Origin of the sequence: Telluria mixta, from assembly GCF_029223865.1 — a bacterium.
In the GTDB taxonomy this organism is placed as follows: Bacteria; Pseudomonadota; Gammaproteobacteria; order Burkholderiales; family Burkholderiaceae_D; genus Telluria; species Telluria mixta.
Genome location: NZ_CP119520.1, coordinates 1661593 through 1719263, shown reverse-complemented (window position 1 = coordinate 1719263; position 57671 = coordinate 1661593). Strand labels below are relative to the sequence as shown.

Genomic DNA, 57671 nt, shown 5'->3' with positions numbered 1-57671 from the left:
CGCGCCACTCGGCCAGCAGGGCCATCGCGCGTGCCAGCACCCAGTCGCCGAGCGGCAGGATCAGGCCAGATTCCTCGGCAATGGGGATGAAGCGCCCGGGCTCGACGCTGCCCAGCTCCGGATCGTGCCAGCGCAGCAGCACCTCGGCACCGATCACGCGCCCCGTCTCGAGCTCGACCTGGGCCTGCAGGTGGACGTCGAAGCCGCCGTTCTCCAGGGTCGCCCACATGCGGTTTTCCAGCAGCAGGTGCTCGTGCGTGGCCGCGTTCATCGCGGGCGAGAAGAACTGGAAATTGCCGCGGCCCTCGCGCTTGGCCGCATACATCGCCATGTCGGCGTGGCGCAGCAGCGTGTCCGGGTCCTGTCCGTCTTCCGGGAACAGGGCCACGCCCACGCTGGCGCCGCTGTGCGCCGTCGTGCCGGCCAGGCGGTAGGGCTGCTGCAGCGACGCCACGAGGCGCACCGCCACCGCGCTCACGCTGTCGGGGGAGAGGGGGCCGCACAGCACGATGATGAATTCGTCGCCGCCGAGGCGGGCGAGGGCGTCGACGTCGCGCAGCAGGTCCTTCATGCGCGCGGCCGCGCCCACCAGCAGTTCGTCGCCGGCCTGGTGGCCGAGCGAATCGTTGATCTTTTTAAAATGGTCGAGGTCGATGAACAGCACGGCCAGCGGCTGCCGGGTGCGGCGCGCCTGCGCGAGCTGCTGTTCCAGACGCATGCCGAGCGCATGGCGGTTCTCCAGGCCCGTCAGCGGGTCGTGGTGGGCCAGGCGGTGGATGCGTGCCTGGGCACGCTGCTGCTCCGTCAGGTCGCGCAGGATGCACACGTACAGGCGCTCGCCGGCCAGGTCGACGATGGACACCGCCACCGCGAGGGGCATCGGCTCCCCGCACGCGTTCAAGCCGTCCAGCTGGCGTTCCTCGGGGCGGCTGCCGGCCAGGCGCACCAGCAGGTCCAGGCCGTTTTCATCGCCATGGCCCGGCACCAGCGTCGTGAACGCGAGGCCGGGCAGGTGCGCCGGCGGGTAGCCGAACAGCGCCGCCGTGGCGCGGTTGGCCGACAGTACCGTGCCGCGCGCGTCGACGGTGACGATGGCGTCGGCGGCACTGTCCAGGATGGCCTGCAGGCGTGCCGTGCGGTCCGCCACCTGGGCCTCGATCTGGGCGCGTTCGCCGCTGACGATCAGCATCAGCGCGCCCAGCAGCGCGGCCAGCAGCAGCCCGGTCGTGATCACGATCCAGCTCGCGAGTCCCCGTTCGCCTTCCATGTAGGCGGCGGTCGGCGTGAAGCGCAGTTGCAGGGTGCGTCCGCCGAACGCGAGCTGCACGGTGTAGTCGCCGCTGACCGCGTGCCGGACGGGGTCGCCCACCAGCGCGACGGGCGCGCCGCGGCCGGTCGTATCCGCCAGGCTGATGTCGAAGCCCGAGAAGCCTGCGCGCAGTACCGCCTGCCGGACGAAAACCTGGGCATCGAGGATCAGGGACAGTACGCCCAGCGGCGGTTGGCCCGGCGTGCCGACCGCGCGGTACAGGGAGATGCCGATCGCGCCACTGCCGACCAGCTGGACCGGGCCGGTGGCCACCGCGGCCGTGCCGGCCAGCGCCCGCGACACCGCTTCCGTGCGTCCCGGTGCGGTCAGGAAATCCGCGCCGCGGATGCGCGCATTGGACGGCGGCCAGGTGTACAGCAGGGGCAGGTATTGCGCGCGCGGGCCGGCCGGACGCAAGCCCTGCGCCCGGGTCACGTCGCGCACGCCGGCGAAATCGGGGTCGACGTGCGTGCGCACCCATGACTCGAACGCGGCCCGTTCGGCCAGCGTGATAGGGACCAGCCAGTTGATGGCGGCGATCTCGGGCCGGCCGTCGACATGGCCGCTGGCGATGCGCAGGAATTTCTCCCGCTCCATGAACCGGTCTTCCGCGGCGAGCGTGCGCGAGAACGTGCCGACGAAGCGCTCGTGCTCGCGCAGCTCGGCCTGCAGCTCGTCGGCCACCTGCTGGGCTTTCAGGCGGTAGGCTTGCAGGTATTGCTGGTGTTCCCACAGCACGGTCTGCTCGTAGGCCGCCATGACGACCCCGGCCGCCAGCAGCAGCGGCAGGGCCACGAGGCGGGCGCGCCGCCGCCACAGCCGGCGCGGTCGGCCGCACACGATCCAGACGAGCGGGGCGGCCAGCAGGACGCCCACGGTATCGCCGGCCCACCAGTTGATCCAGTTCGGTGCCCGTTCGGCCGCCGTCACCAGGTCCAGCCGGTACAGGGCGGACACGTTGGCCGTGGCGTTGATCAGGCAGAACACCGGTGCCAGCGCGAGGAAGCAGGCGACGTCGCGCGCCGTGCCGAGGGCGGGGTCGACGAGGCGGCGGAACCAGCGGGCGCCGAGCCAGGCCTGCACGAGCGAGCCCAGCGTGGCGACCATCGTCGCGGCGGCCGCGGTCGCGGGCGCGGTGTCGGGCTCCATCCAGCCGTTGGGCAGGTGCGACAGGAACGCGCCGATGGCGATGCCGGGGAGGGCGCGCCAGCCGTACGTGACGGTCAGTGCGAACCCGACGCCGGCCGGCAGATACACGGGCGTGGCATATCCCGCGGGCAGGGCGAGTGCGTGGCTGAGCAGGACGGTGCCGATGTAAACGGCGATGGTCGCCAGGTTGGCCAGCCACAGCGGGAGCCCGTGCCCTTCGTGTTTGCCGGTACGATGCTGGTCCATGGGATGACCCTCTGACGTCAATACAGTCTACGCGCAAACGCCCGGTTGGCCCGCGCCGATGGAATTCTTACAAACAGCCCTTGCGGACTTGTACTTCGGCCGTTACAATCACGCCCCGAAGCAACGACACTGTTTGAGTTTGATCAGTTCGAGCAAAGACAGTTGACGAAGTTGTTATCTTGCTTCATACTCTGCGGTTCTTCGCGGTGGGGTGGCCGAGTGGTTAAAGGCAGCAGACTGTAAATCTGCCCTCTCTGAGTACGCTGGTTCGAATCCAGCCCCCACCACCAAATGCGATGATCGTGTAGTGAATCGAATGAGTTGAGCTGAGAAGTACCTCGCGCGGGTGTAGCTCAATGGTAGAGCTGAAGCCTTCCAAGCTTATGACGAGGGTTCGATTCCCTTCACCCGCTCCAGTTTCAAATAAGCCCTTGTAGCTCAGTGGTAGAGCACTCCCTTGGTAAGGGAGAGGCCACGTGTTCAATCCACGTCAAGGGCACCAGAATTTGTACGGCAGTCCGCAGTATCGACCGTCAGGTGTGCCTGGTTATTTTCAATATCGTTAGGATCTTAGGAGTCTAGAATGGCAAAAGGTAAATTCGAACGGACCAAGCCGCACGTGAACGTCGGCACCATCGGTCACGTTGACCACGGCAAAACCACCCTGACGGCTGCAATCGCAACCGTTCTGTCGAAGAAATTCGGCGGCGAAGCCAAGGCCTACGACCAGATCGACGCGGCTCCGGAAGAAAAAGCACGCGGCATCACCATCAACACCGCGCACGTCGAGTACGAAACGGCCAATCGCCACTACGCACACGTCGACTGCCCGGGCCACGCCGACTACATCAAGAACATGATCACCGGCGCAGCGCAGATGGACGGCGCGATCCTGGTGTGCTCCGCTGCTGACGGCCCGATGCCGCAGACCCGCGAACACATCCTGCTGGCTCGCCAGGTGGGTGTTCCGTACATCATCGTGTTCCTGAACAAGTGCGACCTGGTCGACGACGCAGAACTGCTGGAACTGGTCGAAATGGAAGTGCGCGAACTGCTGTCGAAGTACGAGTTCCCGGGCGACGACCTGCCGATCATCAAGGGTTCGGCTCGTATGGCGCTGGAAGGCCAGCAGGGCGAAATGGGCGAAGACTGCATCATCCGCCTGGCTGAAGCCCTGGACACCTACATCCCGACCCCGGAACGTGCCGTCGACGGCGCCTTCCTGATGCCGGTGGAAGACGTGTTCTCGATCTCGGGCCGCGGTACCGTGGTGACCGGTCGTGTCGAGCGCGGCATCATCAAGGTCGGCGAAGAGATCGAAATCGTCGGTATCGTCGATACGGTCAAGACGACCTGCACCGGCGTGGAAATGTTCCGCAAGCTGCTGGACCAGGGTCAAGCTGGCGACAACGTCGGCCTGCTGCTGCGCGGCACGAAGCGTGAAGACGTCCAGCGTGGCCAGGTTCTGGCCAAGCCGGGTTCGATCAAGCCGCACACCGACTTCACGGGCGAAGTGTACGTGCTGTCGAAGGACGAAGGCGGTCGTCACACCCCGTTCTTCAACAACTACCGTCCGCAGTTCTACTTCCGTACGACTGACGTGACCGGCTCGATCGTTCTGCCGGCCGACAAAGAGATGGTCATGCCGGGCGACAACGTGTCGATCACCGTCAAGCTGATCGCTCCGATCGCGATGGAAGAAGGTCTGCGCTTCGCAATCCGCGAAGGCGGCCGTACCGTCGGCGCCGGCGTGGTTGCCAAGATCATCGCCTAAGTAATACTGCAGTACCTCCGGGCGGAACGATTCTGTTCCGCCCAACAATAGAGTGTTGCGCGAAATACCCAAGTAGCGTATAATGCTCGATTCAACTAGAAGTTTTTGTAGGGGCGTAGCTCAATTGGCAGAGCGTCGGTCTCCAAAACCGAAGGTTGGGGGTTCGATGCCCTCCGCCCCTGCCACCGAATTCGGTGCCAGGCACCCGAAAGTAAATTAAGTATGTCTAATCAATCCGTGCAAACCGTCGGCACCTCGAACGACAAGTTCAAGGTCGCGCTGGCAGTGGTTGCTACGATTGCAGGTGTGGTCGGCTTTTTCATTCTGAAAGGCCAGAACAAACCAGCCTTGATGTGCGCAGGCGCACTCGTGGCTGGTTTGGCTATTGCCGTCCTGCTGTTGTGGACTTCCGCGACCGGCCGCGATTTCCTGAGCTTCGCGAAGGAATCCGTACGTGAAACGAAGAAGGTTGTATGGCCTACCCGCAAGGAAGCGACCCAGATCACCGCCGTGGTGTTCGGGTTCGTGCTGGTGATGGCAATTTTCCTGTGGGGCACGGATAAGATTCTGGAATTTCTGATGTACGACGTGATCCTGGGGTGGAAACAATAATGAGCGAAAACGTGCAGCAAGATGACGTGCCGGGCGGTGTCCCGGCACAAGACGCTGGTGCGGCGCCGCTGAGTACTCCGGTCAGCAACAAGCGTTGGTACGTCGTGCATGTCTACTCCGGCATGGAGAAGAGCGTGATGCGCGGCCTGACCGATCGCATCGAGCGTGCCGGCATGCAGGAACAGTTCGGCCAGATCCTGGTTCCGACCGAAGAAGTGGTCGAAGTCAAGAATGGCAGCAAATCGGTGACCGAGCGTCGCTTCTTCCCGGGTTATGTGCTGGTCGAGATGGAAATGACCGACGAGACCTGGCACCTCGTGAAGAACACGCCGAAAGTCACCGGCTTCATCGGCGGCAAGAGCAACAAGCCGACCCCGATTCCGGCGCGCGAGATCGACAAGATCATGCAGCAGGTCCAGGAAGGTGTCGAGAAGCCGCGGCCCAAAGTGCTGTACGAAGTGGGCGAGCAGGTGCGTATCAAGGAAGGCCCGTTCACCGACTTCAACGGCTCTGTCGAAGAAGTCAACTACGAAAAATCGAAGGTGCGTGTGTCTGTCACCATCTTCGGCCGCGCGACTCCGGTGGAACTGGAGTTCGGGCAGGTAGAGAAAGTCTAAAACGCCGAATCGGAGCGTCGCAGCAGCAAGGCGGAATCCGATAAGAGGAGCTCCGCCGGATAAGTGGTATTGGTGGAGCGCTACCACTCATAATCGACAAAGGAGCCAATCATGGCAAAGAAAATCGTCGGTTTTATCAAGCTGCAAGTGCCGGCTGGTAAAGCAAACCCGTCCCCCCGATCGGCCCGGCCCTCGGCCAGCGCGGTCTGAACATCATGGAATTCTGCAAGGCCTTCAATGCCAAGACTCAAGGCATGGAACCGGGCATGCCGATTCCGGTCGTGATCACCGCCTTCGCGGACAAGTCCTTCACCTTCGAGATGAAGACCCCGCCGGCAACGTACCTGATCAAGAAGTTCTCGGGCGTCACCAAAGGTTCGCCGAAGCCGCACACCGACAAGGTCGGCACGCTGACCCGTGCCCAGGCTGAAGAAATCGCAAAAATCAAGCAGCCGGACCTGACCGCCGCTGACCTGGACGCTGCTGTGCGCGTCGTGGCCGGCTCGGCACGTTCGATGGGCATCACGGTGGAGGGTATCTAATATGGCCAAGCTGTCCAAGCGCGTCAAAGAAATCAAAGCCAAGGTCGACCGTAACAAGGCCTACGCTTTCGACAACGCCGTCGCAATCGTCAAAGAATTCGCAACCGCCAAGTTCAACGAGTCGATCGACGTCGCCGTGCAACTGGGCGTGGATCCGAAGAAATCGGACCAGGTCGTCCGTGGTTCCGTCGTTCTGCCGGCTGGTACCGGCAAGACCGTCCGCGTCGCTGTCTTCGCACAGGGCGACAAGGCCGAGCAGGCTAAGGCCGCCGGCGCCGACATCGTCGGTATGGAAGACCTGGCAGAGCGCGTCAAAGCCGGCGACATGCCGTTCGACGTCGTCATCGCTTCGCCGGACACCATGCGTATCGTCGGTACCCTGGGTCAGATCCTGGGCCCGCGCGGCCTGATGCCGAACCCGAAGGTCGGCACCGTGACCCCGGATGTGGCTGGCGCCGTCAAGAACGCCAAAGCCGGTCAGGTCCAGTACCGTACCGACAAGGCAGGTATCATCCACGCTACGATCGGCCGCAAGTCGTTCAGCGACGAACAGCTGAAGACCAACCTGGTCGCGCTGATCGACGCCCTGAACAAGGCCAAGCCGGCTTCGTCGAAGGGTATCTACCTGCGCAAGGTCGCGATCTCGTCGACCATGGGCGCTGGCGTGCGTGTCGATCACGCTACCCTGGCTGCTTAATAGCAAAGAATTAAGCGACGAGAACTCGTTCTCGTCGTCCCCGCGAAGGCGGGGATCCAAGTTTTAGTCCTCATAGTTTTATCGTGGGGCAGATCTTTGGGCTGGCGGATTGAACCCCGCCAGGCAATCAAAGACCGTTGGGCCGAATGCAGCAGGCAGGCAGGAGGTTAAAAAGCAAACCCAACGCAGATGGCGAACCCGAACAAGTTTTGTAGTCGATGCTTTGTCGTACTTCTTAACTTCGGACGCCGTGTTCGAACCGATGCGGGGGACGTCCCTCACATCATTTAAGGAGATTGACCGTGGGTCTTAATCTGAATGACAAAAAGGTCGTCGTCGAAGAAGTTAGCGCAAAGGTAGCTACCGCGCAAACCATCGTCGTCGCCGAGTACCGTGGCATCCAGGTTAGTGCTCTGACGAAACTCCGTGCAAATGCTCGTTCGCAGGGCGTGTACCTGCGTGTTCTGAAGAACACGCTGGCTCGTCGCGCTGTGGAAGGCACCCAGTTCGCACCGCTGGCTGACAGCATGGTGGGTCCGCTGATCTACTCGATCTCGGACGACGCCGTCGCAGCAGCCAAGGTGATCAGCGACTTCTCGAAGACCAACGACAAGCTCGTGGTCAAGGGCGGTAACTACGCTGGTAAGAACCTGGATGTCGCTGGCGTCACCGCGCTGGCAAGCATCCCGAGCCGTGAAGTCCTCATCGCCCAGCTGCTGGGCGTCATGCAGGCTCCGGTGTCCGGCTTTGCACGAGTTCTGGCTGCAATCGCAGCACAAAAAGGCGAAGGTTCCGCAGCTCCGGCAGAAGCCGCTGCAGCAGAATAATCAAGCTTTTTTGGTCAAGTACTAATCACACATCAAATATTTGGAGTTTCAAATGGCAATTAGCAAAGAAGAGTTCCTGGACGCAGTTGGCGCAATGTCGGTCATGGAACTGAACGACCTGGTCAAGGCATTCGAAGAGAAATTCGGCGTGTCGGCAGCTGCAATGGCAGCTCCGGCAGCTGGCGGCGCCGCCGCTGGTGCACCGGCTGCTGAAGAGCAGACCGAATTCAACGTCGTGCTGGCTGAAGTCGGCGCGAACAAGGTCGGCGTCATCAAGGCCGTCCGCGAAATCACCGGTCTGGGCCTGAAAGAAGCCAAAGACCTGGTCGACGGCGCACCGAAGACTGTCAAGGAAGCCCTGCCGAAAGCTGACGCTGAAGCCGCCAAGAAGAAGCTGGAAGAAGCTGGCGCCAAGGCCGAGCTCAAGTAATACATATGCAAAGGGCGCTGGAATCAGCGCCCGGCGCCGGAGTCAAAGCGCGCAGATCCCCGCCGGAAGGTGGGGTATGCGGCTTTGGCTCTTTTGTCGTCCCTACGACAAAAGATGCAGTACCCCTGTTTTGGAAGCACCGCAGCACAGCATTATCGTAACACAGCAGCACCGGTTCCCAATCACCCGGCGGAATGCGGCGAGATTTGAGGCCTTGCATGTGGTGGCTTAACCACTGGCAATTCCTGAATTCTCATCCTTTCTGTCACTCACGGAGTGTCCATGCACTACTCATTTACTGAGAAGAAACGCATTCGCAAGTCGTTCGCGAAGCGCGCCAACGTTCACAACGTTCCCTACCTCCTCGCTACGCAGCTGGAGTCTTACGAGAATTTCCTGCAAGCGGATGCTGGGCCCTCCGTACGCAAGAACGAAGGTCTGCAATCGGCTTTCACCTCCATCTTCCCGATCGTGTCGCACAACGGTTTTGCGCGCCTCGAGTTCCTCTCTTACGTGCTGGGTGACCCCGCTTTCGACGTCAAGGAATGCCAACAACGCGGTCTGACCTTCGCGTCGCCGCTGCGCGCCAAGGTGCGCCTGGTGATCCTGGACAAGGAATCGCCGACCAAGCCGGTCGTGAAGGAAATGAAGGAACAGGAAGTGTACATGGGCGAACTGCCGCTCATGACCGCCAATGGTTCGTTCGTGATCAACGGCACCGAGCGCGTGATCGTCTCGCAGCTGCACCGTTCGCCGGGCGTGTTCTTCGAGCACGACCGCGGCAAGACGCACTCGTCGGGCAAGCTGCTGTTCTCGGCACGTATCATCCCTTACCGCGGCTCGTGGCTGGACTTCGAGTTCGACCCGAAGGACATCCTGTTCTTCCGCGTCGACCGCCGCCGCAAGATGCCGGTGACGATCCTGCTGAAAGCCATCGGCATGACGCCGGAGCAGATCCTCGCGAACTTCTTCGTGTTCGACAACTTCAACCTGCGCTCGGAAGGCGCGGAACTGGAATTCGTGGCCGAGCGCCTGCGCGGTGAAGTCGCGCGTTTCGACATCGTCGATCCGAAATCGGGCAAGACGCTCGTGACGAAGGACAAGCGCATCAACGCCAAGAACGTGCGTGACGTCGAGAACGCCGGCATCACCCACATCTCGGTGCCGGAAGACTACCTGATCGGCCGCGTGCTGGCGAAGAACGTCGTCGACGGCGACACGGGCGAAATCATCGCCAATGCCAACGACGAGCTGACCGACGAGCTGCTGGGCAAGCTGCGCGACGCGAACATCGACGCGATCCAGACGCTGTACACCAACGACCTGGACCAGGGTGCCTACATCTCGCAGACGCTGCGCACCGACGACACCGCCGACCAGACCGCTGCGCGCGTGGCGATCTACCGCATGATGCGTCCTGGCGAACCGCCGACCGAAGAATCGGTGGAAGCGCTGTTCCACGGCCTGTTCTACAGCCCGGAACGCTACGACCTGTCGGCCGTGGGCCGCATGAAGTTCAACCGTCGCATCGGCCGTGATGAACTGGTCGGCGACATGACCCTGTCGAACGAAGACATCCTGGCCGTGATCAAGATCCTGGTCGAGCTGCGCAATGGCCGCGGCGAAGTCGACGACATCGATCACCTGGGTAACCGCCGCGTGCGTTGCGTGGGCGAACTGGCCGAAAACCAGTTCCGCGCTGGCCTCGTGCGTGTTGAGCGCGCCGTCAAGGAACGCCTCGGCCAGGCCGAAGCGGACAACCTGATGCCGCACGACCTGATCAACAGCAAGCCGATCTCGGCCGCGATCCGCGAATTCTTCGGTTCCTCGCAGCTGTCGCAGTTCATGGACCAGACGAACCCGCTGTCGGAAATCACGCACAAACGCCGTGTCTCCGCACTGGGCCCGGGCGGCCTGACCCGCGAGCGCGCCGGCTTCGAAGTGCGCGACGTGCACCCGACCCACTACGGCCGCGTCTGCCCGATCGAAACGCCTGAAGGCCCGAACATCGGCCTGATCAACTCGCTGGCACTGTTCGCCCGCCTGAACGAGTACGGCTTCCTGGAAACCCCGTACCGCAAGGTCGACGGTTCGAAAGTCACCGACAAGATCGAATACCTGTCGGCGATCGAAGAAGGCCGCTACATCATCGCCCAGGCGAACGCCGCGATCGACGAGAGCGGTACGCTGGTCGACGAACTGGTGTCGGCACGTGAAGCCGGTGAAACGATCCTGGTCTCGCCGGAACGCATCCAGTACATGGACGTGGCCCCGGGCCAGATCGTGTCGGTGGCAGCATCGCTGATTCCGTTCCTCGAGCACGACGACGCGAACCGTGCACTGATGGGCGCCAACATGCAGCGCCAGGCCGTGCCTTGCCTGCGTCCGGAGAAAGCCTTCGTCGGTACCGGCATCGAGCGCACCGTCGCGGTGGACTCGGGCACGACCGTGCAGGCAACCCGTGGCGGTATCGTCGATTACGTCGACGCCGGCCGCGTGGTGATCCGCGTGAACGACGAAGAAGCGCAGGCTGGCGAAGTCGGTGTCGACATCTACAACCTGATCAAGTACACCCGTTCGAACCAGAACACCAACATCAACCAGCGTCCGATCGTGAAAGTGGGCGATCGCGTGGCACGCGGCGACGTCATCGCCGACGGCGCCTCGACCGACCTGGGCGAACTGGCACTGGGCCAGAACATGCTGGTGGCGTTCATGCCGTGGAACGGCCTGAACTTCGAGGATTCGATCCTGATCTCGGAAAACGTCGTCAAGGATGACCGCTACACCTCGATCCACATCGAGGAACTGTCGGTTGTTGCGCGTGATACGAAGCTGGGCCCTGAAGAAATCACCCGCGACATCTCGAACCTGGCGGAAAACCAGCTGGCTCGCCTGGACGAGTCGGGCATCGTCTACATCGGCGCCGAAGTGCAGGCTGGTGACGTGCTGGTCGGTAAGGTGACGCCGAAGGGCGAAACCCAGCTGACGCCGGAAGAGAAGCTGCTGCGCGCGATCTTCGGTGAGAAGGCGTCGGACGTGAAGGACACGTCGCTGCGCGTGCCGTCGGGCATGGTCGGTACCGTGATCGACGTGCAGGTGTTCACGCGTGAAGGCATCGTGCGCGACAAGCGCGCCCAGCAGATCATCGACGACGAGCTGAAGCGCTTCCGCCTGGACCTGAACGACCAGCTGCGCATTGTGGAAGGCGACGCGTTCCAGCGTCTCGAGCGTCTGCTCGTCGGCAAGACCGTCAACGGCGGTCCGAAGAAGCTGGCGAAGGGTGCCGTGATCGACAAGGCTTACCTGGACGACCTGGACAAGTTCCACTGGTTCGACATCCGTCCGGCCGACGACGAAACCGCCAACGCACTGGAGGCGATGAAGGAGTCGATCAACGAGAAGCGTCACCAGTTCGACCTGGCCTTCGAAGAGAAGCGCAAGAAGCTCACGCAGGGCGACGAGCTGCAGCCGGGCGTGCAGAAGATGGTCAAGGTCTACCTGGCCGTCAAGCGCCGCCTGCAGTCGGGCGACAAGATGGCAGGCCGCCACGGTAACAAGGGTGTGGTCTCGCGTATCGTGCCGGTGGAAGACATGCCGTTCATGGCCGACGGTACGCCGGCCGACGTCGTGCTGAACCCGCTGGGCGTTCCGTCGCGTATGAACGTCGGTCAGATCCTGGAAACCCACCTGGGCTGGGCAGCGAAAGGTCTGGGCCTGCGCCTGGGCGAAATGATCAAGGCCAAGGCCGAGACCGAGCAGCTGCGCGCCTTCCTGGGCAAGATCTACAACGAAACCGGCAAGAAGGAAGACCTGGACAACTTCAGCGACCAGGAAATCGTCGAGCTGGCGAACAACCTCAAGAACGGCGTGCCGTTCGCGACCCCGGTGTTCGACGGTGCCCACGAAGAAGAGATCCGCCGCATGCTGGATCTGGCCTTCCCGGACGAGATCGCGACCCACCTGGGCATGACCCCGTCGAAGAACCAGGTCACGATGTACGACGGCCGCACCGGCGAAGCATTCGAGCGCAAGGTGACCGTGGGCTTCATGCACATGCTGAAGCTGCACCACCTGGTCGACGACAAGATGCACGCCCGCTCGACCGGTCCGTACTCGCTGGTGACGCAGCAGCCGCTGGGTGGTAAAGCCCAGTTCGGTGGCCAGCGCTTCGGTGAGATGGAGGTGTGGGCACTGGAAGCGTACGGCGCATCGTACGTGCTGCAGGAAATGCTGACCGTCAAGTCGGACGACGTGAACGGCCGTACGAAGGTGTACGAGAACCTGGTCAAGGGCGACCACGTGATCGACGCCGGTATGCCGGAATCGTTCAACGTGCTGGTGAAGGAAATTCGTTCGCTGGGTATCGACATCGATCTCGAGCGCAGCTAAGACAGCAGCACGGCCGCCAGCCTTCGGGCTGGCCCGCGACCTCGACATCGTCGTTCCCGCGCAGGCGGGAACCTAAGTTCGGTTAATAGGCCGAAAAACTTGGATCCCCGCCTGCGCGGGGAGGCGGTGTCGACAATGTCGGCAACGGCAGTTTTAGGGCTAGCGGTTCCAGCAAGCACTGGCGAAAATCAGTGAGAAGCTGGCGGTAGTAGTAGGTACAGAATTCAATCACCCGGAGTGATAAATGAAAGCACTGCTCGATCTATTCAAGCAAGTTCAGCAAAACGAGAGCTTCGACGCCATCAAGATTGGCCTGGCGTCGCCCGAGAAAATCCGTTCGTGGTCGTTCGGCGAAGTCAAGAAGCCGGAGACCATCAACTACCGTACGTTCAAGCCGGAACGTGATGGCCTGTTTTGCGCAAAAATCTTTGGTCCGATCAAGGACTACGAATGCCTGTGCGGCAAGTACAAGCGCCTGAAGCACCGCGGCGTCATCTGCGAGAAGTGCGGCGTCGAAGTCACCCTGGCGAAAGTCCGTCGTGAGCGCATGGGCCACATCGAGCTGGCCTCGCCGGTCGCGCACATCTGGTTCCTGAAGTCGCTGCCGTCGCGCCTGGGCATGGTCCTGGACATGACGCTGCGCGATATCGAACGCGTCCTGTACTTCGAAGCATACGTCGTGACCGATCCGGGCATGACCCCGCTGAAGAAGTGCCAGATCATGTCGGAAGACGACTACGCCGCCAAGTACGAAGAGTACGGCGACGACTTCACCGCATTCATGGGCGCCGAAGGCATCCGTGAACTGCTGCGCTCGATCGACATCGACCGCGAAGCCGAAGCCCTGCGCGTCGAACTCAAAGAGTCGAAGTCGGAAGCCAAGATCAAGAAATACGCCAAGCGCCTGAAAGTGCTCGAGGCGTTCCAGCGTTCGGGCATCAAGCCGGAATGGATGATCATGGAAGTGCTCCCGGTCCTGCCGCCGGAGCTGCGTCCGCTCGTCCCGCTGGATGGCGGCCGTTTCGCCACGTCCGACCTGAACGACCTGTATCGCCGCGTCATCAACCGTAATAACCGCCTGAAGCGCCTGATGGAACTGCGCGCTCCGGAAATCATTACGCGTAACGAGAAGCGCATGCTGCAGGAAGCAGTGGACTCGCTGCTGGACAACGGCCGTCGCGGCAAGGCGATGACCGGCGCCAACAAGCGTCCGCTGAAGTCGCTGGCTGAAATGATCAAGGGTAAGGGCGGCCGCTTCCGTCAGAACCTGCTGGGCAAGCGCGTCGACTACTCGGGCCGTTCGGTCATCGTGGTGGGTCCGCAGCTGAAACTGCACCAGTGCGGTCTGCCGAAGCTGATGGCGCTCGAGCTGTTCAAGCCGTTCATCTTCAACAAGCTGGAACTGATGGGTCTCGCGACCACCATCAAGGCTGCGAAGAAGCTCGTCGAGCAGCAGGAACCGGTCGTCTGGGACATCCTGGAAGAAGTCATCAAGGAACACCCGGTGATGCTGAACCGTGCGCCGACGCTGCACCGTCTCGGTATCCAGGCGTTCGAGCCGGTCCTGATCGAAGGTAAAGCGATCCAGCTGCACCCGCTGGTCTGCGCGGCGTTCAACGCCGACTTCGACGGTGACCAGATGGCAGTCCACGTCCCGCTGTCGATCGAAGCACAGATGGAAGCGCGTACGCTGATGCTGGCGTCGAACAACATCCTGTTCCCGTCGAACGGCGAACCGTCGATCGTGCCGTCCCAGGATATCGTGCTGGGTCTGTACTACGCGACCCGCGAGGCGATCAACGCCAAGGGCGAAGGCATGCTGTTCCCGGACGTGTCGGAAGTCATCCGCGCGTACGACAACAAGGAAGTCGAACTGGCGACCCGCATCACCGTGCGTATCGTGGAATTCCCGCGCAACGCCGAAGGCGGTTTCGACCAGACGCTGACCCGTTACGAGACCACGGTCGGCCGTGCGATCCTGTCCGAGATCCTGCCGAAAGGCCTGCCGTTCTCGGTGCTGAACCGCGCGCTGAAGAAGAAAGAGATCTCGAAGCTGATCAACACGTCGTTCCGCAAGTGCGGCCTGCGTGCGACCGTCGTGTTTGCCGACAAGCTGATGCAGTCCGGCTTCCGTCTCGCAACGCGCGCCGGTATCTCGATCGCCGTGGACGACATGCTGATCCCGGACGTCAAGAAGACCATGATCTCGACCGCCGAAGCGGAAGTGAAGCAGATCGAGCAGCAGTACGCCTCGGGTCTGGTCACCGCCGGCGAGCGTTACAACAAGGTCGTCGACATCTGGGGCAAGACCTCGGACGAAGTGGGCAAGGCGATGATGGACCAGCTGAAAGTCGAGCCGGTCACGAAGCGCGACGGCACCCAGGGTACGCAAGAGTCGTTCAACGCCATTTACATGATGGCCGACTCGGGCGCCCGTGGTTCCGCAGCCCAGATTCGTCAGCTGGCCGGTATGCGCGGCCTGATGGCGAAGCCGGATGGCTCGATTATCGAAACGCCGATTACCGCGAACTTCCGCGAAGGCCTGAACGTTCTGCAGTACTTCATCTCGACGCACGGCGCCCGTAAAGGTCTGGCCGACACCGCGCTGAAGACGGCAAACTCGGGTTACCTGACCCGTCGTCTGGTCGACGTGACGCAGGATCTGGTCGTGACGGAAGACGATTGCGGCACCACCAACGGCACGCACATGAAGGCGATGGTCGAAGGCGGTGAAGTGATCGAAGCCCTGCGCGACCGTATCCTGGGCCGCGTGACCGGTACCGACGTCGTCAATCCGGAAACGCAGGCGACCCTGTACGAAGCCGGCACGCTGCTGGACGAAGACATGGTCGAAGAGATCGAGCGTCTGGGCATCGACGAAGTCAAGGTCCGTACGCCGCTGAACTGCGACACCCGTTATGGCCTGTGCGCGAAGTGCTACGGCCGCGACCTGGGCCGCGGCATGCTGGTCAACTCCGGCGAAGCTGTCGGTGTGGTCGCAGCACAGTCGATCGGTGAGCCGGGTACCCAGCTGACCATGCGTACGTTCCACATCGGTGGTGCGGCATCGCGTGCGGCAGTGGCATCGTCGGTGGAAGCCAAGTCGAACGGTACGGTCCGCTTCACGGCGACTATGCGTTACGTGACCAACGGCAAGGGCGCCCAGATCGTCATTTCGCGTTCGGGCGAAGTGCTGATCACGGACGACCACGGCCGCGAGCGCGAGCGTCACAAGGTGCCGTACGGCGCGACCCTGGCTGTCCAGGACGGCATGGTGGTGAAAGCCGGCGTGCCGCTGGCAACGTGGGACCCGCTGACCCGTCCGATCATCACGGAATACGGTGGCACGATCAAGTTCGAGAACGTGGAAGAGGGCGTCACCGTCGCTCGCCAGGTCGACGACGTGACCGGCCTGTCGACCCTGGTGGCGATCGACCCGAAACGCCGCGGTTCGGCCAGCAAGGTCCTGCGTCCGCAGGTCAAGCTGCTGAACGAACAAGGCCAGGAAGTCAAGATCGCCGGCACGGAACACGCCGTGACGATCGGCTTCCAGGTCGGCGCGCTGATCATGGTGAAAGATGGCCAGCAGGCGTCCGTGGGTGAAGTGCTTGCACGTATCCCGACCGAATCGCAGAAGACCCGTGACATTACCGGTGGTCTGCCGCGCGTTGCCGAGCTGTTCGAAGCCCGTTCGCCGAAAGATGCCGGCATGCTGGCGGAAGTCACCGGTACGGTCGCATTCGGTAAAGAGACCAAGGGCAAGCAGCGCCTGGAAATCACCGACATGGACGGCAACAAGCACGAGTTCCTGATCACGAAGGACAAGCAAGTGCTGGTGCACGACGGCCAGGTGGTGAACAAGGGCGAGATGATCGTGGACGGCCCGGCCGATCCGCAAGACATCCTGCGCCTGCTGGGTATCGAAGCGCTGGCCCGCTACATCGTCGACGAAGTGCAGGACGTGTACCGTCTGCAGGGCGTGAAGATCAACGACAAGCACATCGAGGTGATCGTTCGCCAGATGCTGCGTCGTGTTCAGATCGTCGAAGCCGGCGACACCGACTACATCGTCGGCGAGCAGGTGGAGCGTTCGGAACTGCTGGAAGAAAACGACCGCGTGACGGCCGCAGGCAAGCTGCCGGCGACCTACGAGAACGTGCTGCTGGGTATTACCAAGGCGTCGCTGTCGACCGACTCGTTCATCTCGGCCGCATCGTTCCAGGAAACCACCCGCGTGCTGACCGAAGCGGCGATCATGGGCAAGCGCGACGGTCTGCGCGGCCTGAAGGAAAACGTCATCGTCGGCCGCCTGATCCCGGGCGGTACCGGTCTGGCATTCCACCGCGCCCGCAAGGAGAAAGAAGCGTGGGAAGCCGAAGAGCGCGCAGCGCTGCTGCAGCAGGAGAAGGCCAACATGGCTGCCGAGCTGCAGGCGATGGAAGACCAGCAGCAGGCTGCGGCTTCGGTCGAGCAGCACCACGGCGACGGCGAGTGATCGCTTCGGTCCTAGCTTAAACAGCTGATGAAAACGGCACCTTCGGGTGCCGTTTTTTTTTGCAGTCGCCTGTCGGCCTCAGTGCTGGTAGATGTTCGTCCAGTTGCCCGAGCCCGTCTGGTTGACGTTGGCCACATAGCCTTGACCGTCCTGGCCCACCGTCGCGGTGTTGGTGTTGCCGATCTGCGCAATCGTGGCCGTGTTGCCGGCACCGGCCTGGATTACCCTGGCCAGGTTGGCGTTGCCGACCTGGTTGATGTCGGCGACATGGTCGTCGCCGGTCTGACTGACGTCGGCACTGTTGTCCGATCCGTCCTGCCGGATCGTGAGCGAGTCATCCCAGCCATCGTTCTGCGTCGTGCTCGCGCTGTTCCGGGTGCCGTTCTGCACGATGTCCGGGCCACCCGCCAGCATGTTGTTGGCGACCACCGCTACCGTATTCCCATCGCCCGTCTGCGTGATCGTCGGGCCGTGACGCGTGCCTCCCTGCTGGCTGACCGTCAACCTGTTGCCCGTGCCGGTCTGGGACGTCCGGATTTCCGTGTCGGCGCTGTCGATCTGTTCCACGCGGGCGACGTTGCCGCTGCCGTTCTGGTCGACGATGACAGGGCTCGTCGTCACGATAGCCTGCGCGATCGCGGCATCGTTCCCGTTCCCGCGCTGCGTGATCCTGGCTTCGTTCAGGCCGAACGACCCCCTGGCGCCATCCTGCGTGATGCCTGCATTGTTTCCCGTGCCGTCCTGGCTGACCACGGCGGCCACGCCGTAACGGGCGTCGCGCTGGAAGATGCCGCTGCTCGTGGCCCCGGGGCCGCCCACGTGGTTGTCATTGCCGGTCTGCGTGATCGATGCGCTGACGCTCGGCGCTGTGTCGTACGGTGTCAGGCCAACCTGCTCCGCGGCGACGGTGTTGCCGCCGCCCTGCTGCGTGACCGTGATGGTCTGGCTCGACGCAACCTGGCTGGCGCAAGCCAGACTGATACCGAGTGCGATTGTCGAGAGTGCGAGTTTCATGGAGTACTCCTCGAAGTGGACAGGGGCGGATTGGGAAGCGATTCAGCGGCCCCTAATGCTGAACGATGGTGGCCGACTTGCCGTTGCCGTACTGGGTGATGCGCGCATAGCCGTGCTGGCCGTACTGCTCGATGCGGGCCGTGTTCAACGCGCCCTGCTGGTCGATCCCGGCGCGGTTGCCGCTACCTGCCTGCAGGATGCTGGCCGTGTTCCGCTGACCGCTCTGCTGCACCACGGCCTCGTTGTCCAGGCCGGTTTGCAGCAGGCTGGCGCTGTTGTCGGTGCCCGCCTGCGACACCGATGCCCTGCCTGCCGGAGCGGGCAGAATTGCCGTGGACCGGGGCGCCGCAAGCGGCGGATCGAGTTCGGACGGGGCAAGATCGCCCGCGCGGGCGCCCGCGAGGATGCCGGCCACCAGCAGCAGGCCGCAGGCGCCGGGCCGCAGCGCGTTCATGGCGCTCTCCCTGCGGCGGCCAGGTAGCGTTGCAGCACCGGATTGGCCATCCCGGCGTCGTCCTGCAGCGCCCAGTTCCCGGCCCGGATGCCCTGCGCGATCAGGTGGACCACGGCGGACTCGATCGCCTCGCCGACGCACAACTGCGTGGGCTCGTTGCGGGTCGTGCCGGCCTCGAATTCCGCGAGGTCCTTCACGTTGACGAACTTGAAGACGCTCGGATGCAGCTCGTACGAATAAATCGTCTTGGTGGTCGACACGCTCTGCAGGATCTGGCCGCCGCGGATGTCGACCGTGCGCAGATTGACCGTCACCTGGTCGACCCGGTACTGGGTGCTCATCCCGATGCCGAGGAAGCGCGCGCCCATGCCGCCGGTGCGCACGTTGCTCTCGTAGGCGACGACGCCGCCCTCGATCAGGACCGACGCCGCCAGCAGGGGCGGGATCTGCACGGGCGGCGTCCCTGCCGGCTGCGGCATCTCCAGCGCGCGCACGATCTTGCGTTCGGTGAGCAGGTTCTGCAGGTTCTCGCGTTCCACCGGGACGAACCAGCCCGAGTCCTGCAGCGCCCGGATCAGCATCGACGACGCGCCCTGCGTCACCGCGGTGGAGAAGGAGCTGTCCGGCGCTGGCTTGTACTGGCCGGTCTGGTCGCGGATGCCGTACACGGCCACGGCGATCCTGCCCTTGGGTGGCGGCAGCGCCAGCAGGTCGCGCGTGATGGCGGTGTCGGGCGTCAACTGGGCATTGTCGCGCACCGTCGAGGGCGCATGGGCGCATCCGCCCAGTAAGCACAGCAGGGCCAGTGCGGCCAGCCGGGCGCGGGTCTGGGTACTCATTGCCCCACCTCGAACGAGGTAACGGCGCCGGTCGTCTTGTCCGTCGTGGTCACGCGCAGCAGGCCGCCGCCCAGGTCGGTCACCGTGATGACGAAGTTCTCGGTCGAAAATGTCCCCGGTAACAGCTTGCCGTCCGATCCCATCAGCTTCGACGTCGCGGCGGACGCGAACTGGCTCAGCATCATGCGTTCGAGTGTCTGGTTGAACTGCTGGAGGGGTGACTGGTTCAGCGGCGACGACCCGCCGAGGCCAGTCAGGCCATGCTTGTTGGTCGCCGACGCCGCACCGAGCAGGCCCGGCCCATTGGAGGGCGCGCCGCCGAAATTCGGGTTGACCGGCACGTAGACCAGTTCGGAAGCGCACGCGGCGGCGCCCCAGAACACGAGGCTGCAGGCGACAGGCAGGGACAGTCGGTGGGACATGGCTCACTCCTTCATGCGGGTCAGAATTCGTCGGGTGCGAGGTCGGCGTCGAGGATGAGCGTGCGTTGGCGCTCGGCGTCCAGGACGGCCTGGTAGGCGCTCTCGGCGGCGTTATCGCCCAGCGCCTTCAACGCCGTGCGCGTGGGGGGCAATTGGACCTGGAGCACCCGGCGCGGGCCATATTCGACCCACACCTGCGTGCCCCAGCGCGCCGACGGGCGCTCGCGAATGGCGATCGTGTAGCGGTCGCTGCCGGGCTTGTCGAGCCAGGCCGTGATGAAGTACCGGCAGAATTCATGACCCGCCACCGTGATGGGCTGGCTCGTCACGATGCCCCAACCTCCCGGATCGGGGTCGCGCCCTGGCTGGGCAGCGGCACAGGCGAGCGAATACGCGGCAGCCAGGGCCAAACACATGAAGTGGCGGGCAATGCTGATCATCTGCAACCTTCATTGCTTAAAAGTTATAAATAAAGCAATAATGATCAGTGCAGTGTATCGAGCGGACGAGCCCGGCCCATGAGCATCATCAGAGATGCGCTATTCCGATTTTTCCGATGTGGGCGCCGCTTGCCAGCATGTCGTAGGCCCCGGCCACCTCGTCGATGCCGACGGTGCGGTCGACCACCGGCACGATGCGGTTGGCCTCGATGGCCCGCACCGCTTCCGCCAGGTCCGCCACCGATCCCGTGCTGTTGCCCACCACGCGCAATGCCTTGCCGATGATGGAAAACAGGTTGACCGACGTCGTCGCGCCCGACAGGAAGCCGACCGTGAACACTGTGCCGCCCATGGCCGCCGCGTGCAGCGAGCGCTCGAACGTGGCGTCGCCGACCGTCTCGACGACGAGGTCGGCGCCGCGGCCGTTCGTCGTCTCGAGCACGATCCGGTCCCAGTCGGGCGTCGCACGATAATTCACGAGGTGATCGGCGCCGAGCGCACGGCCACGCTCCAGTTTCGCATCGGATGACGAGACAAGGATGACGGTCGCCCCGCTCGCCTTGGCGAACTGCAGCGCGAACAGGCTCACGCCGCCGGTTCCCAGGATGACGACCGTGGAACCGGGCCGCACGGACGCCGAGCGCACCGCATTCCACGCCGTCGTCGCCGCGATCGGCAAGGTCGCGCCCTGGACGAAATCGAGGTGCTCCGGCAGCCGCACGACGCTCTTCGCCGGCACGGCCACGTATTCCGACAGCGACCCGGGCAGCGTGATACCGCGCATGGCCGCGATCCGTTCCGGGCGCATGGGTCCGTCGAGCCAGTCCGGCATGAAGTGCGGGACCACCCGATCGCCAAGCGCGATGCCGGTCACGTCCGCGCCCAGCGCAACGATCTCTCCGGCACCGTCGGCGACGGGCACCAGCGGCCAGGTCGCGCCTGGGAAGCGTCCCGTTGCCACGGCGACATCGATGTAGTTCAGCGCAGCCGCGCGCAGGCGGATGAGGACTTCGCCGGCGGCCGGCTGCGGATCGGGCAACGACGTGCGGCGGAAAGCGGTCAACGAAGGTTCGACAAGCTGGATGGCGTACATGGGTTGGCTCCTTTGAAATGAGACGCCCAGTGTGATTGCCAACGGAAAGACGATAAACTCGGCTTTTCTTGCAACATTTCCAACCAGGACTTGCGAATGGATCTGCTGGACAGCATGAAGGTCTACGTGCTCACCGTCGAGAAGGGCAGCCTGAGCGCGGCGGCGGACGCGTGCGGCATGTCGGCGACGATGGCCGGCAACCACGTGCGCGCGCTCGAGCAGCGGCTCGGCATGCAGCTGATGCACCGCACGACGCGGCGCCAGCACGTGACGGCGTTCGGCGAGGCGTATTACGCGCGCTGCAAGGAGATCCTGCGGCTCGTGGCCGAGACGGATGCCCAGGCGCACACGATGCGCCTCGCGCCCGCGGGCACGTTACGCGTCAGCGCGCCCGTCACGTTCGGCACGGAGGCGCTGGCGCCGGTGCTGTCCGATTACCTGGCGCGCTATCCGCAAGTGGATGTCGAACTGGATATTTCCGATCGCTTCGTCGACCTGATGGAAGACGGCTACGAAGCCATCATCCGCGTCGGCCAATTGCCGCCGGATGCGAACGTCGTCGCCCGGCCGCTGGCGCCGTACCGGCTGATGCTGTGCGCGTCGCCCGACTACCTTGCGCGGCGCGGTATGCCGGCGACGCCGGCCGACCTGGCCAGTCACGACTGCCTCGCATTCGGCGCCGCCAGCATCAACCAGTGGCGCTTCCAGCACGATCACGACGTCTGCCAGGTGCCCGTCACCGGACGCGTGAAAATCAACAACGGGCAGGCCTTGCGCACCGCGGCGCTGCAGGGGCTCGGCATCGTGCTGCAGCCGACGATCCTGCTCGAGGCCGACGTGCGGGCAGGGCGGCTCGTCCAGCTGTTTCCCGAGTACGGATTGCCGGAGCGGCCGATGCACATCGTCTACCTGCCGGACCGGTATCGCTCGCCCAAACTGCGCAGTTTTATTGATTTCGTCGTCGAACATTTCGGAGAGCCGACCCCATGACCGCACTACTCATCATCGACATGCAAAAAGGTATGCGGAGCCCGACCCTGCCGCCCCGGAACAACCCGCAGGCGGAAGCCAACCTCGCCCGCCTGCTGGCCGCGTGGCGGGAGCGGGGAGAGCCCGTCGTCCTCGTCCGCCACATCAGCCGCTCGCCGACGTCGGTGTTCGCGCCCGGCCAGAGCGGCGCCGAGTTCCAGGAAGCGTTCGCTCCGCTGCCGCATGAACACGTCGTCGAAAAGAACGTGCCGGATGCCTTCGTCAACACGGGGCTCGAGCGGTGGCTGCACGCGCGCGGCATCCGCGACGTCGTCATCGCCGGCGTGAGCACGAACAATTCGGTCGAGGCGACGGCGCGCACGGCCGGCAATCTCGGGTTTGCGACGGTCGTCGTGGCGGATGCCTGCTTTACCTTCGAGAAGAGGGATTTCGGCGGTACCTTGCGCAGCGCGGAAGACGTCCATCTGATGGCGCTGGCGAACCTGCATGGCGAGTATGCAGAGGTGCGCACCACTGCCGACGTCCTCGCCCTCAATCCCGCCTGAAGCCCGACTTCACCCGCATGAGCACATCCGCGAACCGCTGCTCGACCGGCTGGCCGGGCCGCCTGAGCCAGGCGTCGATCGCGGGCTGGCGATAAAAATTCGGGGCCGTCGCTTCGTAGCGGAGGAAGCGGCCGATGGCATCGACGTCCGTGAATCCCAGGACCACGGCATGCGCATAGGCGCGCTCAAGGCGGTCAGGCAGGCTGGCGTCGCAGGCCAGTTCCGGGTGGATGTCGATGATGTGCTGGCGGATGTCTGCGAGTGGGTTGTCGTCGGGTTCGGGCATGATGTCTCCTCGGTCGGCGTTGCGCCGACCCGCCATTGTTCCTGCCCGGCCCACGGTATCCGTTGCGTCAACTCAGCTAGTTATCGAATACACTATTCCCGCGACACATTCTCAACCTGAAAGGAGACTGTATGACCATCAAATCGCTCATCGCGCTCGCATGCGCGCTGACCGCGGCCGCCGGCGCCCACGCCGCCGACCAGCTGCAAGCGTCGATGACGCTCGTCGGCCCCGACGGCACCGGCAAACCGATCGGCGTCGTGACCATTACCGAATCCAAGAGCGGGCTCGTGTTCACGCCCAACCTGACGAACCTGCCGCCGGGATCCCACGGCTACCATGTGCACGAGACGGGCAGCTGCGGCACGAACGAGAAGGATGGCAAGAAGGTCCCGGCCGGCGCTGCCGGCGGTCACTTCGATCCGACCGGTGCCAAGCACCATGGCGGCCCGTCCGGCGACGGCCACCTGGGCGACCTGCCGCCGCTCGTCGTCGCGGACAACGGTGGCGCCAGCACGGCCGTGACCGCGCCGCGTTTGACGAAACTGTCCGAAGTGAAGGGCAAGGCCCTGATGATCCACGCCGGCGGCGACAATTTCGCTGACCAGCCGAAGCCGCTGGGCGGTGGCGGCGACCGCATCGCCTGCGGCGTCATCCAGTAAGACTTACAACCCCAGGTCCGACAACCCGGGGTGGTCAATCGGCCGCCGGCCCAGCGGCCAGTGAAACTTGCGGTCGGCTGCCTGGATCGGCATGTCGTTCAGGCAGGCATAGCGCCGCTGCATGAGGCCGTTCTCGTCGAATTCCCAGTTCTCGTTGCCGAACGTGCGGAACCAGTTGCCGGAATCGTCGTGCCATTCGTAGGCATAGCGCACGGCGATGCGGTTGCCCTCCACGGCCCACAACTCCTTGATCAGGCGGTAGTCCAGTTCCTTCTTCCATTTGCGGTCCAGGAACTGGACGATCTGCTCGCGGCCGGTGACGAATTCGGCGCGGTTGCGCCAGTAGCTGTCCGGCGTGTACGCCAGCGCGACTTTTTCCGGGCTGCGGCTGTTCCAGCCATCTTCCGCCAGGCGGACTTTCTGGATGGCCGTTTCACGCGTGAACGGGGGAAGAGGTGGACGGGATTCGATCGTGGACATGAGCACTCCTTGTGTAAGTGAGGTAGACAGGTCTGTATCGTAAGCGAAACCGGCGTGATACGGCCCATCCATCCAGCTAGTTGATGTAGACAGGTCTGTATCATATACTGGAGTCCCGCACTCCACCCTGATCCGACGACCATGGCCCAACCCTCCGCCCGCGACCGCATCCTCGACACGGCAAAGCGCCTGTTCTACCGCGACGGTTTCCGTGCAACCGGCATCGACCGGATCGTCGCGGAATCCGGCGTGGCGAAGATGTCGCTGTACCGTCATTTCCCATCGAAAGACGATTTGATCGCCGCCTTCCTCGACTGGCGCCACGACTACTGGACGTCGTGGTTCACGGCCGCCGTCGACGCGAGGCTCGCGCGCGGGGAAGGGCTCGCCGCCGTGGCCGACGTGCTGGGCGAGTGGTTCGCGCAAGAGGACTTCCGGGGCTGCGCGTTCATCAATGCCGTCGCGGAGACGGGGGCGACGGACGATCCCCGCCACCGGGAGCAGGCCGTGCGCCACAAGCGCGACCTGGAGCGCTATCTCGGCGACGTGGCCACACGGCTGGGGCTGGCGTCACCGGACCAGGTGGCGGAAGAGGTGCTGCTGTGCGTGGAGGGCATGATCGTGCGGGCGCAGATGGACCCGGGCCCGAGGATCGTCGGTGCGGGCCGGCGTCTGCTCGCACGGATCGAACGGGATACGTAACATTTTCCCATCTCTTTGTTACAATATTTCAAGATATGGTCGCGTTGGGCTCGCGCCGCCTGCTATGATGGGTAGCTGAGCCGCTCCGGCTTGCCTTCGACCACCCACGATATGCCCTGGCCTTTCGACCTCGTTTCCCTGGATGACACATCCGCCCGAAAGCCGAGCGACATGGAATTGCAGATGCGGCGCCATCCGTGGGAGACGACGCCCGTCGGCCCCGTCGCACATTGGCCGTTCAGCCTGAAACTCGCCGTCCGCACGCTGCTCGATTGCCAGCTGCCGATGTACCTGGCCTGGGGCGACGCGTACACGCAATTCTTCAACGACGCCTACGTGCCCATCCTCGGCGCCAAGAAAGACGGAGCGCTGGGCGGCGACGCCCGTGTGACCTGGCCGGAGATCTGGCCGGTCATCGGCCCGATGTGGGCGCGCGTCCTGCAGGGCGAGCCCGTCGGCTCGAGCGATCTCGCATTGACGATCAACCGCTACGGCTATTTCGAGACCTGCCACTTCGCCTATTCGTACAGCCCCGTGTATGGCGACGATGGCCGCCCCGAAGGCGTGCTCGTGACCTTCGTCGAGACGACGGAAACGGTGCTGGCCGAACGCCGCCGCGCCTTCCAGCTCGAACTGGCCGACATCCTGCGCCGCGAGACGTCGTCCGGTCCGCTGCTGCGGGCCGCGCTGGGCCAGGTCGGCGCGTACGTGACCGACGCCACCGTCACCTACGCCGAGACGCGGCCGGGCGACGCCGAGGCCGTGATCCTGGAACAGTGGGATGGCGGCGAACGCACGCCGCAGTCCGGACGCACCGTGCCGCTGGCGCAGCTGGCACCCGGCGTGCCGGAACGCCTGAGCGCGGGCGAGACCGTATGGTCGGAGGATGGCGCGGCCGGTGAGAAGGCCGGCATTGCGGTGCCGCTGATGGACGGCGACCGCCTGGCGGCCGTGCTGGCGCTGCATGCGCCGCTCGACGCGGGCCGCATCGCGGACGAGGTCCGCCTGCTGGAAGACGCCGCGCGCCGCACCTGGGAAGCGCTGCGCCGCATCCGCGCCGAGGAAGCGCTGCGCGAAGAGACGCGCGTGCTGGAACTGATGAAGGGCGCGACCGAGACGCTGGCATCGACCATCGCCCTCGAACCGCTGATGCAGGCCATCACGGACGCCGCCACGCAACTCGTCGGCGCGGAATTCGGCGCGTTCTTTTACAACGGCAAGGACGACAACGGCGATGCGTATTCGTTGTACGCGCTGTCCGGCGCGCCGCGCGTCGCATTCGAACGCCTGGGCATGCCGCGCGCCACCGCCGTGTTCGGGCCGACGTTCCATGGCAGCGCGCCGATCCGCAGCGACGACATCCGCCACGACCCGCGCTATGGCCAGTCGGCGCCGCACCACGGCATGCCGCCGGGGCACCTGCCCGTCGTGAGCTATCTCGCCGCGTCCGTCGTGTCGCGCTCGGGCGAGGTGATCGGCGGCCTGTTCTTCGGCCACTCGCAACGTGCGATGTTCAGCGAACGCAGCGAAGAGCTGATCGGCGCCTTTGCCGTGCAGGCCGCGATCGCGATCGACAACGCGCGCCTGTACGACATGGCGCAGCGCGCGGCCGAGGAGCGCGAGCAGCTGCTGGCCAGCGAGCGCGCGGCGCGCGCCGAGGCCGAGCGCCACAACAAGATGAAGGACGAGTTCCTCGCGATGCTGGCGCACGAACTCCGTAACCCGCTGGCGCCGATCACGAGCGCGGCCCAGCTCCTGCGCCTGCCCGAAGTGAACGAAGGGCTGCGCCTGAAAGCCAGCAACATCATCTCGCGCCAGGTGCGCCACATGACGGAGCTCGTCGACGACCTGCTGGACGTCTCGCGCGTTACCCGCGGCCTCGTGAAACTGGAGAACGAGATCCTCGACCTGAACAAGGTCGCGATGGCGGCCGTGGAGCAGGCGCGCCCGCACATCGAGGAGCGTCAGCACGGCCTCACGGTGGAGCTGCCGGATGTGCCGGTGCCCGTCGAAGGCGACCGTACGCGCCTGATCCAGGTGCTCGTCAACCTGCTCAACAACTCGGCCAAGTACACGCCGCCGGGCGGGCGCATCGCCCTGGTCGTCACCCTCGACGACGGCGCGGCGCAGGTCGCGGTGCGCGACAACGGCACCGGCATCGACGCGCAACTGCTGCCGCACGTGTTCGACCTGTTCACGCAGGCCGATCGCGCGCCGGACCGTTCGCAGGGCGGCCTCGGGATCGGCCTCGCGCTCGTGAAAAGCATCGTCCGCATGCACAACGGCCAGGTGGCCGCGCACAGCGCCGGGCTGCAGCAGGGCACGACGATGACCGTCACCCTTCCGCTCGCGCAGGCCGAGGTGGGGCAGGTCGTACGCGCGGGCGAGGGCAGCGGGGCCGCGCGGCCGCTCACGGTCACCATCGTCGACGACAACGGCGACGCCGGCCAGTCGCTCGCGGTGCTGCTGCGCGCGCATGGCCACACGGTGTACGTCCACGAGGACGCGGCCGGCACGCTGGCGCATGCCGACCCCGCCACCGAAGTCTTCATCCTCGACATCGGCCTGCCCGACATGACGGGCTACGAACTGGCGCGCCGCCTGCGCCGCGACGCGCGTCATGCGCATGCGGTCTACGTCGCGCTCACGGGCTACGGCCAGCAGCGCGACCGCGAGCTGTCGCGCCAGGCTGGCTTCGATCACCACCTCGTCAAGCCGGTCGAAATCGGCAAGCTGGCGCAGATCCTGGCAGCAAAGGCCGAAAGGAAGCCGGTCACGGAAGGTTGACATCCATTGTCATAACGATCAGTATTAGCCTCCCAACTTCATCCAGCCGACCGTGTCCCGCAAAAAGAACAGCCGTCAATGGGCCCGCCTGCGCATCCTGTGCTACGCGGGACTGGACCTGATGACGATCGTCCAGGATGCCTTCGCCCTGGTGCGCGAACTCGTGCCGAATTCCTGCGCCGAACTGGCGCTGCGCGTCGATCCGGCCGAGGCGTCGCCGCTGGCCGGAAACGACCCCGCGTACGTGTCGGTGCTGCCGCCGCCGAGCGGCTATGCGTACCGCGACCATGCCGGCTTCACGGCGAACGGCACGCCCGCATTGCACACGCTGCAGGTGCCGTTGTCGCATGCCGGCCGCCGGCTGGGCGAGATCACCTTGTGGCGCCACGAGGGGCCCGCGTTCGACCGCCATGACGAGGAAGACCTGCAGCGCGTGGCGACGTATTTCGAACACGTGCTGCGCAACGCGCCCGAACTGGCGGCCGGCAGCGCCGGCGTCGTCGAGGACGAAGCCATGCTGCTGGCCACCGTCGACGGCCAGATCCTGTACCTGAGCGATTCGGCCGGCGCGCTGCTCGACCAGCTTGGGGCGCAGGAGCGCCAGGCGTTCAACCGCCGGACCTTGCCCCCGTTCTGCCTGCGTCTCGTGGAATCCGTCGCGCACGGCGACCGCTATCCGTGGCTGCTGCCGCTCGGGACCCTCGCCATGGCCGGCGGCGTGCTGGAGGCGCGCGCGCAGTGGATGAGCGCCGGCGGCGCGGCCGCGCTGCATGCCGAAGATCCCGCGTACATCCGCACGGTCGGCATCTTCATGAAATTCGTCGTGCCGCTGCCGCTGCGCATCTGGCGCGCAATCGGCTCCGTGGAGCTGTCGCCGCAACAGGCCGAGGTGGCGTTCTGGATGGGCGTCGGCGGCGGCCGCGAATCGGCGCGCGCCAACATGGAAGTCAGCGACGCCGTGCTGCGCGACTGCGTCAAGGCTGTCTACGAAAAATTCGGCTGCTCGTCCGAGGCCGGCCTGCTGGAACAGCTGCGTCCCACCGTCTCGCGCATGTAACGCAATGACCCCACCGGTGGGGCTGGGACCGGACGGCCCATCTCCTTATCATGTCTTCAAGCTCGAAGCAGGGGCCCGGCAAGCGCCGCGGTCCCTGCCTGCTCTCTCATCGCTCATTCACTAAAAACTCACTGGAAACGAACATGGACCTGTACAACGTCCTGGCCACCTATGCGCTGATGGACCCGTCGCGCGTGCCGGGTCCGGCCAGCTTGGCACTCGTCGTCGTCGCGCTGGCGCTGTTCGGGTTGTCGGTGGGGAAGGGGAGACGGCGCGGCCAGTGATCCGACAATAACAGCGATACGCATGCCGTATTGGCGTGCGAAGGGGAACCTTTCGCTATCGGCCCGCTGTCTCCCTGATCTTCCCGAACTGGTCACCCTTCTTCCACGCGGGCATGGCCGGTGCATCGGCCACCCTGCGGCCCAGGTTCAGCGTGAACTGCGCCTGCTGCACCATGCCCGCCAGGTCCCAGTTCGGATCGTATTCGTCGTCCGCCTGGTGGTAGCGCGGACCATAGGCCTTCTGCTTCGCGTCGTTCGCCTCCTTGTCCTTCACCCAGTCACGTCCGCCGGAGATGGAAAACGCCGGCACGCCCGCCTTGGCGAAGCTGAAGTGGTCGCTGCGGAAGTAGCCGCCGCCCAGGTCCGGGCCCGCCGGTGCGACGGCCAGGTGCATCGCCTTCGCCGTCGCTGCCGCCATGGTGCCCAGGTCGGAACGCTCGCTGCCGCGCACGCCGATGTCCTTCGCGGCCGCGACGAAATTCAGGCTGTCCAGGTTCAGCGCCGCCGCCGTTTTATCGAGCGGCCAGAGCGGACGGGCCGCATAGGCCGCGCTGCCCAGCAGGCCCTGTTCCTCGGCCGCGACCCATAAAAACATCTGGCTGCGCTTCGCCGGATGGCGTGCCGCTTCCTGCGCCATCGCCAGCAGGCCCGCGCTGCCGGACGCGTTGTCGACGGCGCCGTTGTAGATCGTGTCCCCGGTGTCACCTTGCTTGCCCAGGTGGTCCCAGTGCGCCGAGTAGATGACGACTTCGTTTTTCAGCTTCGGATCGGTGCCCGGTACCACGCCGGCCACGTTGAACTGCTGCAGCGTGCGCACGGCCGCCTGCGCGTGGCCCGCCACGCGTGCGTCCAGCTCGACGGGCCTGAACGACTTGTCTTCCGCGGCGGCGCGCAGCTTGTCGAGATCCTGGCCGACGGCCGTGAACAGTGCGCGTGCCGTGGCGTCCGTGATCCAGCCCTGCAGTCCGGTGCCCAGGTCGGCGTCGGCCAGCTGGAAGCGCTCGGCCATCCAGCTGTTGTGCACGACGCCCCAGCCGTACGAGGCCGATGCATCCGTGTGGATCAGCAGGACGCCCGCCGCGCCGCGGCGCGCCGCTTCCTCGAATTTATACGTCCAGCGGCCGTAATACGTGAGGCTCTTGCCGGCGAAGCGGTTCGGCGCCGCGCTGGTCGGCGCGGGATCGTTGACGAGCATCACGAGCACCTTGCCCTTGACGTCGACGCCCTTGTAGTCGTCCCAGCCGCCTTCTTCCGGCGCCGCGATGCCGTAGCCGACGAAGACGAGCGGAGCGTCGAGGTCGTGCGCCGGCTGGGCATCGCCCGGCGCCCACACCCAGTCCTTGCCGAAGGCCAGCGGCAGCGGTTTGCCGCCCGCGACCAGCGCGACGGTGCTGTCCTGCGGCAGTGCCTTCACGCCGGCGATGTTGACCGCCTGGCGGTAGCCGTTGCCGTTGGCGGGACGCAGGCCGGCGGCCTGCGCCTGCGCTTCCAGGTAGGCGACGGTGAGGTCGCCGCCGCGCTGGCCGGTGCCGCGGCCCTCCAGCAGGTCGGACGACAGGAAGGCCAGATGGGCGCGCAATGGCGCTTCCTGGACGGTGACGGAGGCTGCGTGAGCCGTGGAGGCCAGCGCCAGGGTGGCGGCGATGGCCGTGGGGACGAGCTTGAGCATGGGTAAATGCGGGTCGTTGTCGGGACCCGCATTGTAGAGCAGGCGCCGTTCGGGGAAACTTCAGGGAAACCGCAGCACGTCGGCCGCCACGGTGGTGCCCGCCAGCGGCAGCAGCGGCGGCAGGCCGGCGGGACGGGGCGGCAGGTCGCGGCCGGGCAAGCCGGGGATGCGTTCCTGGACGTACACGAGGAACGGCGGATCGCCCGCGAAGTCGAACGCGAAGCGCAGCGCTTCGTCTTCCATGCCATGCAGGGTGACGTGCCAGCTAAAGCACGACTTCTCCGTGAGCACGCGGCCGTTGACGCTCGTGCGCCACGGGCACGCACCCTGCACGCGCACGATGATGTCGGGCGCGCGGTTCTTCGAGCGCAGCGTGAATTCCACGTGGCGCTGCCGGGGGCTGCGCTCGTCCTTGTCGATGACGAGGTCGGGCCACGCCACGCTGTCGTCCTTCTGCGCCGCCGCGTACCACACGGGATCCGCGTCGGGCCCGAACAGGTAGGGCAGCGCATACGGGTGCAAGGTATTGGGAAAGACCTGCCGCGTCCACGCATCGAGCGGCCCGGCCGGATGCAGCCAGAATGCCTGCCAGCTCGGGGTGTCCTTGTAGTACACGAGCCGGTTCGGCGCGGGGAACTCGGGCACCTGCGGCACGGCCGCATACGCCATGCCGAACGACACGCCGGCGCCGACCAGCAGCGGCCGCACGAGCCAGCGCCGCGCCAGCGCATCGAGTGCCATGCCGCACAGCCCCGCCAGCAGGCACACGAGGCTCGAGGGCAGCACGAGCCAGGCCGGCGTGAAGAACGCGAAGCTTCCGTGCACCGCGGGCAGCAGCAGGACGAGTGCCGGCAACGCGCCCGTCACCGCGACGGCCGCGCGCCGGGCCGGCGTCCACGCGCGTGCGCTCATGAGCACGAGCCATGCGGCTTGCCCGGAAAGCAGCGGCCACGCCAGCACGTAGCTGGCGCCGGGGGCGCGTATACAGGTCGCGACGAGTGCGACGTCGGCGGCGAGCAGCACGCCCAGCGCCGTCGCCGCGACGCCGAGCCGCTGTTGCAGGCGCCGCTGCAGCGCGATGAAGACGGCGGCCGGCACCAGCATGAAGGCCGCCAGCTGCCAGCGTACGCCGCCGTCGTCGGCCAGGACGGCGGCCGGGTAGCGCGCCTGCAGCACCGGCAGCGCCTCGCGGCACAGGTAAGCGGCGAAGGTCGCGAACACGGTGATGAACAGGACGCTGAACATGGCGTCGGCAATGTCGGTGCCGGAGATGCGGTTGCGCAGGGCCGTGCGGCAGGCCCAGGTGCCCAGCGCGCAGGCGAGCAGCGCCAGCGGCCAGATCAGCCGGTAGTCGTAGTGGACCATGCCGGCGAGGGGCAGCGCGAAATACACCTCGCCGCGCGGCGGCGAGGCGAATGCGAGGTTGGCGTTGCCGAGGCGGCGCAGCAGCGCGAGCATCGTGTCGCCCTCGTGCTGCAGGCTCGCACTGGACAGGCGCTGCGGCAGGTCGTGCATGCCCTCCCAGCCGAGCGGCCCCTGCGTGGTGGCGAAGTGCAGTACGGGGAAGGTCCCGGTGGCCAGCGGCGCGGCACCCCCGCTTTGCGGCAGGCGTTCGTACAGTTCGGCCATGAAGGATGAACCTTGCGGTGCCGGCGCGCCGCGCGCCCAGGCGTCCATTGCAAAGCCGTCCGCGTGCGCCGCGCCGATCAGTTCCAGTGGGCCGCGGTTGCCGGCGTTGTCGAAGCGCAGGGCGACGCGCACCTGCTTCGCCCACGGGTGCGATTGCATGAAGGCGCGCGCGCCCATCGCCTGCGCCGTGTCGGCGTCCGTGAAGACGAACAGCAGGTCGTTGTCGAGCGGCGGCCCGGCCTGCAGCACGCGCAGCGTTTCCAGCAGCGCCGCTGCGGAGGCGCCGCCGTCGGCCGCGCCCGGCGTCGTGGCGGCGGAATCGTAATGGGCCATGGCCAGCACCGCGCCGTGACGCGCGAGGCCCCGCTTGCGCACGACGATGTTGCGCGCGGTCGCCATCGTGCTGTGCCCGTGCGACATCCAGTCCCACGATGTCGCGGACACGGTGTCGACTTGCACTTCCGGTTCGAGGCCGAGCGCGCGGATGCGCGCCAGCAGGTACGCGCGGGCGCGGGCGTTGGTGCTGCTGCCGGCGGGACGCGGCGCCTGCGCGAGGACCTGCACGTGCGCCTGCGCCCGCGCCGCGCTGAATCCGGGGACGAACGGACCGGTCGGCAGCGGCGCCGCGCGCGGCTGCAGCATGAGCCACGCGAGGAGAAAAGCCAGGCCGCAGGCCGACCAGACGGCCAGTGGAGATACGTGACGCATCGTGCGTCTCCCTTTGTTTTTATATTTTTACGCAAAAAAAGCCCGCCGGAAGGCGGGCCAGGAGGGACAACAAAAACTAGTCGAGCGTCCAGACGAAGGCCAGCTTCGCCCAGCCGGCTTCCGGCACGCCGTTGTTCGTGGCGGGCTTGAATTTGCACAGGCTCAGGGCGTTGAGGGCGGCGCTGTCGAGCACGCGCGAGCCGCTCGAATGCTCGATGCGCGCCGAACTCACGCGACCGTCGGTGCCCACCAGCAGGGCCAGGGTCGACGTGCCCGTGACGCCGTCGCGCGCGGCGGCCGTCGGATACGCGGGCAGGGCGCAGCCGCTGGCGTCCGCGAACACGGCCGTGCGCATCTGGCCGGGATTGGCGCTGGGCGTGGCCGGCGCTTCCGGTACGGGGTCGGACGGCATGGCCGGGAACGGCGACGGGTCGGATGCCGTGGTCGCCGTGACGGTGTCCGGCAGCGGCGGCGGCGCGACGGGGACCTCCGTCTTCGGCACGACCAGGTTTGGTGGCGCCAGTTGTTGCGCCGGTTTCGGCGGCTCGGGCGGCGGTGGCGGCGGCGTCGGGCGTTCGGGCTCGATCATGACGAGCACCTGTTCCGGCAGTTTAGAAAGAGAAATTGCCTTCGTATTGATGCTGTGGACAAACACGGTGCCGACGACCACGTGCACGGCGGCAATGAGAGCAAATTTTGCGGCTTTCGCATTGGGGCGGTTGTCGCTCGAGAGACTCGTGAATTGCATGGCCATCCTCCTTGTTGTTGTACCGGCAATGCCGGAAGTAAATCGGAGTGAAGCGGAAAATCCAACGAACGGAACCAATATATGCTATCTCATAGCAATAGGTAAAGCGATTTCGTAGCAAGATGTAATTCCACTTGATTGCTGAGGCCGTCTTGACATGTAGGAAAATGGTCGCAAGCTGCCTCGCGCCCGTTGCTGTTGTGTGGAATAATCGTCTCTGTGCTTTCGCCTGAAAGCAGAAGTAGCCTGGAGAATCGAACGTGCAGAAAGAGCAAAAGCCGATCCGCGTGATGCTGGCGGACGACCACCCGATCGTCATGACCGGGTTCGCGATGTCCTTGTCGGCGCAGGGAATGGAAGTGGTAGGCCAGGCCAAGAGTCCGAGCGAAGCGGCAGCCATGTATGCGGAATTCCGCCCGGACGTCGCCGTGCTCGACATCCGCTTCGGCACCGAGCTGACAGGGATGGATGCGGCGCAGAATATCCTCAGGAACGACCCCAAGGCCAAGATCGTGTTCCTCAGCCAGTTCGACCAGGACAGCCTGATCAAGGAAACCTACCGCCTGGGCGCGCACGCGTTCGTGACCAAGGATTGCGACCCGGCCGACCTGGCCGACGCCGTGCGCCATGCGCATGCGGGCAAGCTGTACTTCCTGCCGCAGATCGCGGAGCGCCTGGCCAGCTTGGCCGTGCGCGGCGACGTCTCGCCGCAGTCGCAGCTGGACGAGCGCAGCCTGGAGATCTTCAAGCTGATGGCCGAGGGCCTGACCAATGTGGAGATCGCCGAGCGCCTCAACCTGTCGACCAAGACCATCAGCAACATCAGCCAGTCCGTGAAGGAGAAGCTCGGCGTGCACCGGCAGGCGTACATTACCAAGCTCGCCGTCAAGCATGGCTTGATCGAGCCCTGACCCGTTTCATTGCCGTGCTGTCTTCCGTGCTCCGGTTCGCAAACTTGGGTTCCCGCCTGCGCGGGAACGACGGTGTTTGCGCCCGCACGTCGTCCCTGCGCAGGCAGGGACCCAATGCCGTGCTGTCGCTGGCTGCCCTGATGTTCGCGACCTCCGCCCACGCCTTCACCACCCGCGACATCAAGCCGGAGCCCGTGCAGGGCTACCGCTTCCAGATCGTCACGACGGACGACAGCGCCATCACGCGCCGCATCGTGGACGACATCACGCGCCGCCTCGTGCCCGTGTTCGCCGTGTTCCGCACCGAACTGGCGCAGCACCGGCGCATGCTGTACGTGACCGTCGGCCCGGCCGCGCTGCGCGACGTGGCGCAGCGCCGCTGCGACTGCGTCGTCGTCTCCACGTTCACGTCGAGCCAGGTCGTGCGCTCCATCCTCGGCACGCTGCCGCCCGCGCGCGCCACCTCGTTCACGGCCGTGTACGCGGAACCGGCGCCGGCCGACCAGCTGAGCCTCGTGGCCCTGCTGTACCGGCGCACCCCGCGCGTGGCCGCCATCCTGGGTCCCGACACCGCGTTCCTCAAGCCCATGCTGGAAAACGAGCGGGTGAACGTGGTGCAGGCCGACCCCGACGAGGACATCAACCGCCTGCTGGGCCAGATCGGGCAGATCGACGTGCTGCTGGCGCTGCCCGACAGTGCCGTCTACAACACGGAAAACTTCCGCAACATCCTGCTCTCGACCTACCGCCACAAACAGGGCGTGATCGGCTTCTCGGCCGACATGGTCAAGGCGGGCGCGCTGGCGACGACGTATTCCGAGGTCGAGGACATCAACGCCCAGGTGGCCGAGATCGTGGCCAGCTACGTGGCCGGCGGCGAGCTGCCGGCACCTCAGTTCCCGCGCTATTTCCACACCATCGTCAACGAGGGCGTCGCGCGCTCGCTCGACGTCGAAGTGCCGGACAACGCGCGCAACTTTGCCCGGCCCGCGCCGGCACGCCACCCATGAAGCGCCCCGCCGCCCTCCGTGACGCCTCGCTGCGCGCCGCCAAACTGCGCTCGGCGAAACTGCGGCCCGCCAGGCTGCGGCCCGGCGCGCTGCAGTTCTGGCGCGGCTGGAGCATCGGCCTGCGCATGGCCTTCATCACCATGCTGCCCGTGACGCTGCTGTTCACATCCTTCGTCTGGTATTCCTGGTATGCGCACCGCGCCCAGGTGAACGAGGAACTGGCGGAACGCGGCCGCATCCTCGCACGTGCGCTCGCGGAGACCAGCGAATACAACGTCATCTCGGGCAACCTGTCCGACCTGCGCCTGACCATCAATGGCCTCGTGCAGTCGGACAGCAGCGTGTACCGCATCGAAGTCGTCGACATGAACGGCCTGACCCCCATTTCCGTCAGTTCCGACCACCCGATCGAGGCGGACGAGGGTCTCACGTTCGACGCGCAGATCCGCAAGCAGGTCGTATGGATCAACCTGTTCTCGGACAACGGCACGCCGCACGTTTCCGCCTCCAGCGACACGCGCCCGCCGACCCTGACGACGGAGGTCGTGGGCCTCGTGCGCGTGACGATGTCGCCCACGAACATGCTGGCCAAGCAGCTGCACCGTTTCCGCGTCGAACTGGCGATGGCCGCGCTGGCGCTGGCGGCGAGCGGCGCGCTCGCGTACATCCTCGCGCGCAGCCTCACGGTGCCGCTGCGCGAGGCGATCTCCGTGCTGCGCCGCATCCGGGGCGGCAACTACCGCGTGCAGCTGCCCGTCACGACCGGCGGCGAGGTGGGCGAATTGCAGGCGTCGATCGGCGAGATGTCCGTCGCGCTGGACCAGTCGAAGCAGGACCTGGAAAACAAAGTGGCCGAGCGCACGCGCGACCTCCTCGCGTCGCGCAACGAGGCGCTGCGCGCCGACGCCGACAAGCGCAAGCTGATCCAGAAGGTCAACAGCATCATCGAGGACGAGAGAAAATCCATCGCGGTCGAGATCCACGACGAGTTGAACGCGTCGCTGATCGCCGTGCGCCTGGAATCGCAGACGATCCAGCAGCTGGCCGCCAAGGCCACGCCGGGTGAGGAAATCGACCAGATACGCGCCAAGGCGCAAGCCATCACCAAGCTGGCGCTGGACCTGTACGCGAACGGCCGCCGCCTCGTGCGCCGCCTGCGTCCGGAAGTGCTGGACATGCTCGGCCTGCACGGCGCCGTCGAGGAGATGGTCAGCCACTACCGCAGCTCCGGCGTGCACTTCGAATTCGAATCGCAAGGCGACTTCTCGAAGATCGGCAACGAACTCGCGATCTCCGCCTACCGCATCGTGCAGGAAGCGCTGTCGAACATCATGAAGCACTCCCAGGCCGGCTTCGCGCGCGTGAGCCTGGCGCTGTCCGACGAGGACGGCGCGCTGCACATCGAAGTGCAGGACGACGGCGAAGGCTTCGATCCGGCCGTCGCGTCGGAAGGCATCGGCATCATCGGCATGCGCGAGCGCGTGTTCGCCCTCGGCGGCAGCATCCACGTGCAGTCGCGCCCCGGCGAGGGCACCCTCGTCGCCATCACCCTCCCGCTATCGGACGTGGCGACTGCCTGAAAGCAGTCTTCTGGGGTACAGTAGCGACCTCAGCCTTCCACAAGATAGCAACCACACCATGCTCAACGCATTGCAGACGCCCTTCGAGAAGGGCAACCAGAATCAGACCACGACCTGGTCCGATTGCATCGCCTGGTACGAGAACCTCGCGCACCAATACTCCCAGGTGCTGCGCTTTTCCGTGGTCGGGACCTCCGACGCGGGCGTGCCGATCCACGCCGGCGTGATCTCGGCCGACGGCGTGTTCGACCGCGCGCAGATCAAGGCCGCGGGCCGTCCCGTCTTCTTCAACAACAACGGCATCCATCCGGGCGAACCGGAAGGCGTCGATGCGTGCATGGCACTCGTGCGCGATTTTTGCCAGCAGCCGGACCGCCTCGCGGCGCTGGGCAGGACCGTGTTCCTGTTCGTCCCGCTGTACAACGTGGACGGCGCGTTCAACCGCGCCAATACGTCGCGCGTGAACCAGGACGGACCGGAGTCGTTCGGCTTCCGCGGCAACAGCCGCCACCTCGACCTGAACCGCGACTTCGTCAAGTGCGACACGCTGACGGCGCAGACGTTCAATAAACTGTTCACGGAATGGGATCCGGACGTGATGGTCGACACGCACACGTCCAACGGCGCCGACTACAGCTACACGATGACCCTGATCCCGACCCAGCCCGACAAGCTGGGCGGAGAACTCGGTGCGTTCCTGCGCGACGAGATGCTGCCCGCGATGTACGCGGAGATGGACACGCGCGGCTGGCCGACGTGCCCCTACGTGAACCCGCTCAAGGACAGCCCCGATGACGGCATCGTCGACTTCCTCGAGACGGCGCGCTTCTCGACGGGCTACGCGGCACTGCACGACACGATCGGGTTCATGCCCGAGACGCACATGCTGAAACCCTTCGCCGACCGCTACCACTCGATGCGCGCGCTCGTGGAGACGGCGCTCGACTTCACGATCGCCAACGGCGACCGGATCGTGCAGATGCGCCGCGCCACGCGCGCGGCCGGCCGCACGCGCCGTGAATGGCCCGTGCACTGGGCGATGGACGAGATGAATCCGTCCACGTTCCGTTTCAAAGGCTATGCGGCGAAGTACAAGGCCAGCGTCCTCGGCGATTACCAGCGCCTGTACTACGACCGCAACGAGCCTTTCGAGCGCGACATCGCGCACTACAACCGCTTCCCGGCCGACGTCGTCGTGCCGGCACCGACGGCCTACGTCGTGCCGCAGCAGTGGCGCGAAGCGATCGAGCGCCTGCGCTGGAACGGCGTCAGGCTGGAGCGCGTGGAGGCCGAGCGTACGCAGGAAGTGTCCACGTACCGCATCGCCGCCCTGACGACGCGGCCGGACGCGTACGAGGGCCACATGTTCCACGACGACGTGCAACTGGAGCGCGTGCGCGAGACCGTCACGATCCGCGCCGGCGACTACCTCGTTCCGCTGGACCAGGACCAGGCCCGCTACGCCGTCGAGACGCTGGAACCGCAGGCCCACGACAGCTTCTTCCGCTGGGGCTTCTTCAACAGCGTGCTGGAAAAGAAGGAAGCGTATTCCGATTACGTGTTCGAGGACGAGGCCGAGCGCCTCTTGGGCTCCGAGCCGGACCTGGCCGCGAAGTTCGGCGCCTGGAAGGCCGCGAACCCGGACCTGCTGCAGGACCAGGGCGCGGTGCTCGACTTCATCTTCGCGAACTGCGCGCGCTGGCGCGAGCCGGAGTGGAGACGCTATCCGGTCTTCATGATCGACTGATTTACCTTGGGGGAGAAAAAATGAACTATAAGATTGCGGCCGCACTGGCGCTGCTGGGCGCCGCATCGGGCGTGTCGGCCGCACCAGGCGCGGGCCAGACCTATTTCGAACAGAACTGCGCCAGCTGCCACACGGCCGATGCCGCCATGGGCTCGCGCGCGGGTCCGCCGCTGTTCAACGTCGTGGGCCGCAAGGCCGGCTCGGCGCCGGGCTACAACTACACGGATGCGCTGTCGAAGGCCGGTGCCGCCGGCAAGACGTGGACGCGCGCGGAGCTCGACGTCTTCCTGCGCGACCCGGCCAAGGACGTGCCGGGCACCGCGATGCCGATCGGGATCGCGGACGCGAAGGCGCGCGGTGCCGTCATCGACTACCTGGCCGCGCAAAGTGGCAAGTCCGCCGCGCCGAAGGCCGCCGCCACGACGGGCGCGCGTGCCGGCGCCTGGACCGACGACAAGCCGGGCGACGTGCATCACATCACGGTCGACCAGCTCGTCGCACCGTTTGCCAGCGAGAGCGCGGGTAATGGGCCCAAGCTCGCGAAGCGTCCGGACGGCGCGCTGCCGGCCGTCCTGAAAGGCTTCAAGGTGGGCGTGCTGGCCGAAACGGGCAAGGCGCGCTATGCGCTGCGTGCGCCGAACGGCGACATCATCCTGGCCGATTCGGGCAAGGGCGAAGTCCGCATCCTGCGCCTGTCCGCCGACGGCGCCGCGGTGGGCACGGACAGCGTGTTCGCAACGGACCTGTCGCGCCCCTACGGCCTCGCGCTGTGGCCGGCCACGAATCCGAAATACCTGTACGTGGCCAACGCGAATTCCGTCGTGCGCTTCCCGTACGCAGCGGGCGACCTGAAGGCGAAGGGCAAGCCCGAGACGATCGTCGATAAGATCGTCGATGGCATGGGCAACCACATCACGCGCTCGCTCGCGTTTTCGCAGGACGGTAAAACCCTGTTCGTCTCGGTCGGCTCGGCCACCAACGTCGCCGAAGGCATCGGCGCCAAGCCGCCGCAGCCGCTCGCGCAATGGGAATCGGCGCACGGCCTGGGCGGCACGTGGGGCGAGGAGACCGACCGCGCCACCGTGCTCGCGTTCGACCCGGACGGCAAGAACCGCCGCAACTACGCGAACGGCCTGCGCAACTGCGTCGGCATGTTCGTGCACCCGGACACGGGCGACCTGTATTGCAGCGTCAACGAGCGCGACGAACTGGGCGACAACCTGCCGCCGGACTACGTCACGCGCGTAAAACGGGGCGGCTTCTACGGCTGGCCGTGGTACTACCTGGGCGCGCACGAAGACCCGCGACTGAAAGGCGTCCGCCCGGACCTGAAGGACAAGGTCATCGTGCCGGACACGCTGATCCAGGCGCACTCCGCGCCGCTGGGCATGACCGTGTACCACGCCCCGGCGGGCGCGAAGCACGCGTTCCCGAAAGAGTACGACGGCGATATCTTCCTCGCGCTGCACGGCTCGTGGAACCGCGGCATCCGCACCGGCTACAAGGTCGTGCGCGTGATGATGAAGAACGGCGCGCCGACGGGCCAGTACCAGGACTTCATGACCGGCATGGTGCTGTCCGATCGCGACGTGTGGGGCCGTCCTGCGGCCGTGACGGTGGCGGCGGACGGCGCGCTGCTCGTCGTGGACGATGGCGGTGGAGTGTTGTGGCGGATCGTCCCGGCGGATAAACCGTGAAGGCCGCGATCGCTGCCCTCGTCCTGGCCGGCGGCATGAACGCGCATGCCGCCGTGCCGCAGACGCCGGAGGCATGGCGTCAGGCGGCCGTCCAGGACATCGACGAAGCGGTCCGGATCACGCTCGCCAACCATCCCGGCGCGCACGACCCGGCCAATCCGCACTTCCGCACCAATCTCGACAACGCACGGCAGCAGGGCCTCGTCCTGGCCGCGCGGGTCGACAGCGCCGCCGGCTACCGCGCCGCGCTCCAGCGCTTCAACGTCACGATCGGCGACGGGCATGCCGGCCTGTACGCGGACCTCGACCCCGCGACGCTGCCGGTCCAGCGCTGGCCCGGATTCGTCACCGCATGGCGCGGTACGGGCTTGTACGTGGTGGCGGCGGAAGACGGCGGGCCGCCGGCCGGCGCGCGGGTCGAGTCCTGCGACGGCAAGCTGCTGGAAGACCTGATCCGGCAGAACGTGTTCGCGTTCGATGGACAGGTCGACGAAGCGGGCCACTGGTGGTCGCGCGCGCGCAAGGTCTTCATCGACTATGGCAACCCGTTCGTCGCCGTGCCCCGGCGCTGCCGCTTCCTCGTGGGCGGCAAGACCGTCGAGCAGGACCTCGCATGGCAGCCGAAAAGCGAGCGGATGGACCGGTGGCTGGCCGAAAGCTACAACGGCCAGACGCTGGACGTCGGCCTGAGCGAGCCGCGCAAGGGCCTGTTCTGGGCCGCGATGCCGACGTTCATGCCCGACGACAAACAGCGCGATGCCTACCGCGCGATGGTACGCGCCGTCGAGACCGGGCGCCAGCGCTTCCTCGACGCCGCAGCCGTCGTCATCGACCTGCGCCAGAACCAGGGCGGCTCGTCGGTCTGGAGCCGCACCTTCGCCGAGGCGTTGTGGGGCAAGGACCGCGTGCAGCGCCGCCTGGTCGCGCGGTCCGCGCGGACCGAGGTGTGGTGGCGCGCGTCGCAGGGCAACGCGGATCATCTCGCCGGCCTGGTCGAGCAGCTCACGCGGGAGGGGCAGGTAGAAAGCCTGGCATGGGCGAAGGAAAAAAGCGCCGGCCTGCATGCGGCGCTGGCGCGCGGCGATACCTGGTACGTCGAGAAGGACGGCACGCCAGGCGCGTCGGATGCCGACCTGCCGACGGACCCGCCGGCGTTCACACGGCCCGTGTACGTCATCGTGCCCGGCCAATGCGCCAGCGCGTGTCTCGACGCGCTCGACACGTTCACGCGCTTTTCGAACACGAAGCTGATCGGCGCGCCCAGCAGCTCCGACTCCACCTACATGGAGGTACGGTGGCAAAAGGTCGCGTCCGGCCTGGCCCTGGTCGTCATCCCGAACAAGATGTACGTGAACCGGCCGCGTGCCAACGGGCAGGGCTATCAGCCGGCGATCTACGTGAACGATCCGGTGTGGTCGGTCGACGTCTTCCGCAAGGTCGTGGAGGACGACCTGGCGCGCCAGCGACATTGAGCAAAAAAACCGGGGCGCGCCCCGGTTTTTCGTTATTTGCTGTCCGCGATCCAGCGGTCGACCTTTTTCTCCAGCAGCGCCAGCGGCAGCGTGCCTTCGCCGAGCACGATCTCGTGGAACTTCGGCAGGCTGAATTTCGGACCGAGCTCTTTTTCCGCGCGGGCGCGCAGTTCCTGGATCTTCAGCGCGCCGATCTTGTAGCCCAGCGCCTGTGCCGGCCACGCCATGTAGCGTTCGGTCGCATTGCGCGCGTCCGCTTCCGTGTAGCCCAGCGTCTCGCGCATGTACTGGATCGACTGCTCGCGCGTCCAGCCCTTCGCGTGCATGCCCGTGTCGACGACGAGGCGCACGGCGCGCAGCATCTCGTCGTTCAGGTGGCCGAAATAATCCTCGGGCTTGTCGAACAGGCCCATCTCCTTGCCCAGCGTCTCGGCGTACAGCGCCCAGCCTTCCGTGAAGGCGTTGTTGCCGCCGAACTTGCGGAAGTTCGGCAGGCCCAGCTCCTGCATCAGCGCGATGTGGAAATGGTGGCCCGGCTGGCCTTCGTGCAGGAACAGCGTGACCATGCCCGTGGTGCCGTACTCCTTCGGATCGTTCACGACGGACCAGAATACGCCCGGACGCGAGCCATCGACTGCCGGCGGCGTGTAGTGGTCGGACGCCGTCGCGCGCGACAGTTCCGGTTCCAGGCGCAGGTCGAGCGGCGTCTTCGGGCGCAGCGAGAACAGTGCCGGCAGCTTGGCCTGCAGCTGCGTGTTCAGGTGGCGGTAGATGTCGATGATCTCGCCCTCGGTCTTGAACGGCTTGTACTTCGCCTGTTCCGACACCCACACCGGCAGGCCGGCGGCGGGGCCGTTGTAGCCCATCTTCGGACCGATGCGCGCGAACTCGCCCTGGATGCGCGCGACTTCCCGCAAGCCGATCTGGTGGATCTGTTCCGGCTGCAGGTCGGTCGTCGTCTGGCTCGCGACGCGCGCGAGATACCAGTCCATCCCCTGCGGCAGCGCGCTCCAGCCCGTGCTCGTGCGGCAGGCCGGCAGGTAGTCGTGTTCGATGAAGTCGACGAGGCGTTTCAACGCCGGGTTCAACTTGCCGGCTATGGTGCTGCGATACGCGGCCGTCAGCTTCTTCCTGTCGGCCTCCGAAAAGCCCGCCGGGAAGTTCTTCACGGGCGTGTAGTAGATGCTGTCCTCGGCCTTGTTCGCCACCAGTTGCTTGAACTGGGGCAGGGCGGCTTCCATGATCGCCTTCGGCTGCACGATCCCGCGCTTCATCCCTTCGCGCATGTTGGCGATGGCCTGGTCGACCCACGGACCGAGCTGGTTCAAGCGGCTCAGGTAGGCCTGGTAGTCCTTCACCGTGGACAGCGATTGCGCCTGCTGGCCGCTGCTGTAGTTCGCGAGCGTGACGGGCAGGGCGTCCATCTGGTTCAGCGGCAGCAGGTGCTCGGGGAACGGCTCGAAGCGCAGGGCGGTCTTCAGTTCGTAGTCGAGGATGTCGTAGCTCGTCTGGTCGCGCTGGGCGAGGCCGTCGCGGCGGATCGCGTGCAGGCGCGAAAGAATGCCTTTGTACAGCGCGAACTGCTGCGCGCGGTTCTTCGGCGCGATCGACATGCCGATCTGGTCGGGGAAGCGGTTGTCGCCGCTCTCGCCGGCGGAGACGGGGTCGAAGCGCGCCTGCGCGTCCCAGTATTCGTCGGCCAGTTGATTCAGCTGTTTCGATGCGGCGCTGGCGTTCGTGGCGCTGGCCGTGGGCTTGGCCGCGGTGTCGGCGGCGAGGACCGGCGCGCAGGCGATGAGGCAGGCGGCGGCGAGGGTGCCCAGCTTGAGGGTGTGTTTCATGGATGTTCTATGTGATGACGGGATTTAATAATTGGCCAGCGGCGCCAGTTGCCCGCCCTTGAAGGTATAGACCGTGACGGCCGTCTTCTTCAGGTTGCCGCTCGCGTCATAGCCGTACGTGCCGGCCACGCCCTGGTAGCTCATCGTGTGCAGCTGCTTGCCGACGGCCGCGGCGTCCGTCGTGTTCGCGGCCTGCATGGCCTTCGCGATGAACATCGTCTGGTCGTAGAACGCGGGCGCGTACACGTCCGGGTCGCGCTGGTAGCGCTGTTTATATCTCGCCTTGAACGCGGGGCCGTTCGCCTGCTTGTCGAGCGTCGCGCCGGCTTGCGCGCACATCACGTTCTCGCCCACGGCGTCGCCGCCCAGCTTCGCCATCTCGGGGCTGCACAGCGTGTCGCCGCCCAGCAGGCGCACGTTCGCCATGCCCAGCTGCTTCATCTGGCGCGCCATCGGGGCGCCCTGCGGCGCATAGCCGCCGAAGAAGATGGCGTCCACTTTCTTCGCGCGGAACGCGGTGAGGATGGCGGAGAAATCGCTCGCCTTGTCGTTGGTGAATTCGCGGCCGACGACGGCGACGCCCGAGGCGCGCGCCTGCTTCGCGAATTCGTCGGCGATGCCCTGGCCGAACGCGGTGCGGTCGTCGATCACGCCGACGGTTTTAATTTTGAGTTCCTTCGCGGCGTACGACGCCATCGACGCGCCCACCTGGGAATCGCTGGCGACGATGCGGAACACGTTCGGGTAGCGCGCCTGGGTGATCTTGGGGCTCGTGCCCACGGTCGACATCAGGATGCCGGCATCGTTGTAGACGCGCGAGGCGGGGATCGCCACGCCCGAGTTGTACGGGCCGAGCACGAACTTGACGCCGGCGTCGGCGAACTTCTGCGCCACGCTCACGCCGGCTTTCGGGTCGCCCTGGTCGTCCTCGGACAGCAGTTCGAATTTCAGCGTCTTGCCGCCCACCTTGAGCTTTTGCGTGTTGAGTTCTTCGACCGCGAGGCGCACGCCGTTCTCGTCGTCCTTCCCGGCGAAGGCGTTGGAACCCGACAGCGGGCCGCTCACGCCGATGCGCACGACCTGGTCCTGGGCGAGCGCGGTAGTCCCGGTCGCGAGCAGGATCGCCGCCAGCGCCACGGTTTTGATGGTTGATGCCATTCCGTTTGTCTCCGTTGTGTTAATCAACGGGCGCCATCATCGCACGATAGTCGTGGTGTGCAAACAGTCAGGCGGGCAGCCCGTGCGAGATCAGTTCCAGCGGCAGCGCGGTGGTGCACTTGATCTGCTCCATCGAGAACGCGGAGGAGACGCCGGACAGTTGCGCGGTCTTGATCAGTTTTTTGTAGAAGCGATCATAGCCGTCGATGTCGGTCGTGACGACCTTGAGCAGGTAGTCGACGTCGCCGCTCATGCGGTGGAATTCCAGGACTTCCGGCAGCGCGACGACGGCGGAGGCGAAGCGCTCCAGCCATTTTTCGTCGTGCTCGTTGGTGCGCACGCTGACGAACACCGTCACGGGCAGGCCGACCTTGTGCCGGTTGACGATGCTGACCCGGCTCTCGATGTATCCCTCTTCTTCCAGACGCTTGACGCGTTTCCAGCATGGGGTGCTGGACAGCCCGACCTTTTCGCTCAGGCCGGAAATCGACAGCGTGGCGTCCGCCTGCAGGGCAGCCAGAATCGCGCAATCATATTTGTCGAGTGAATTCGTCTTGTCCATCTCACGATCTCTAGAATGTTCGTTCTTCAGCCTAGGAAAAATCAAAGATTCTTTAGTAAGTCATTTTCGGCACCAAACCGTAACATATTACTCAACAATCGCGCTGATGGCGCATTTATTTTTGGACTTTTAGCAATTATTTTATGGCCCCCGACTTCTACCTCGACGCAAACGCCACTTCGCCAGTGCTGGCTTCCGCAATCGCCGCGGCGGTCGAGGCGATGGAGGCCTCGTTCGGCAACCCGAGCAGCAGCCACGCCACCGGCCTGCGCGCCAAATGCATCCTCGACACGACCCGTGCGCGCGCCCGCCGCGTGCTCGGCGCCGGGCCGGGACGGGTGCTGTTCACGAGCGGCGCCACGGAAGGCATCCAGACCGCCGTGCTGTCGGCGCTCGTCGCCGTGCGCGAACGCCGCGCCGCCGGGGAAGACTGCGGCGACCTGCTGGTCTACGGCGCCACCGAACACAAGGCCGTGTCGGAAAGCCTCGCGCACTGGAATCGCCTGCTCGGCACCGGGCTCACCCTGCAGCCGCTGCCCGTCGACGCCACCGGACGCCATCGCCTGGACGTCCTGCGCGACCTGGCGCCGCGCGCCGCGCTGGTGTGCACGATGGCGGCCAACAACGAGACGGGCGTGATCTCGGACCTGGACGGCATCGCGGGCGTGCTGCGTGCGCGCGGATCGAAAGCCTACTGGATGGTCGACTGCGTGCAGGCGCTGGGCAAGCTGCCGCTGGATCTCGCGAACACGCGCATCGACTACGCGCCGTTCTCCGGTCATAAACTGCATGCGCCGAAAGGCATCGGCATCCTGTACGTGCGCGACGGCGCGCCGTACACGCCGCTGATGATCGGCGGCGGCCAGGAAGGCGGGCAGCGCTCCGGCACGGAAAACATGGTCGGCATCGCCGCCCTCGGCGCCGTACTGGCCGCACTGGAAGAGGGCACGACGTTCCGCACCCACGCGATGCTCTTCGCCATGCGCGACCGTCTCGCGGCCGCGTTGCGCGACGCGTTTCCCGCGATCGTCTTCAACGCGCCGTTCGAGCACACCCTGCCGACCACGTTGAATTTCGCCGTGCCCGGCGTCTCCAGCAAGGACCTGCTCGACCTGTTCGACGCGGCCGGCGTGCGCGTCAGCGCGGGGTCGGCCTGTTCCGCCGCGAAGGCCGCACCCAGCTATGTGCTCGATGCGATGGGCCTGCCCCTGTGGCGCAGCGGCGGTGCCGTGCGCCTGTCGATCGGCCCGCTCGCGGACGATGCTTTCATCGACGCCGCCTGCGCGCGCATCCGCCGCTGCGGCGACGCGTTGCGCACGTCGCCGCTCAGCGGCGGCGATCCAGGCGTGATGCAGGTCAGCGGCGACGGGCGGCATGGCTGGATCGTGTTCGATGCCGGGACCTGCGTCGCGATCGATCCGCCGCCGGGACAGGTTGACCGTATCGCCGCGCTCGCGCGCGACGCGGGCCTGCGCATGGAGGAATTCGACGCTGCGGAGCGCGCCACCGTCGCGCTGGACGATGGCGGTCATGCGCCGTGCATGGCGATCGGCGGCGCCGTGCTGGCCCGTGTGCCCGGCGGCTGGCTGCTGGGCGAGGCGAAAGAAGGCCGCTTGCCCCGCACGGCCGTGCGCCAGGTGTTCGGCGCCATCGATGCGGATCGCCTGGCACAGGTCGCGCACGCTGCTGCCGTCATCTGCCATACCACGGACGTCAACGGCCTGGCCTGCGCGACGGTGGGCGAGGTGCGAGACGCCGGCACGCCGGGCCAGCTGCATCCGGACACGCTGGCCGTCTTCCTGCGCCGCCACGAGGACGCGCTGCTCGTCGACGTCCGTGAAGCCGCCGAAGCGGCAGCCGGCGCGCTGACCTTGCACGGCCGCGATGCGCACCACGTGCCGCTGTCGCGCCTTGCCGAGCACCTGCCGGGGTGGCTGTCCGATCCCGCACGACCGATCGTGTTTGTCTGCCGCAGTGGGAACCGGAGCGCGAAGGCCGCCCTGTGCCTGCGCCGCGCGGGCCATGCGCAGGCGTGGACCCTCGTGGGCGGGCTCGCGCTGGCGTAAAACATACCGATCGTCAACCAGTGTTCGCTAACGCACAGTTTCCAGACACCTGATTGCTTAGCATGGCGGCAGCCGTGCGCCCTCGTCTTCACGCTTCATCCGAATGGTCGCGTCCCGCGTCAGCCGGCGGTCGGTTGCGCACGCCACCATGAGGTTTCTGTTGAAAGAAGAAAAAGCGCTGCCGCCCGCAGCCGCCGGCGTCGACGACGACGCTCCGCTGCGCGCCGAACTGTTTACTGCCGCCCAGATGGCCGTCCACGGCCGCCGCCTCGCCGCGCGCCATCAACTGGCCGACGCGCCGGGCAGCGACCGTCTGCTCGATCGCCTGGACGACAATGCCGCCGTCATCGCCGACGCCTGCGCCGGCCTTGCCTGCGCCGCCCGTGCCGGTGTGCGCCTGCCGCCGGCGGCCGACGCGCTGCTCGACCACGCCTGGCTGATCGACGACCACGTCCACCGCGCGCGCCGCGACCTGCCCGACGACGATTGCCGCGCGCTGCCCTGCCTGCAAGACCCTGACGCGAGCGGCAATCCGCGCGTGTACCAGCTGGCGCTGGAGGTGATCGCGCATGGCGACGGCCGGCTGGACGCGGAAAGCCTGGCGCGCTTCGTCGCCGCCTACCAGGAGGGCGCGCCGCTGGCGCTGGGAGAGCTGGCGGCGCTGCCGGCCATGCTGCGCCTCGTGCTGGTGGAGAACCTGCGCCGCCTCGCCGTGCGCCAGGCGGATACCCGGCGCCAGCGCGTCCAGGCCAACCGCTGGGCCGACCGCATGACGGCGCGGGCCGAGGAGCGTCCCGGCGACCTGATCCTCGTCGTGGCCGACATGGTGCGCGACGTGCAGCCGATGAGTTCCGGCTTCGTGGCCGAACTCGCGCGCCGGCTGCAGGGCCGCGGCGGCCCGCTCACGCAGGCCTTGCAATGGATCGCCACGCGCCTCGCGGACGAAGGCCGCACGATCGACCAGGCCATGCAGGCCGACGTCACGCAGCAGGCCGCTGACGACGTCTCGGTCGCGAATGCCATCGCCAGCCTGCGCCTGCTGGGCAGCATGGACTGGCGCGAATTCGTCGAGACGATGAGCGCCGTCGAGCAGGCGCTGCGCGGCGATCCGGCCGGCGTCTACGGCCGCATGGACGGCGCCACGCGCGACCATTACCGCCACGTGGTCGCGCGCCTCGCGCGGGAAGCCGGCCGGCGCGAGATCGAAGTGGCGACGGAGGCGCTGGCACTGGCGGCGGAAGGGCATGACGCGCGCCGGCGCCACGTCGGCCACTATCTGGCCGGCGAAGGGTTGCCGCAACTGAAGCAGCGGCTGAACCTGCGCCCCGGCCGCGTGAGCGCGCTGCCGGCCTACCTGGGCGCCGTCGCCGCGTGCACCGCGGCGTTCGCGGGGGCGGCCGCCGTCCATGCGGCGCAGGACGGCGCCGGCCCCGCGCTGCTCGTCGCGATCGGCCTGCTGGGCGCGCTCGGTGCGAGCCGTCTCGCGCTCGCCCTCGTCGACCTGATGGCCGCGCGGCTCGTTGCGCCGGCGCCGCTGCCGCGCATGGATTTCGGTGCCGGCATTCCTTCCGATGCGCGCGCCATCGTCGCCGTGCCGGCCCTGCTGTACAGCCGCGACAACGTGACGGCCCTCGTCCAGGCGCTCGAGGTGCACTACCTCGCCAACCGCGACCCGCACCTGCGCTTCTGCCTCCTGACCGACCTGGTCGATGCGCCGCGCCAGGAAATCTACGGCGACGCCGACCTGATCGAGCAGGCGCGCGCCGGCATCGTCGCGCTGAATGCGAAGTATGGGGAGTGCCGGCCGTTCCTGCTGCTGCACCGCCAGCGCATGTGGAGCGAGGGCGAGGGCGCCTGGATCGGCCGCGAGCGCAAGCGCGGCAAGCTGCAAGACCTGAACGCGTTCCTGCTGCGGGGCGAGCGCGCGCCGTTCGCCGTGATCGAAGGTGCCGTCGCCGGCCTGGACGAGATCCGCTACGTGATCACGCTGGATGCCGAGACCCGGCTGCCGCGCGACGCCGCCCGTGCCTTCGTTGCGGCGATGGCGCATCCGCTGAATCACCCCGTGCTCGATGACGCTGGCCGGCGCGTGGTGGCCGGCCATGGCCTGCTGCAGCCGCGCATGACGGCGGCGCTGCCGCAGCACGGCGCGTCGCGCTACGAACGCCTGTGCGGCGGCGGTGCACCCGGCATCGACCAGGACCTGTTCGGCGCGGGTACGTTCGCGGGCCAGGGCATCTACGACCTGGCCGCATACGACCGCGTGCTGCGCGGGCGCCTGCCGGACGACCGCGTGCTGTCGCACGACCTGCTGGACGGCTGCTACCTGCGTGCCGGCCTGCTCGGCGACGCCCATCTCGTCGCGCCGTGCCCGCCGCGCTACAGCGACGACGTCGCGCGCCGCCATCGCGGGATCCGCGGCGACTGGCAACTGGCCGGCTGGCTGCGCGACCGCGTGCCGCGGGCGGACGGCAGCCGCGAAGCGAATCCGTTGCCGCCGCTGGCGCGCTGGAAGCTGTTCGACAACCTGCGCCGCAGCCTCGTCGCGCCCACGCTGTGCCTCCTGCTTGTGCTGTGCTGGGCGCTGCTGCCGGCGCCCGCGTTCTGGACCGCGGCCGTGCTGGCCGTGTTCTTCGTGCCGTTCGCACTGCGCACCCTCGTCGCCCTGGCCGCCAAGCCGCACGACGTCGCGCCCGGCGCGCACCTGAGGCACTGCGCGCACGACGCGCGCCTCGGCCTGTATCACGCGCTGCTGGACACGGCCTTCCTGCCGCACGAGGCCAGCTACAGCGTGGACGCGATCGCGCGCGGCGCGTGGCGCATGCTCGTGTCGAAACGGCAGCGCCTGGAATGGCGGGCGCCCAGCCTGTCGCGCTCCAGCACGGACATGGAGTCGAACTGGCAGAACATGTGGTTCGCGCCCGCGTTCGCGGTGGGCGTCGCCGTGCTGCTCAGTTTTGCGAATCCGCTCGCGCTGTTCGCGGCCGCGCCCCTGCTGCTGCTGTGGTTCCTGTCGCCCGTGGTGGCGTGGTGGGTCAGCCTGCCGGCCGCCCGTCACGAACCGCACCTGGCGGACGTGCAGCGCCGCTTCCTGCGCACGACGGCGCGCCGCACGTGGGCATTCTTCGAGGACCACGTCACGGCGGAGAACAACTGGCTGCCGCCGGACCATCTGCAGGAACACCCTGCGCCCGTCGTCGCGCACCGCACGTCGCCCGCAGGCATGGGCGTCGCGCTGCTGGCCAACCTGACGGCCTGGGACTTCGGCTATGCCGCGCCGGGCGAACTGCTCGCGCGTACGCGCGCGACACTCCAGACGATGGGCCGGCTGGAGCGCCAGCGCGGCCTTTTCCACGACGCGTACGACACGCTTACGCTGGAGCCGCTGCCGCCGCTGTCCGTGTCGGCCACCGGCAGCGGCAACCTGGCGGCGCACCTGCTCACGCTGGCCGCCGGCCTGGAACGGCTGGCCGACGAGCCCATCGCCTCCAGCCGCGCGCTGGACGGTATCCGCGACACGCTGGACGTCGTCGAGGAACATGCCGCACCGTCCGTGCCCGCCGTGCGCGAGGCGATCGCCGCGCTGCGCCTGCATCTCACGCCCGAGCGCTGCCGCAACGCGGGTACGCTGCCGGGCCTCGCCGATTGCCTGCAGGCGCTGGCGCGCCAGGCCGAGGCATTGGTCACTGTCGTGCCGGACGACGCCGATCCGCTGCTGCGCGATTGGGCCGCCAGGCTGGCGCGCCAGGCGGCGGCCACGCAGGCGGACCTGTTGGCGATGGCGCCGTGGATGCGCGTCGTGCAGGAATACGTGATCGATTCGAGCCTCACGCGCATCCCGACGGTGCGCGAGTTGGCCGCCTTCGGCATGAAGGCGCCCGGTGACGACCTGGAACCGGAAGAACGCACGCGCCAGCTGCTGCTCGCCGGCCTCGTGGCGGAAGGCAGCACGAATGCACGTGAGCGCCTGCAGGAGATCGACCAGCTGGCGCGCGCCGCGCGCGACTGCGCCGACATGGACCTCGGCATGCTCGCCGACGGTGAACCCGGCCTGCTTGCATCGACTGCGCGCCTGGCCGGCTTCGTCGGCATCGCGCGCGGCCAGCTCGCGCAGGAGCACTGGTACGCGCTGGGCCGCCAGTCGTGCCGCGCGTACGGCCAGCACATGCTGCTGTCGGCGAACGGCGCGCTGGACGCGTACCTGGCACCGCTGCTGGTGATGCCGACGTATCGCGACACGCTGCTGGACCAGACCTATCGCGGCATCGTCCGCGCGCAGGCGGAATACGGCCGCCGCCGCGACGTGCCGTGGGGTTTTGCGTCGTCCGGCTGCAACGCGATGGACGCCGCGCTGCAATACCAGTGCCGCGCATTCGGCGTACCCGGCACCGGTGTGCAGCGGGCGGAGGGCGAGGACCTCGTCGTCGCGCCGTACGCCGCCATGCTGGCGCTGATGGTCGAGCCGGAGCGCGCGTGCGCCAACCTGGAACGCATGGCGCAGCTGGGCTTCACGGGCCGCTACGGTTTTTATGAAGCCATCGACTACACGCCGGCGCGGCGGCCCGCGGGCCAGGCGTATGCCATCGTGCGCGCGTTCATGGCGCATCACCAGGGCATGGGTTTCCTGGCGTTGTCCTGTCTCTTGCACGACCGGCCCATGCAGCGCCGCTTCGCCGCCGAACCGCAGTTCCAGGCCACATTGCCGCTGCTGCAGGAGCCGGTGCCGCTGTCGCGAGGAACCGCGCGCATGGAGACCGAGGACGCGCGTCATGGCGCACCGGACACCGCCACGGCGGCGCGCACGGTGACGCAGCCGGATGCCGCGCCGCAGGACGTGCAACTGCTGTCCAACGGCCGCTACCACGTGATGGTGACGGCGAGCGGCGCCGGCTACAGCGCCTGGCGCGACGCGTCCGTGACGCGCTGGCGCGCGGATCCGACCGCCGACGACAGCGGCCATGCCTGCTACGTGCGCGACGTGGACAGTGGTGCCGTGTGGTCGAACACGTGGCGGCCCACGTTGGCGCGGCCCGAGCATTACGAAGCCAGGTTCTCCGAAGGCCGCGCGGCATTCCGCCGGCGCGACCATGGCATCGAACTGCACACGGAAATCATCGTCGCACCCGACGACGACGTCGAACTGCGCCGCCTGCGCATCGCCAACCGGACGGGCGCAACGCGCACGATCGAGCTGACGAGTTATGCGGAGGTGGTGCCGGCAGCCGTGCAGATGGAGATCGTGGAAGAGCGCGATGCGATCCTGTGCGCGCGCGGGCAGGAATGGCTGTTGAACGCGATGACGGTGCACGGCGTGGATGCACCCGGCGTGGATGCGCCCGGTGTGGACGCACCCGCGGCGCAGTTCGGGACGGACCGCGCCCACTTCATCGGCCGTGGACGGAGCAGGGCGCATCCCGCCGCGCTGGACGGCCGGGCGCCGCTGGGCGGTGCGGCCGGCGCCGTGCCCGATCCGGCATTGGCAATCCGCCGCGTCCTGACGCTGGCGCCGCACCAGGAAGTGACCATCGACGTCGTGCTGGGCGTGGCCGAGACGCGCGACCACGCGCTGCGCCTGATCGACAAATACCGGGACCGCGACGTGGCCGACCGCGTGCCCGAACTCGCGTGGACGCACGGCCAGGTCATGCTGCGCCAGTTGAATGCGAGCGAGGCGGATGCCCAGTTGTACGCGCGCCTGGCCGGCAGCGTGCTGTGCCCGCAGACTGCGCTGCGCGCCGACCCAGCCCTCATCGCGCGCAACCAGTGCGGCCGGCCAGACCTGGAAGCCCTGGGCATCCCGGGCGACCGTCCGCTCGTGCTGCTGCACCTGCGCGACGTCGCCAACATCGACCTCGCGCGCCAGGCGGTCCAGGCGTACGCGTGGTGGCGGGCGAAAGGACTCGCCGCCAATCTCGTGGTCTGGTGCGACGGCCCGGCGGCGCTGCAGGACGAGGTGATGCGTCTGCCCGGCGCAGGCGGCGTGTACGTATGCACGTCCGAACAGCTGTCGCTGGAAGAGCGCATGCTGATGCAGGCCGTGGCGCGCGTGGTCCTGGCGGACGACCAGGGCGGCCTCGCCGAACAACTGCGCCGCGCGGCCGCGCGCAAGGTCGAGCTGCCGCCGGCGCTGGAGCCAACCGCGGCGCCGGACCAGAACGAAGAGATCGCGCTCCCCGTGCCGGAGCTCGTGCAGGACAACGGCATCGGCGGTTTCACGGCGGACGGGCGCGAATACGTCATCCGCACGGGCCCGGACCAGCGCACGCCCGCGCCCTGGGTCAACGTGCTGGCGAGCCCGATGTTCGGCACAGTGATCTCGGAAAGCGGCCAGGCGTACAGCTGGAACCAGAACGCCCATGAATTCCGCCTGACGCCTTGGGATGGCGGCCCGGCGGTCGGCGAAGCGTTCTATGTGCGCGACGAGCAGACGGGCGTGTTCTGGTCGCCGACGGCCCTGCCGGCACCGTCCGGCGCCGACTACGTCACGCGCCACGGCTTCGGCTACAGCGTGTTCGAGCATGCGGCGCATGGCATCCGCAGCGAGCTGCTGACGTATGTGGCGCTGGACGCGCCGCTGAAACACATCGTGCTCAAGCTGCGCAACGACAGCAGCGTCCCGCGCCGCCTGTCCGTCACGGGCTACGTGGAATGGGTGCTGGGCGAGCTGCGCGCGGGTGCCGCGCCGCACGTGGTGACGGAGCAGGATCCCGTCAGTGGCGCGCTGTTCGCCCGCAATGCGTGGAACGCGGATTTCGCCGGCCGCGTCGCGTTCTTCCACCTCGATGCCGAGCACGTGGCGTTCACCTGCGACCGCGCGGAATTCATCGGCCCCGACGGCAGTCTCGCCAATCCGGCCGCGCTCGGGCGCACGACCTTGTCCGGCCGCAGCGGCGCCGCGCTCGATCCGTGCGCGGCGCTGCAGACGGTCGTCGACCTGGCGCCGGGCGAGGAACAGGAACTCGTGTTCATGCTGGGCGTGGGCGGGCGCCGCAACCTGGACGCCACGGGCATGGTCCAGCGCCACAGCGGGCTTGCCGCGGCCGCCGCCGACCTGGCCCGCGTGCGCGACTTCTGGGACGATACCTTGGGCGCCGTCCGCATCGAGACGCCGGAGCCCGCGTTCGACGTGCTCGCCAACGGGTGGTTGATGTACCAGGCGATCGCGTGCCGCATGTGGGCGCGCAGCAGCCATGACCAGTCGGTCGGTGCGTACCGTTTCCGCGACCAGCTGCAGGATGCGATGGCCGCCGTGCACGTGCGTCCGGAACTGTTGCGCGACCACATCCTGCTGTTCGCCGGCCACCAGTTCGTCGAAGGCGACGTGCAGCACTGGTGGCATCCGCCGACGGGCCGCGGCGAGCGCACGCGCCGCGCGGACGACGCGTTGTGGCTGCCGCTCGCCGTGCACCGCTACGTGGGCGTCACGGGCGACTACACGCTGCTGGACGAGATCGCGCCGTTCGTCGAAGGCCGCGCGCTGCGCCAGGACGAGGCGGCGTATTGCGACCTGCCGGACCGTTCGCAGGAACAGGCCAGCATCTACGAACACTGCGTGCGCGCGCTGCGCCAGGCCCTCGTGTTCGGCCCGCACGGGCTGCCGCCGATGAGTGCAGGCGGCGAGAGCGTCCGGCTCGGGTTCTTCCTGTACGACGTGCTGTGCCGCTTCGCGGAACTCGCCGACCGCCGCGGCGACTACGGCTTCTGCACGACGTGCCGCAGCGCGGCCCAGGTCCTTGCGCACAACATCGACGGCAACGCATGGGATGGCGCATGGTACCGGCGCGGATACGGCGACGACGGCGCGGGCTGCATCGACGCGGGCACGCAGAGCTGGGCCGTGCTGTCCGGCGCGGCCGACCGCGACCGGGCGCGCATCGCGATGGACGCCGTGGATGCACAGCTCATGCGCGACGGCGGTGTCCAGGACACGCAGGCGGCGATCTGGGCGGCGATGGCGTACGCGCACCTGGGCGACACGGAACGCGCCTGGGAGCTGGCGCGCATGCTCGATCCGGCCGGGCACGCGCGCGCGGAGCCCTATGTGATGACGGCAGGGCGGGACAGCGGCAGCTGGTACGCAGGCTCGGCCGGCTGGATGTACAGGCTGATCGTCGAATCGTTGCTCGGCGTGACGCGAGCCGGCGAAACCTTGACCTTGATGCCCCGCCTGCCTGCCGCCTGGGAAGGCTTCCGTCTGCACTACCGTTACCGCGGCAGCCAGTACATGATCGCCGTGCGGCGCGCGGACGAGCCGCTGTTGTACGTGGACGGGGTGGCGCAGCAGGGTAATACGATCGCGCTGGTGGACGACGGCCGGACGCACGAGGTGGAACTGCACGTGGCCGGCCATCACGACAACGAGCGAAACGATACGCCCTTAAAATTTGTCAATAAGATAATATCTAATTGATAATTTTATGAATCCTGGATCAAGGCCGACATGCATGCAATTGCAAAAATTGCATCATGAAAACCTCAATCCTCCTCCTCTCCCTGGTGCTGGCCGCGGCCGGCGTGTTCAACTCTGCCGCGGCTGCGACGCTCGAACACCGCGAGTTCGATGCAACCCTGCTCGCGCCGTATCACGGTGAAGACCGCGATGCGCGCACCTTCACCCTGTCGTTCGAGTATCCCGGTCTACGCGCGCGCCGTCGCGTGACGTGGCGCCTGGAACTCGTCGCGCCGTCCGGGCGCCGCGTCGCCCAGTGGCAGGGGCGGCTGGCGCTGGGCGGCACGCCGCGTGACGTGGCCGTGCGCTGGTCGGGCATCCTCGCCGGCCATCGCCCCGCGCCCGGCATCTACCGCGTGCGCCTGCACGCCGTGAGCGGCAGCGAGACGGCCGACCAGGCCTGGGACATCGCCGTCGGCAGCGTGCCGGCGCCCGCGCTGCCCGCCTTTTCTCCGCTGCAGACGGGACGCGCGCGCATGATGGCCATGCCGGCGCCGGGCGCGCTGCCGTACACGGTCTATTACGGCAACCTGCACAGCCAGACGCGCGACAGCGACGGCGGCGCCCCCGTCGCCGACTGCCACGGCGCGCAGGACCCGCAGACGGCGCCCTACGGCCCGGACGCGGCGTACCCGTATGCGCGCAGGCACGGCCTGGACTTCCTGATGGTCTCGGAACACAACCACATGTACGACGGTTCCGACGGCACGAACCCGGATGCCGATCCCGCGACAGCGAAGGCCGCGTACCGGGCCGGCCTGAAGACGGCGCGCGATTACTCGGATGCGAATCCGGGCTTCCTCGCGCTGTACGGCATGGAATGGGGCGTGATCGGCAACGGCGGTCACCTGAACATCTTCGACAGTGACGAGTTGCTCGGCTGGGAGAAGAACGCGAAGGGCGAGCTGCTTGCGGACACGGCCACCCCGAAGAGCGACTACGCGACGCTGTATGCCCTGATGCGCCAGCGCGGCCTGACGGGCCAGTTCAACCACCCTGCGCTCACCGGCCAGTTCACCGTGAACGGCACGCCGCTCGCCTACACACAAGACGGCGACGCCGTCATGGCCTTGTGCGAAGTGGTCAACAGCTCCGCGTTTTCCGTCAGCGAGAACGAGGGCGAGACGCGGCGCAGCAATTTCGAGCTGGCCTGCAACAAGCTGCTGGAGGCGGGATATCACGTGGCGTTCAGCAGCAACCAGGACAACCATTGCGCCAACTGGGGCGCGTCGTACAGCAACCGCAGCGCCGTACTGATCCCGAACGGCGTGCCGCTGAC

The 57671-nt window shown here is 66.7% G+C and carries 39 protein-coding genes, 4 tRNA genes and 1 pseudogene (2 of these 44 only partly in view); 29 read left to right on the top strand and 15 right to left on the bottom strand.

The genetic code is table 11. The features are described from left to right. On the bottom strand, positions 1 to 2704 hold the 5' portion of the coding sequence (locus P0M04_RS07585; RefSeq protein WP_259448297.1) for an EAL domain-containing protein. Its footprint begins 536 nt before the window's first position; the window shows 2704 of its 3240 coding nt (coding positions 1-2704); its start codon is at positions 2702 to 2704; its stop codon lies beyond the left edge, outside the window. A 205-nt stretch (positions 2705 to 2909) separates the two neighbouring features. On the opposite strand from P0M04_RS07585, the gene P0M04_RS07580 reads away from it, so the two are divergent. From P0M04_RS07580 to rpoC, 13 genes and pseudogenes are all read left to right on the top strand, one after another. Further along, a tRNA-Tyr gene (locus tag P0M04_RS07580) sits at positions 2910 to 2994 on the top strand. Positions 2995 to 3046: 52 nt separating this feature from the next. Further along, positions 3047 to 3120 (top strand) — tRNA-Gly (locus P0M04_RS07575). An 11-nt stretch (positions 3121 to 3131) separates the two neighbouring features. Further along, positions 3132 to 3206 (top strand) — tRNA-Thr (locus tag P0M04_RS07570). Between the two features lie 81 nt (positions 3207 to 3287). Beyond that, on the top strand, positions 3288 to 4478 hold the full coding sequence (gene tuf, locus P0M04_RS07565) for an elongation factor Tu (RefSeq protein ID WP_259448231.1): 1191 nt from the start codon (positions 3288 to 3290) through the stop codon (positions 4476 to 4478). A gap of 109 nt (positions 4479 to 4587) precedes the next feature. After that, positions 4588 to 4663, top strand: a tRNA-Trp gene (locus P0M04_RS07560). Positions 4664 to 4700: 37 nt separating this feature from the next. After that, positions 4701 to 5090, top strand: a complete 390-nt coding sequence (gene secE, locus P0M04_RS07555) for a preprotein translocase subunit SecE (RefSeq protein ID WP_036239067.1) — start codon at positions 4701 to 4703, stop codon at positions 5088 to 5090. After that, positions 5090 to 5707 (top strand): transcription termination/antitermination protein NusG, encoded by a 618-nt coding sequence (gene nusG / locus P0M04_RS07550; protein ID WP_259448296.1) that lies wholly within the window; start codon positions 5090 to 5092, stop codon positions 5705 to 5707. Before secE ends, nusG begins: the two co-directional genes overlap by 1 nt. Before the next feature lie 111 nt (positions 5708 to 5818). Next, a pseudogene (gene rplK, locus P0M04_RS07545) lies at positions 5819 to 6249 on the top strand (50S ribosomal protein L11). 1 nt (position 6250) lies between these two features. Beyond that, positions 6251 to 6946, top strand: a complete 696-nt coding sequence (rplA, locus tag P0M04_RS07540; protein WP_105380769.1) for a 50S ribosomal protein L1 — start codon at positions 6251 to 6253, stop codon at positions 6944 to 6946. Between the two features lie 302 nt (positions 6947 to 7248). Then, positions 7249 to 7773 (top strand): 50S ribosomal protein L10, encoded by a 525-nt coding sequence (gene rplJ / locus P0M04_RS07535; RefSeq protein WP_259448295.1) that lies wholly within the window; start codon positions 7249 to 7251, stop codon positions 7771 to 7773. Positions 7774 to 7825: 52 nt separating this feature from the next. Next, positions 7826 to 8203: a 50S ribosomal protein L7/L12 gene (rplL, locus tag P0M04_RS07530; protein ID WP_135190423.1), complete on the top strand. Its 378-nt coding sequence runs from the start codon at positions 7826 to 7828 to the stop codon at positions 8201 to 8203. 282 nt (positions 8204 to 8485) lie between these two features. Next, positions 8486 to 12595 carry a DNA-directed RNA polymerase subunit beta gene (gene rpoB, locus P0M04_RS07525; protein ID WP_259448294.1) on the top strand — a complete coding sequence of 1370 codons (4110 nt, stop codon included), beginning with the start codon at positions 8486 to 8488 and terminating at the stop codon, positions 12593 to 12595. 244 nt (positions 12596 to 12839) lie between these two features. After that, positions 12840 to 17090 carry a DNA-directed RNA polymerase subunit beta' gene (gene rpoC / locus P0M04_RS07520; RefSeq protein WP_259448293.1) on the top strand — a complete coding sequence of 1417 codons (4251 nt, stop codon included), beginning with the start codon at positions 12840 to 12842 and terminating at the stop codon, positions 17088 to 17090. A gap of 78 nt (positions 17091 to 17168) precedes the next feature. Here the strand turns inward: rpoC and P0M04_RS07515 are convergent, their stop codons facing one another. The 6 genes from P0M04_RS07515 to P0M04_RS07490 form a co-directional block, all read right to left on the bottom strand. Next, positions 17169 to 18104: a hypothetical protein gene (locus P0M04_RS07515; RefSeq protein ID WP_259448292.1), complete on the bottom strand. Its 936-nt coding sequence runs from the start codon at positions 18102 to 18104 to the stop codon at positions 17169 to 17171. Between the two features lie 52 nt (positions 18105 to 18156). Beyond that, positions 18157 to 18558 carry a hypothetical protein gene (locus P0M04_RS07510; protein WP_259448291.1) on the bottom strand — a complete coding sequence of 134 codons (402 nt, stop codon included), beginning with the start codon at positions 18556 to 18558 and terminating at the stop codon, positions 18157 to 18159. Next, on the bottom strand, positions 18555 to 19397 hold the full coding sequence (locus P0M04_RS07505; protein WP_259448290.1) for a CsgG/HfaB family protein: 843 nt from the start codon (positions 19395 to 19397) through the stop codon (positions 18555 to 18557). The genes P0M04_RS07510 and P0M04_RS07505 overlap by 4 nt, the downstream gene beginning before the upstream one ends. Next, positions 19394 to 19819, bottom strand: coding sequence for a curli assembly protein CsgF (locus P0M04_RS07500; RefSeq protein WP_259448289.1), 426 nt, complete (start codon positions 19817 to 19819; stop codon positions 19394 to 19396). Before P0M04_RS07500 ends, P0M04_RS07505 begins: the two co-directional genes overlap by 4 nt. 20 nt (positions 19820 to 19839) lie before the next feature. Continuing rightward, positions 19840 to 20259 (bottom strand): CsgE family curli-type amyloid fiber assembly protein, encoded by a 420-nt coding sequence (locus tag P0M04_RS07495; RefSeq protein WP_259448288.1) that lies wholly within the window; start codon positions 20257 to 20259, stop codon positions 19840 to 19842. Between the two features lie 88 nt (positions 20260 to 20347). Next, entirely contained in the window at positions 20348 to 21352 is a 1005-nt protein-coding gene (locus tag P0M04_RS07490; RefSeq protein ID WP_259448287.1) for a zinc-dependent alcohol dehydrogenase family protein, read from the bottom strand. Between the two features lie 96 nt (positions 21353 to 21448). On the opposite strand from P0M04_RS07490, the gene P0M04_RS07485 reads away from it, so the two are divergent. Together P0M04_RS07485 and P0M04_RS07480 are read left to right on the top strand one after the other, a co-directional pair. Then, complete coding sequence (locus P0M04_RS07485) at positions 21449 to 22342, top strand: LysR family transcriptional regulator (protein WP_259448286.1); 894 nt, start codon at positions 21449 to 21451, stop codon at positions 22340 to 22342. Continuing rightward, a complete protein-coding gene (locus tag P0M04_RS07480) occupies positions 22339 to 22887 on the top strand; it encodes a cysteine hydrolase family protein (protein ID WP_259448285.1) in 549 nt (182 codons plus the stop codon). Before P0M04_RS07485 ends, P0M04_RS07480 begins: the two co-directional genes overlap by 4 nt. Here the strand turns inward: P0M04_RS07480 and P0M04_RS07475 are convergent. Further along, positions 22874 to 23173 (bottom strand): hypothetical protein, encoded by a 300-nt coding sequence (locus P0M04_RS07475; RefSeq protein ID WP_259448284.1) that lies wholly within the window; start codon positions 23171 to 23173, stop codon positions 22874 to 22876. The genes P0M04_RS07480 and P0M04_RS07475 overlap by 14 nt on opposite strands. 131 nt (positions 23174 to 23304) lie before the next feature. Here P0M04_RS07475 and sodC point away from each other — a divergent pair, with 131 nt between their 5' ends. Continuing rightward, entirely contained in the window at positions 23305 to 23835 is a 531-nt protein-coding gene (sodC, locus tag P0M04_RS07470) for a superoxide dismutase [Cu-Zn] SodC (protein ID WP_259448283.1), read from the top strand. A gap of 3 nt (positions 23836 to 23838) precedes the next feature. Here sodC and P0M04_RS07465 read toward each other — a convergent pair whose 3' ends face one another. Further along, complete coding sequence (locus P0M04_RS07465) at positions 23839 to 24315, bottom strand: nuclear transport factor 2 family protein (RefSeq protein ID WP_259448282.1); 477 nt, start codon at positions 24313 to 24315, stop codon at positions 23839 to 23841. A 141-nt stretch (positions 24316 to 24456) separates the two neighbouring features. Between P0M04_RS07465 and P0M04_RS07460 the strand changes: the two genes are divergently transcribed. From P0M04_RS07460 to P0M04_RS07445, 4 genes are all read left to right on the top strand, one after another. Continuing rightward, on the top strand, positions 24457 to 25017 hold the full coding sequence (locus P0M04_RS07460) for a TetR/AcrR family transcriptional regulator (RefSeq protein ID WP_259448281.1): 561 nt from the start codon (positions 24457 to 24459) through the stop codon (positions 25015 to 25017). Positions 25018 to 25188: 171 nt separating this feature from the next. Continuing rightward, the gene (locus tag P0M04_RS07455; protein WP_259448280.1) at positions 25189 to 27804 is read left to right on the top strand and encodes a hybrid sensor histidine kinase/response regulator; all 2616 of its coding nucleotides are present in this window, start codon (positions 25189 to 25191) and stop codon (positions 27802 to 27804) included. Between the two features lie 52 nt (positions 27805 to 27856). Beyond that, positions 27857 to 28861 (top strand): hypothetical protein, encoded by a 1005-nt coding sequence (locus P0M04_RS07450; protein WP_259448279.1) that lies wholly within the window; start codon positions 27857 to 27859, stop codon positions 28859 to 28861. Positions 28862 to 29004: 143 nt separating this feature from the next. Then, a complete protein-coding gene (locus tag P0M04_RS07445) occupies positions 29005 to 29145 on the top strand; it encodes a hypothetical protein (protein ID WP_259448278.1) in 141 nt (46 codons plus the stop codon). Between the two features lie 55 nt (positions 29146 to 29200). Here P0M04_RS07445 and P0M04_RS07440 read toward each other — a convergent pair whose 3' ends face one another. From P0M04_RS07440 to P0M04_RS07430, 3 genes are all read right to left on the bottom strand, one after another. Continuing rightward, complete coding sequence (locus tag P0M04_RS07440; protein ID WP_259448277.1) at positions 29201 to 30814, bottom strand: M28 family peptidase; 1614 nt, start codon at positions 30812 to 30814, stop codon at positions 29201 to 29203. A gap of 60 nt (positions 30815 to 30874) precedes the next feature. Next, the gene (locus P0M04_RS07435; RefSeq protein ID WP_259448276.1) at positions 30875 to 33151 is read right to left on the bottom strand and encodes a M28 family peptidase; all 2277 of its coding nucleotides are present in this window, start codon (positions 33149 to 33151) and stop codon (positions 30875 to 30877) included. 76 nt (positions 33152 to 33227) lie between these two features. Next, complete coding sequence (locus P0M04_RS07430; RefSeq protein ID WP_259448275.1) at positions 33228 to 33899, bottom strand: energy transducer TonB; 672 nt, start codon at positions 33897 to 33899, stop codon at positions 33228 to 33230. 260 nt (positions 33900 to 34159) lie between these two features. On the opposite strand from P0M04_RS07430, the gene P0M04_RS07425 reads away from it, so the two are divergent. Genes P0M04_RS07425 through P0M04_RS07400 form a run of 6 tightly spaced genes read left to right on the top strand, consistent with a single transcriptional unit; the run spans position 34160 to position 42316 of the window. Beyond that, positions 34160 to 34810 (top strand): response regulator, encoded by a 651-nt coding sequence (locus tag P0M04_RS07425; RefSeq protein ID WP_025511700.1) that lies wholly within the window; start codon positions 34160 to 34162, stop codon positions 34808 to 34810. A 44-nt stretch (positions 34811 to 34854) separates the two neighbouring features. Further along, complete coding sequence (locus P0M04_RS07420; RefSeq protein WP_259448274.1) at positions 34855 to 35820, top strand: hypothetical protein; 966 nt, start codon at positions 34855 to 34857, stop codon at positions 35818 to 35820. Then, entirely contained in the window at positions 35817 to 37400 is a 1584-nt protein-coding gene (locus tag P0M04_RS07415) for a sensor histidine kinase (RefSeq protein WP_259448273.1), read from the top strand. Before P0M04_RS07420 ends, P0M04_RS07415 begins: the two co-directional genes overlap by 4 nt. 58 nt (positions 37401 to 37458) lie before the next feature. Next, positions 37459 to 39147 (top strand): M14 family zinc carboxypeptidase, encoded by a 1689-nt coding sequence (locus P0M04_RS07410; protein ID WP_259448272.1) that lies wholly within the window; start codon positions 37459 to 37461, stop codon positions 39145 to 39147. A gap of 20 nt (positions 39148 to 39167) precedes the next feature. Then, entirely contained in the window at positions 39168 to 40844 is a 1677-nt protein-coding gene (locus P0M04_RS07405; protein WP_259448271.1) for a PQQ-dependent sugar dehydrogenase, read from the top strand. Continuing rightward, the gene (locus P0M04_RS07400) at positions 40841 to 42316 is read left to right on the top strand and encodes a S41 family peptidase (RefSeq protein ID WP_259448270.1); all 1476 of its coding nucleotides are present in this window, start codon (positions 40841 to 40843) and stop codon (positions 42314 to 42316) included. The genes P0M04_RS07405 and P0M04_RS07400 overlap by 4 nt, the downstream gene beginning before the upstream one ends. Before the next feature lie 32 nt (positions 42317 to 42348). Here the strand turns inward: P0M04_RS07400 and P0M04_RS07395 are convergent, their stop codons facing one another. The 3 genes from P0M04_RS07395 to P0M04_RS07385 form a co-directional block, all read right to left on the bottom strand. Then, positions 42349 to 44157 carry a DUF885 domain-containing protein gene (locus tag P0M04_RS07395; RefSeq protein ID WP_259448269.1) on the bottom strand — a complete coding sequence of 603 codons (1809 nt, stop codon included), beginning with the start codon at positions 44155 to 44157 and terminating at the stop codon, positions 42349 to 42351. Between the two features lie 24 nt (positions 44158 to 44181). Then, positions 44182 to 45315 carry a branched-chain amino acid ABC transporter substrate-binding protein gene (locus P0M04_RS07390; protein ID WP_259448268.1) on the bottom strand — a complete coding sequence of 378 codons (1134 nt, stop codon included), beginning with the start codon at positions 45313 to 45315 and terminating at the stop codon, positions 44182 to 44184. A 67-nt stretch (positions 45316 to 45382) separates the two neighbouring features. Continuing rightward, positions 45383 to 45877 carry an Lrp/AsnC family transcriptional regulator gene (locus tag P0M04_RS07385; protein ID WP_075794201.1) on the bottom strand — a complete coding sequence of 165 codons (495 nt, stop codon included), beginning with the start codon at positions 45875 to 45877 and terminating at the stop codon, positions 45383 to 45385. 143 nt (positions 45878 to 46020) lie between these two features. On the opposite strand from P0M04_RS07385, the gene P0M04_RS07380 reads away from it, so the two are divergent. From P0M04_RS07380 to P0M04_RS07370, 3 genes are all read left to right on the top strand, one after another. Then, positions 46021 to 47943 carry an aminotransferase class V-fold PLP-dependent enzyme gene (locus P0M04_RS07380; RefSeq protein WP_259448267.1) on the top strand — a complete coding sequence of 641 codons (1923 nt, stop codon included), beginning with the start codon at positions 46021 to 46023 and terminating at the stop codon, positions 47941 to 47943. A 160-nt stretch (positions 47944 to 48103) separates the two neighbouring features. Next, positions 48104 to 56353, top strand: coding sequence for a GH36-type glycosyl hydrolase domain-containing protein (locus P0M04_RS07375; protein ID WP_259448266.1), 8250 nt, complete (start codon positions 48104 to 48106; stop codon positions 56351 to 56353). Between the two features lie 56 nt (positions 56354 to 56409). Continuing rightward, positions 56410 to 57671, top strand: partial view of a CehA/McbA family metallohydrolase gene (locus P0M04_RS07370; protein WP_259448265.1) — the 5' portion only. It continues 349 nt past the right edge of the window; only the first 1262 of its 1611 coding nucleotides appear in the window; its start codon is at positions 56410 to 56412; its stop codon lies off the right edge, out of view.

Coding starts and splice junctions, on each gene's coding strand:
- P0M04_RS07500 (WP_259448289.1), bottom strand. CDS start 19,819: ATGTCCCACCGACTGTCCCTGCCTGTCGCCTGCAGCCTCGTGTTCTGG.
- sodC (WP_259448283.1), top strand. CDS start 23,305: ATGACCATCAAATCGCTCATCGCGCTCGCATGCGCGCTGACCGCGGCC.
- P0M04_RS07395 (WP_259448269.1), bottom strand. CDS start 44,157: ATGAAACACACCCTCAAGCTGGGCACCCTCGCCGCCGCCTGCCTCATC.
- P0M04_RS07515 (WP_259448292.1), bottom strand. CDS start 18,104: ATGAAACTCGCACTCTCGACAATCGCACTCGGTATCAGTCTGGCTTGC.
- P0M04_RS07390 (WP_259448268.1), bottom strand. CDS start 45,315: ATGGCATCAACCATCAAAACCGTGGCGCTGGCGGCGATCCTGCTCGCG.
- P0M04_RS07445 (WP_259448278.1), top strand. CDS start 29,005: ATGGACCTGTACAACGTCCTGGCCACCTATGCGCTGATGGACCCGTCG.
- P0M04_RS07480 (WP_259448285.1), top strand. CDS start 22,339: ATGACCGCACTACTCATCATCGACATGCAAAAAGGTATGCGGAGCCCG.
- P0M04_RS07510 (WP_259448291.1), bottom strand. CDS start 18,558: ATGAACGCGCTGCGGCCCGGCGCCTGCGGCCTGCTGCTGGTGGCCGGC.
- nusG (WP_259448296.1), top strand. CDS start 5,090: ATGAGCGAAAACGTGCAGCAAGATGACGTGCCGGGCGGTGTCCCGGCA.
- P0M04_RS07415 (WP_259448273.1), top strand. CDS start 35,817: ATGAAGCGCCCCGCCGCCCTCCGTGACGCCTCGCTGCGCGCCGCCAAA.
- rplA (WP_105380769.1), top strand. CDS start 6,251: ATGGCCAAGCTGTCCAAGCGCGTCAAAGAAATCAAAGCCAAGGTCGAC.
- P0M04_RS07490 (WP_259448287.1), bottom strand. CDS start 21,352: ATGTACGCCATCCAGCTTGTCGAACCTTCGTTGACCGCTTTCCGCCGC.
- P0M04_RS07405 (WP_259448271.1), top strand. CDS start 39,168: ATGAACTATAAGATTGCGGCCGCACTGGCGCTGCTGGGCGCCGCATCG.
- P0M04_RS07435 (WP_259448276.1), bottom strand. CDS start 33,151: ATGCGTCACGTATCTCCACTGGCCGTCTGGTCGGCCTGCGGCCTGGCT.
- rpoC (WP_259448293.1), top strand. CDS start 12,840: ATGAAAGCACTGCTCGATCTATTCAAGCAAGTTCAGCAAAACGAGAGC.
- P0M04_RS07385 (WP_075794201.1), bottom strand. CDS start 45,877: ATGGACAAGACGAATTCACTCGACAAATATGATTGCGCGATTCTGGCT.
- P0M04_RS07495 (WP_259448288.1), bottom strand. CDS start 20,259: ATGATCAGCATTGCCCGCCACTTCATGTGTTTGGCCCTGGCTGCCGCG.
- P0M04_RS07505 (WP_259448290.1), bottom strand. CDS start 19,397: ATGAGTACCCAGACCCGCGCCCGGCTGGCCGCACTGGCCCTGCTGTGC.
- P0M04_RS07485 (WP_259448286.1), top strand. CDS start 21,449: ATGGATCTGCTGGACAGCATGAAGGTCTACGTGCTCACCGTCGAGAAG.
- P0M04_RS07460 (WP_259448281.1), top strand. CDS start 24,457: ATGGCCCAACCCTCCGCCCGCGACCGCATCCTCGACACGGCAAAGCGC.
- P0M04_RS07430 (WP_259448275.1), bottom strand. CDS start 33,899: ATGCAATTCACGAGTCTCTCGAGCGACAACCGCCCCAATGCGAAAGCC.
- P0M04_RS07380 (WP_259448267.1), top strand. CDS start 46,021: ATGGCCCCCGACTTCTACCTCGACGCAAACGCCACTTCGCCAGTGCTG.
- P0M04_RS07440 (WP_259448277.1), bottom strand. CDS start 30,814: ATGCTCAAGCTCGTCCCCACGGCCATCGCCGCCACCCTGGCGCTGGCC.
- P0M04_RS07465 (WP_259448282.1), bottom strand. CDS start 24,315: ATGTCCACGATCGAATCCCGTCCACCTCTTCCCCCGTTCACGCGTGAA.
- P0M04_RS07410 (WP_259448272.1), top strand. CDS start 37,459: ATGCTCAACGCATTGCAGACGCCCTTCGAGAAGGGCAACCAGAATCAG.
- tuf (WP_259448231.1), top strand. CDS start 3,288: ATGGCAAAAGGTAAATTCGAACGGACCAAGCCGCACGTGAACGTCGGC.
- P0M04_RS07475 (WP_259448284.1), bottom strand. CDS start 23,173: ATGCCCGAACCCGACGACAACCCACTCGCAGACATCCGCCAGCACATC.
- P0M04_RS07455 (WP_259448280.1), top strand. CDS start 25,189: ATGGAATTGCAGATGCGGCGCCATCCGTGGGAGACGACGCCCGTCGGC.
- secE (WP_036239067.1), top strand. CDS start 4,701: ATGTCTAATCAATCCGTGCAAACCGTCGGCACCTCGAACGACAAGTTC.
- rplL (WP_135190423.1), top strand. CDS start 7,826: ATGGCAATTAGCAAAGAAGAGTTCCTGGACGCAGTTGGCGCAATGTCG.
- rpoB (WP_259448294.1), top strand. CDS start 8,486: ATGCACTACTCATTTACTGAGAAGAAACGCATTCGCAAGTCGTTCGCG.